The sequence below is a fragment of the Aciduliprofundum sp. MAR08-339 genome (assembly GCF_000327505.1).
In the GTDB taxonomy this organism is placed as follows: domain Archaea; phylum Thermoplasmatota; class Thermoplasmata; order Thermoplasmatales; family Aciduliprofundaceae; genus Aciduliprofundum.
On sequence record NC_019942.1, the window covers coordinates 1,242,261 to 1,299,931 of the forward strand.

A 57,671-nucleotide genomic window follows, 5' to 3' on the forward strand; every position below is an offset into this window, starting at 1 on the left:
CGCGATATTGAAAGCGTTAGAAAGAATGTGGAAGAGCTGCTTATGGATGAATTCGGCATAAGACCAGATGTGCGAGTGTTTGCCTTTGGCGGGGGTGCCGGCAGGATAGTGTCATACATTGCCGAGAAGAAGATAGAGGGTACAAGGATCATAGCGATAAATACCGATGAAAAGGGATTGGAAAGTGTGACCGCAGACAAAAAGATGCTTCTTGGAAAAGATGTGCTTGGGGAGCACAAGGATGCAAACGGGGAAGTGAAGGTGGGGGAGTACATAATAAATAGAAACCGCGCCTGGATCATAGAGGAGGCCAGTAATGCGGATGTCATAGTTCTTCTTGCCTCATTGGGTGGAGGTACTGGAACCGGTGGGATCGTGGAAACAGCAAGAATATTGAAAGAGAGGTTCAACAAGCCCATAGTTGCCATAACAGTACTTCCCTTCAGCATTGAGGGAAAGAGAAGAGAGATTGCAATGCATGCGGTGCAGGAACTCAAGAACCTTGTAACGAAACAAATAGTTCTGGATAGCGATCTGCTCCTCAACACTCCTAGATTAAAGGTTGAAGATGCATACAGAACACTGTACGATGAGATATCAAATTTTGTGGCAAAAATTGCGAATGTTACAAGAAGGGAGATTGAAAAGAAATTCAGGGAGATATACCTGAGCGATATGAATGCCGTGGTTGAAGAGGTATACAATAATATTCTTGTGGCAGCGTAATTTTTATATTTTTATATTTTTTTGTTTTTGATAGTTTCCAGAGCGAAGGGCGTAGGGCTTTTCTGTCGGAGAACTGAGACGTATGAAACATATCTGGGCGTATTTATCACCAACCTTCAATTCAATCTCCCTGGTTGCAAAGGAGCCCATGGTCAGTATGCCCTCAAACCCGGCATCCACAAGTCCAAAGGAAGCAAGAACCCCCCGCCTGGCCCATCTACTTTTCAGCCACAGCTGTGCAACATAACCCTCTCCAAGTTTTATGTACTCCTCTGAACCAACCAGAAAATGGGTTAGAGGAGGAATTCTAAATTTTCCATTTTTTATGTAAACATCCAACTCGGGAATTTTGATCTCACCCACCGTTAAATCGTATCCATTGGGAGTTAGATTTTCCTCCTTGAAATTCTCAATGCTTATCTCTCCCATCTCAATGGCTTTTAGAATATCTCCATCTGAAAGCATAGAGGCACATGCACAACGCTCTTAAAATATTTTCAAGAGAAAGGATTTAATATAAAAATCCCATAGGAATGGAAGATGGCCACACCCCTTATGAGACAGTACCACAAAATAAAGGCGAAGTACAGAGATGCCATACTGTTTTTCCGTGTTGGAGATTTTTACGAGACCTTTGAAGAGGACGCAAAAATCGTATCAAAGGAACTAAATATAGTGCTCACACGAAGAAGCAAGGAAGAGCCAGTGCCAATGGCCGGCATACCCCATCACGCCTTGGATGCATACCTTTCCAGACTTGTTAAAAAAGGGTACAGGGTGGCCATCTGCGAGCAGTTGGAAGACCCGAAGAAGGCCAAGGGTCTGGTGAAGAGGGATGTGATACGGATAGTCACCCCAGGAACCCTCATAGAGGATACTCTCCTCACATACGATAACAATTTCCTGCTCTCAGTGTATAGGAAGGAGGAGACCTATGGATTCGCAGCTCTGGATATATCCACAGGAGAGTTCTTTGCAGGTGAATTGGATTTTTACGGAATTAATGGTGAGATTCTCCGCCTGAGCCCCGCGGAGATCATATCCAATGTTGAACTTAAGGTGGATGTTCCCCAGAAAATCATGCCTGAGGAGTACTATTCTGATTACGAGTCCCTGCTCAAGGACCATTTCAAAGTTGCAGAGATTGAGGGATTTGGAATTGGAAAATACGGGCTGAAGGCTGCAGCAGCCGCATTGAAATATGCCAAGGAGAACACCATGTCAGAATTGAAGAATATAACCTCCCTCCAGGGCTATTTTCGCGATAGATTCCTAATTTTAGATTCCACCACCCTGAAAAACCTGGAAGTTTTCAAGAATTTCTTGGGGGAGGAGAGATACACGCTCTTTTTCACCATAAACGCGTGCGTAACCCCAATGGGTTCAAGGCTTCTTAAGAGATGGATGCAGAGACCCTTGAAGAATGTGGATGAGATAGAAAAAAGGCAGGATGCTGTGGAAGAACTGACCAAGAAGCAAATGATGCTCGAATCAATAAGGGATGTACTATCCCACATAAAGGATCTGGAGCGTATAAAGACCAGAATCTCGCTTGGAAGGGCGAGGCCCAAGGATTTGATAGCGTTAAAGGAGGGGCTCAAGTATGCCCAGGATCTGAAGATGAATTTTGAATCTAAAATTTTGAGAGAAGAAAGTGAAAAAATTGAAGGATTGGGAAAAATTGTGGATTTAATTGAAAGGAGCATTGCCGGAGATTATCCCATAGGAGATGGGGTGATAAAAAGGGGATACAGCAGGGAACTTGACAGCCTTAGAGATCTTACGCTCCACGCACAGGACCTCATAGGGAAAATGGAGGAGAGGGAGAGGAGGAGAACAGGCATAAAGAGTTTGAAAATTGGATACAACGACGTGATGGGTTATTACATTGAGGTGAGCAAGGCAAATCTTAGCAAGGTTCCGGATCACTACAAGAGGAAACAGACACTGAAGAATTCAGAAAGATTCATAACCGATGAATTGAAGGATTTGGAGTACAGAATTCTTAGTGCAAAGGAAAAAATAAATGATATTGAGCAGGCACTCTACGAAGAAATAATAGAAAAATTGAAAGGGGAAACCTCCAGAATTGCAAGAGTTGCAGAGGCCATCGCGCATATTGATACGATACAGAGCCTTGCAAAAGTCGCTCTAGAGTGGAATTACACAAGGCCCATTGTGGATGAGAGTATGGACATAGCAATCAAGAACGGCAGACATCCTGTTGTTGAAAGGTACACAGATTTTGTTCCAAACGATACAAATATCAGTGGTGAGGCGAGATTCATAATGCTCACTGGTCCAAATATGGCAGGAAAGAGCACCTATATGAGACAGGTGGCTCTTATCACCATACTCGCACAGATGGGCTCCTTCGTGCCTGCGGACTATGCAAAAATAGGTGTTGTGGACAGAATATATACCAGGGTGGGGGCAAGCGATGATATAACCAGGGGTAGGAGCACCTTCATGATGGAAATGGTAGAACTTGCAAATATTCTAAACACTGCAACGGAACGTTCTCTGATTCTCCTTGATGAGATAGGACGTGGAACGAGCACCTACGATGGTTTGGCCATAGCCTGGAGCATAACGGAGCATATCCACAACAAAATCAAGGCAAGAACAATATTTGCAACCCATTACCATCATCTTATTGAGCTTGAAAATGTACTTGAAAATGTGAGAAATTACCACATAGCGGTGAAGGAAACTCCAGACGGCCTTGTATTCGTGCGTAAGGTTATGCCTGGGGGTATGAGCAAGAGTTATGGAATTGAAGTGGCAAAACTTGCAGGAGTACCGGAAGATGTTGTAAAAAGAGCCAAGAACGTTCTGGAAATGATTGAAGAGGAAAAAGTGATTGAGGTACGCAGAGGAAGAAGAATCGTACAAACAATGCTGTTTGGCAATTCCAATTGCGATGAAATTCTGGAAGAGCTAAAGAATCTGGACATTATGAATATGACCCCTCTCGAGGCCCTGAATAAATTGAATGAACTGAAAAACAGGGCATCAAAACTAAAATGAGTTATCAGAAAATTTCATATACAAAATTCCTATTTGGCCCTTATCCCAGATTGCCCATGGAATAATGAGCGAAAGGGATATATATTGGTTGCTCATTAAGGGCTTTGCAAGGCAGCCAAATAAGGCGCCAGATGTGAAAAATGAGCATCTGGGTTCCATGGCTGCTTAAATGTGCTGATTCAATGGGGATTTGAGAAAAACTTCCCGTTTGGGAATGGATCTCTCAAATCCGACGCTCGATAGGTGTGCAGACTGCGGTCTGTCGTCGTATACTCTCCAAGCATAAGGGATCAACTCCGGTTGATCCTGCCGGAGGCCACTGCTATCGGGCTCCGACTAAGCCATGCGAGTTTAGGGGCTCCTTCGGGAGCACCGGCGGACTGCTCAGTAACACGTGGACAACCTACCCTCGGGTGGGGGATAACCTCGGGAAACTGAGGCTAATACCCCATAGGCCTCGGATACTGGAAGGTTCCGAGACCGAAAGCTCCGGCGCCCGAGGATGGGTCTGCGGCCTATCAGGTAGTTGGTGGTGTAAAGGACCACCAAGCCTACGACGGGTACGGGCCCTGAGAGGGGAAGCCCGGAGATGGACTCTGAGACACGAGTCCAGGCCCTACGGGGCGCAGCAGGCGCGAAACCTTCGCAATGCGCGAAAGCGCGACGAGGGGAGCCCGAGTGCCCTTCCTTTCGGGAGGGCTTTTCTGGAGCCTAAAAAGCTCCAGGAATAAGGGCTGGGCAAGACGGGTGCCAGCCGCCGCGGTAATACCCGCAGCTCGAGTGGTGGCCACTATTATTGAGCCTAAAGCGTCCGTAGCCGGACCCGTAAATCCCTGGGTAAATCCTGGCGCTCAACGTCAGGAATTCCGGGGAGACTGCGGGTCTTGGGACCGGGAGAGGCCGGAGGTACTCCCGGGGTAGGGGTAAAATCCTGTAATCCCGGGGGGACCACCTGTGGCGAAAGCGTCCGGCTTGAACGGCTCCGACGGTGAGGGACGAAGGCCAGGGGAGCAAACCGGATTAGATACCCGGGTAGTCCTGGCTGTAAACGCTGCCCGCTTGGTGTTGTCGGTCTTTCGGGGGCCGGCAGTGCCGGAGCGAAGGTGTTAAGCGGGCCGCTTGGGGAGTACGGCCGCAAGGCTGAAACTTAAAGGAATTGGCGGGAGAGCACTGCAACGGGAGGAGCGTGCGGTTTAATTGGATTCAACGCCGGAAAACTCACCGGGGGCGACCGGCACATGTGGGCCAGGCTGACGACCTTGCCCGAATAAGAGCCGGAGAGGTGGTGCATGGCCATCGTCAGCTCGTACCGTAGGGCGTTCACTTAAGTGTGATAACGAGCGAGACCCCCGTCCCCAGTTGCTACCTGTCCCTCCGGGGGCAGAGCACACTGGGGAGACCGCTGGCGCTAAGCCAGAGGAAGGTGGGGTCAACGGTAGGTCAGTACGCCCCGAATCCCCCGGGCTACACGCGCGCTACAAAGGGCGGGACAATGGGTTGCGACCCCGAAAGGGGGAGCTAATCCTGAAACCCGTCCGTAGTTCAGATCGAGGGCTGTAACTCGCCCTCGTGAAGCTGGATTCCGTAGTAATCGCGCCTCAACATGGCGCGGTGAATGCGCCCCTGCTCTTTGCACACACCGCCCGTCAAACCATCCGAGTTGGCTCTAGGTGAGGCTCTGTTCTCTGGGCAGGGTCGAACCTGGGGTCAGCGAGGAGGGTTAAGTCGTAACAAGGTATCCGTAGGGGAACCTGCGGATGGATCACCTCCTAAGTTCGACAGACCGCAGGCACATAACCTATCGAGCACCCCTATGCTCTTTTTGAGTAATTACCGCGAAAAATTAATAAACCCAACATTCGTGCATGTTTTATGGTACATAAGCTCAAAATTGCTCTAAAAATATACTCTACAATTTTGCTTCTGTGCAAGATAGGAATTATTGCCATAATCCTGCTTGCCATTTTATCATTTGCATCTGAAAACGTGACCCTTGAAGGCGTAGGGCAACCATTTTTGACATTCAATGGAGAGGAGGCCATCATACATGTACCCGTAACAATAAAAAACTACGGAATGTACTCTATAGACAATATATCCGTCAGGTACACATTGAGAAATAGCACCACAACACTATTAACTAGAGACGAGAGAATAGGAAATATAGAAACCTCAAGCATAGACACCTTCTCCATACCTGTAAAAATAAACCTGCTCAAATTATATAATGAGGAGTATCCATCGCTCTATCACTTTAAACATGCGGATATGTTCTATGCAAACATAACCATATCTCTCCAATACATGCTAAACTGGGTTCATGTATCTGTAAACTCGCTGTACAAGTTCAGGTGGGTACCTCCCATTGAAGAGGTTAAAGTGTATGCCCCGGAGAATATGAACGCCTCCTCGGGAATGATAAAATTTGAAATACCTTACAGCATTAAAACTGCGGGATACCTCTCAGGTCTTGCTTCGGTATACGGCCATGTTTTGGTAGGCCATTCTTCTTGCGGTTCATTCAATGGAAGTGCTCAGCTGGGAGAGTACTACCGTGGTACATTGAAAATGGAAGTACTCAGCAATTACACCAAAACATTACTCACAAAATCCCAGCATTTAACTTTACAGGGTAATATTTCCATATTCGGACTCAAAGTTCCTTTCACCGAAAAATATTATTGGGGCGCACCCCTGTCCAATCTCACCTACAAGATATTTCCAAACGAAACATTGTACTATTCATTTACAGATAAATCACCTTTCAAACTCTCCATGAAGGTTACCAAGATATTCTATTATGAAGGTAATGAGGTCTCAAAAAGTGTATCCTCATTTTCAGTCTTCCCCAATCAAGAGGTAAGGAGATATGAAAAAATTGAGATAACCCAACCGGTAGATGAGATGAGAATCATATTCTACGACACCAATACCCATCTCACATATCAAGAGGTGATTCATATATGAAAAACAAAAAATATCTTGTGGCCTCCGTTCTCAGGGCCATTTTGAGACTACTTATTCTCATAGTTATACCGATAATCCTGGTAAAATACATGAGAGAGTATTTTTCATACCTTGGTATCAGCATATCAAGCTACGGTTTAATCATATTGATCACAGGCATTCTGTATATCCTGTTTAAATTCTTGGAGGAGATATGGGAGGATCCAAGATACAAGATGGCCTTTGGCCTTGGTGCATTGTTTTCCATTCTACTGTGGGCATATTATCTTCTTAACAGAGGATATTTCTCACTCCACATAGATAAAATAAATATTACGGTAAGCTACCAGTATGTTCTCACAATATTTCTCGTGCTTGTGGCTTTGAGATTTCCGGAAATAATTATGAAGTACTATTTAGAACTACAAAGGTATGACCAGAGGAAAAAATCACAGAATCCTGCTGCTGAATCCTCCTAACATTAACGGGAATGGGCGCCATAGGACACATCTGCGCTCCATGTTCCCAGTAACTCCCTATCAACCAGAGATGCTCCCCTGGTTGTATTCCATTCTCCAAAAGATACGGTAAGTTACGGGAGGCATTTATATCGAATCCATTACGGGCCACAAGGCCCAGTTTATCGTCGGTGGCTATGCTTGTATTGAAATGCTCTTTGATCCACTCTGCAGCATGCATCTCATCAGGATATATAAAATATGACACACCAAAAGCCTCCTGGGTATGGTATGCAAGGGGTGTGGTTGTGGCAAGCACTATGAACACTATGACAAAAGAGAGTAGTTTTTTCCTTGTTTTGAATGTTGCTGTGGCAAGAGCAGTGTGCGTGCCAGGATCAAGAAAATCATAGGTGCGACTAACTGTATCATAGGTAGCCGGATCAAATCCCTGGAGCATAAAGAAGAGTATCATCTGTATTGGAGCCATAAGAGTGGAGATGTACCGTTTCCTTTCTCCATATCTAGCAGTGCTAAGAATATAGATTCCAGAAGATATAATTGGGATTATCAACACATAGCCAAAGGTATAGAGGAACGTGGTTGTGTTGAACAACATCGTACGGGAGAACACAGGAAAGAAGAAATATGCAAAATAAAGAAGCATTGGGATGATTGAAATCAAAATCACCCACCTATTATTCACCCTTCTGAAATTGCTTTTCAAAACCCTAAATCCTACCAGGGAAAGCAGAACAAATAAAGATACAAACAACCATAGGTGCCCTGAAGGTGATAGGTTATTAACCCTATTGAAATCTGTCAGAGAGTAATAAAGGGTAAGATACATCCAAAGAACGAGCAATACCGCTGGCCACAGATAATCAATTCTCTCCATAATCTCGTGTTTTCTGTACTTTTCGTATAGTGTGAAAATCTCGGAGTAGGAGAGCATCATATAGGTTAAAAGTGCCACATAATGGTGCGTGAGGGGAAGTATAGCAAGGAGGAAAATGGCAACTGCATTTCTCTTCCTGTAAGTATAAAGAGCAAAGGGCATCAGAGCGAACCCTACAGCCTCCTTCCACACAAGGGCTGTTTGGAGCACGTATGTTCCGCTAATTGCAAAAAACGCAGCGGTCATAATGGCTATTTCATCTTTTCCGGTTATTTTCTTGCTAAAAAGGTACCATCCAATCACGGAAATGGAGGTTATGAATGGAAAAATCAAGGGGATCAGATGCATGACGGGAACTCCCACAAGTTGGGATAGAGCACCGCTAAGTGCATTAAAAAGAATTGTCACGGGAGTGTGATGATTGTTGTAACTCACACCGCTCGGAAATCCCAGATTTCCATGGGTTGCAATAAACTGGGAAGCCCTTGAATCAAGTAGAGCGTCCACATTGTAAGGAACAGGGGTGATGAAAACAGGGTACATTCTAACAACAACCGCCAGAATATAAATCAGAATCAGTGCGATCCACTTGCCTTTCATTGGAATACCTCCTTTAAATCCACCTCCCTCTCACCCGTTTCCCCAGAAAATAGATGCACAACCTTGGAAGATAGAACGTTCTTAAACACAACTGCCATCGTCAAGATGGCAAATCCTAGTCCTATGATAAGATTCAGAGAGATCAGTTGTATATTCGTTGATATGATTAATCTGTGCCCAAATGCTCTTAGAACCTCAAAATACTGAAGAATGAATAGCATAATATAACCCACAACTATTCCGAATAGAATGGGCAAGAATATGTAATAAAAGCTATCCTTCAAAGCGAATTTCAGGATCTGTGAGTTTGTCGCGCCTATTGCCCGAAGCACCGCTATATTCCTCTCCTTTAGTGCCTTAAGAAGGGATGAGTACATTCCAAGAATAACAAGAACCATTCCAACTCCTATTAAAGAGTATATAAGAATTATGAAGTTACCCTCAGATATCTGAAATCCCTTGTATATCACTTCCTTTCCACCCGTAACATTTAGATTCTTGTCGTACCTTAAAAGTAGATCAATTGGAAGTTTTTCCACGTAGGGATTTGAAACTCTTATGGTAACAGTTTCATTACCCACCACAATCTTGTGTATCCCCTCTGAAAGATATGGAATCTTGAGAATTAAACCCTGTGTTTCATAGGGTATGAGAGTTAGATTTATGAGGTAATAAGGAGAATTATCCAGGTATACCATGGTGGAATATTTCCCACTATTTGGCCCATTGATTATTTCTATGTTTATGATACCACGCTGGTTGGTATTTATATTGGAATTTTCAACCTGTACCTTTACGTTGACATGAGTTATTCCTACAACATCCAGTGTAACATTCATACGTGCTATGTTTCCATTCAGATCCTCTGCATATATGGTGACATTGTGGATTCCAATGGATAACTGGGAGAAATGCACGACTATCGTTCCATTTTCCGATTCTCCCCTAACCATCCCATCACAGGTCCACCACATTTTTCTTAGTCCCACATTATCAAAGGCACGGAAAATTGCACTTTTATTGTTTGAAATGATATTATAGGTTTTTCCAAGGATTACTGGGGGGATCCTCTCTCCGGTGTTGTTTATGATGATCGTAACATAGGTTGAATTTACATTTCCAGAATAATCCGCTGCCACCAATTTTCCAACATACCTTCCAGGCGGTATGAAATGCACGGTGTCATTTAAGATCTCCATTGTTTTTATCTCAATTCTATTTCCTGAATTTCTGAAAATCTTTCCAAATATGGATAGCGTTGCATACTTTATACCCACGTCATCCCACAGAGTCACATTGGTGGTGTTTCCGCTCCAGATACGTATGTACGTGTCATTGATCTTCGGAGGAATATTATCCATTACAAACATTTTAAAAGGAGAGATTGCAACATTCCCATTCACATCTGCTGCATATATTTCCACCGTCACAAATCCGTAACCAAGTTTTTCAGCCCTTACACTTATATTATTAGAATCTGCGGATGCAACAGTGCGATTAAATACTATCACACTTATTCTTTTCACACCCACATTGTCATAGGCTGTGAAATTTATATAATCCGTGGCGTTGCATACTGAAACACTTGGAAGAATTATTACAGGAGGAATTTTCTCTCCGGTATTGTTTATTTCAATCCTAACCTCAGAGTTGTTCTTGTTATTGAATATGTCCTCTGCATATATTTTTGCGATGTATACTCCTGGTGAAACAAACTCAACGGAGTTGTTGAGAATCTCCATTGTTGGAATCTTCACTTCCCTTGTGCCATTGAACCACTTCCCAAATATGAAAACGGAGAGTTTTTTCATCAAAGTATTATCCTTGGCCCTGATAACAATATCCTCCCCACTCCATATTTTTGTTTTCACAACCTCTATTTTTGGTGGAACCATATCAGTGAAATTCTTGATTATGATCAGGGGAAAACTTCTCTTATTTCCGTAGATGTCCTGAGCATAAATATAGCCCTTGTAGAAACCATCTGGCACCTGGGATGAGTTTATCCATACGGTGAAATTTTCCACGCTGAGATTTTCATAAAGCTCAATTGGTGTACCGTTCACATAAACCTTAACATCCTCTATCAGAGTATTATCAAAAATCCTCATTTTGTAAGATTGCTTTCCCCCATTGAAATTTAAAATTCCACTTCCCAGAACTATTGGAGGGAGCTTTTCTCCAGTATTGTTTATTATCACCTCAAAATAAGTTTCATTCACATTTCCCGCCGCATCTCTTGCTGTAGCTATACCCTCATAGATTCCCTCTGGCATAAAATAAACTTCACCGTTTCTTATCTCCATAGTGGGAATATCCACTTCCCCCATATTCGGGGGAGATGAGTAGTATGTTCTGTTAAAAATCTGCACGGTCAAATTTGTAACTCCAAGATCATCATAGGCCTTAACCTCTACGGGTATACCGCTCCATATTCTAATACTTACTGGATCTTTTCCAAGTAGATTGCATCTCACAGTGGAAGTTCTCTGGGTACCTCCAACTATGATCTCAGGTTTCTGGGTATCAGAGGAATGAATAACCCTTGGGTTCACAACAATTTTCAAAGTTCTATTGACAACATTTTTGGCAAATATCTCCAGATTTAGTCTGCTCTCTTTCCCACTAATTTTTATTGGTATATTTACTGTGTAATTGAACAGATAAAAATCAAAGGTGTAGTTTCTGAGCGTATATATGACACGGTCATCTAACCTCACAGACAAATTTTGAAACGGAACCTCACTCCAGAGCGTGATGTTGTAAGTGGTATTGAAATAAACAGGGGTAAAGTCACTGAAGGGTACATTTGCGAAAATTTGAGAGTTATTGTAAATATGAACAATTAACGTTTCATTGCCCATAAACCACCCTCTTACCACATTGATGGAGAGAACGTGATTACCGGATATGGAGTAAAGAGGGATTGAAGAGTTCGTATTCCTGATTAGACCATTATCAAGAGAATAGAATATCCTCGTTCCATTCGATGCGTTTATCTCAATGCTTTCCCCTCTTTTAACAAAGACCACATTTCCCATGGGGGAAGGTGTTATATTGGCAAGTGCGCTAAGATTCTCCCTTTTAAATACCTCCACTACCAGATTTCTGCTTTCAAATCCGGGTTTGTAGAACGATAAATTGTACCTTCCAACGAAGGGAAACGTGATATTTGCAGAGTAGTTTATACGATAGATTTTCATATACTGCCCGTTAGAAACCTCGAGGGTGGCGTTGGTTATTTTCCTGTCATTCCTTGTTAGAAAAACGTAGTTTGTGGAAGTGTTCACATATGTCAGGGTTTTACCCCTTATAACAACGGGATTTTTCACAACCAAGATTTGAGAGAAAGAAGGGTAATAAAGAACATCGTTTTTGACCGCCACATCTATTTTTTGCTGCCCTGGAATATAGGCTGTAAGTGTAACATTGAAAGTTGCAGACCCTGAAACATATATATCTCTTTCGAAACTTTGATTCTCAAAATTCAGGTAAAAACTGCACATCCCCTCCTCAGATCCCATATTCTTTATTGTAACTGTGGCATTAAACTTGTTGTAGGAGTAAACTTGAGATACTGAGGTTACATTGACGGTGAATTTTGGATAATCCGGATTCAATAGTTCCTTCGTTTTTTCCAAATCATCGGTTTTAAAACGTATTATAGATACCTGATTATCCTTCAAGCCGGCGAGTTTCTGGGCTGTTGGGAGAGAGACCAGAATCTCATCATCAGCGCTGCTCCCAGTTTTGAATACTCCTGTTATATTTATTATTGCAAATGAAGATTGAAAAGAACCGTAGACACTCAATTTTTCCCCAATGCTAAGGTGCAGAAACTTAAAAATTTTCGCCCCCGCAAGGGCACCATCCACGTTTTTTGGCATGCTACCCATTACTATCTTTCCATCCTCTATGCTCAGAAAATTTTTGAATTCCACACCCCTCAAGGTCACAGGCTGATTTTTTATGGTGGTGAAAAGAAAGATCTCAGGGCTCACGGCCGTTATGTAGGATGTGTTTTCCAGACCGTACGCAAGTGCCAAATTCAGATTGCTTCTCAGAGGATTCCTGTCGTGGGAGGATGTGAGTACATACACGTTTTTGTTACCCATTATTTCCTGGGGCATAAGGTACATTGAATTTAAAGATACAAAGATGGACGTGAAAAGCATCATAAGAATTATAACTGGCACGATAATTGATTTTTTTATTATCACAGAGCCCCCCTCCTCATTCCCTCCAGTATTCCCGTTCCAACTGCCCTTCTTATGGGATGAATGGATGCAAGAGTGGCTCCAACCACGGTGAGCAGGAGGTTTATTAGAAACATTGTGGATGGAATGGATATACTGAGAGAACTGAGCAATCCGGAAAACTGGAGAATTGTTGGAAGCATGTAGGATAGGACTATCCCAAAGGAGAGGCCTACAATCATTCCGGCTGCACCTATATACAGAGATCTCAGAAAATATATTGCAGATATGTTATGAGATGTGGATCCCAAAGCCCGTATTATGGCTATTTTCCTTATGTTTTCACTTATCTCCATTTCAAGCAGTGCGTTTATGAAAAAATATATGGCCACAACAGAAATCAAGGATAAAAGAACCAAATCTACGTAGGTTTCCTCCGCGCTTTTGTAATAAAAATCTCCAAGTTTTATCATTGACTGTGTTATTAAGCCATCCACCTCCAGATACTTATCCGTGATAATAAAATTGGGCTCCTTTTGAAACTCTCTGGCAACCGTATAGTTTATAACTCCCCAGTAATCCGGAAAAAATTCAAACCTCATAGTTCTCAGAACCTTTAATTTCAGTGTCTCATCTTTAATTGTGACACCCACATCACCTCTTTTGTGAAAGTACTCTCCCAAGATTATTGACCCAGGATTGCATCCATACGCCCACCCAAGCACATTATGTGGATCGTATATCCCCACAACATAGGTGCTCAAATTTCCGATTCTGGCCGGAATGAGGTACACATAGGCGCCAATAGCCCCCTTATGGTTCACACGACTATTGAGGAGATTTTTGGATGAAGAAATTATGTAATATTGTGAATGAAATCTCTCAACAAGTTCCCTGTTGCTCACTTCAAAACTGTAGGCAATGGTATAGGTTGATGTAATGAACATTATCACAATGGCTATTGCAAGAATGGTTATTTTTGAGCGTTTTCTTATCGAAATAACATACCTCAACGGAGCAATCATTCCAGTCCAGTAAAAACTATATATGCTTATTAAATTTACTGTGCGTGGTGTATCTGAACGTATCAAACGTATCAAAAACATATGGGAGTTATATGGTTCTCAGAAGGGTGAATTTAAACGTTGATAGGGGATATATTGTGATGATAAAAGGACAGTCAGGTGTTGGAAAAACCACTCTGCTCAATATAATTTCAGGTCTGGAAATTCCCGATGAAGGAAGTGTAAAGATAGAAAACATTGAAATAACAAAATTAAGTGAGAATGAGCGGGCAAAATTCAGGCTTCAAAGGATAGGAATAATCTTTCAGTCCACAAATTTGATAGATGATCTAACGGTAATGGAGAACGTAGCACTTCCTCTAAAACTGGCCGGTAAGAGATGGAAAGAGCGAGTGGAAGATTTGTTGGAATATTTCGGCATAAAGGAAAAAATGCATTCCTTTCCCTCATCTTTGAGTGGGGGAGAGATGCAGCGTGTGGCCATTGCAAGGGCTCTTGCCAATGATCCTGAACTGTTGATAGCTGATGAACCCACATCAAATCTGGACGATGAAAACACGGAAAACATTGTGGAACTTATGAAAAAAATAAATAAGGAATTGGGGGTCACAATAATACTGGCTACCCACGATCCCAGATTGGAGAAACTGAATGCAAGGAAATACATTATGAAAGAGGGAAGTCTGTATGAAGGATAAGAACCTCGTGGCCCTGCTTACCGTTTTATTTTTCCTCACATATTTCTTGCCGTGGTGGATCACCAAACTCATATCTCTCGGATTCATCCTTTTCTTTGCCCCGGGATTTTTCACCATAAGGATTTACAAGGACCTGGACACCGAGGAACTTGTTCTAATATCACCCCCTTTGAGTTTGGGGATAAGTGGTTTGATTGCCGTGGTTCTTGCCGCCTTGTCCATCCTTACTCCATACACCATGCTCATCACCGTTGGGGCATACCTGTGCATTGCATACGCACTCTCATCAGGAGGGGAAATAAAGAGAATAAAATGGGAAAAACCTTCAAAATTTGTTTCTGCCGTAATAATACTTTCAATTCTTCTTATCACAGTATGGGGATACTCAGAGTTCACCGCATCACCCAGGCATGAAGTGGACATTTCCATAGAATCCTGGCCCCATAATGTAACTGTTGGGAAAAACGTGAGTTTTGAACTAATGGTGAAAAACTGGAACTACGGTGATTCGGATTTAAAGATCATTTTCAAATTAAATAACATCAATATAGGTACCGTTCACTTCCATCTTTCAAACGGACAGGAGAAAGAAATAAAATTTGAAACAAATTCCACCGTTACGGGAAAAAATCTAGCTTCGTTTGACGTGTACGTTAATGGTCATCTTTACACGAATGTTCATGTTTACTTTATGGTAAAACCCAAAAAATAGTTACTATTTTATAGGTCAATTGGTATCCCCCCCCTATGGTCCCGATGAGCACAGGAGGTGGTGCCGATGAGCCGCCACCTCGTAGACATAAAGATGATTCGGGAAAGCTTCATTGCTCTTTTGATGGCACTTATAGCAGATAGTTTTGCAGGAATGCTTTTAAACAGATCCATAGGGGTATTCAACGCCATTCCAGGATTGCTGATGATTCTCCCAGCACTCTTGGATATGCGAGGGAACGTTTACGGTGCACAGATTTCAAGGTTAAGTTCCAAACTTCATCTTGGAGAAATCTCAGGAATGAAGGATAAAAAGGTGAAAATAAACATAATTTCTGCAATAGCACTGGCTTTCACGGTAAGCTATATTATGATCATCCTAACATCTGGAGTTTTCTATTTCACAAAGGGTATAATAATTCCTGTAATGATAATCCTCACAATAATACTCACAAACCACTTCTTTACATCATCCATTCTGACACCTGTATCTGCATACATAGCCGTGAAATCATACGAGAAAAAATGGAATCCGGATAACATCGGAGTACCAATAATTTCCGCAGTGGGGGACTTTCTCGTGGTATTTTTCATGATATTCAGCGCTCTCATAGTAACCTGGTTACCCGATATCCTCAGATACGCACTTCTGGGAGTGTGGGTTGCCTACACCCTTTACGTGTTTTTTAAAACATTAAAAAGCCATGAGGGAAGAAGAATATACAGGGAGAGTTTCATTGTGCTTATCCTTGTGGGTCTCTTTGAACTAGTTACTGGCACCCTGTGGGAGGATAACAAACTTCCCCTATTGCTTTTGATCCTGCCCCCCTTTCAAGAAACCCTTGGCAATATAGGCAGCGTTCTCTCCGCAAGGCTGTCATCCTTCATATATCTCGGATACATAGAACCCGGGATAATACCCAAGGGAAGAAGGTTTCTGGAAGATGTGGTTTCCACCTACGTTCTGGCCATAATCATGGCATCCATAGTTGCAGCACTCGGATTCTTCTATACAATGAACTTTATGGTTGTGGTCATGATATTCGTCGCCGGCATGCTCGCAGCCACACTGTTGATTCTCATATCCTACTACCTGACATACCTAAGCATAAAACTAAAAATGGATCCCGACAATGCAGTTATACCCATAATAACAACACTAGCAGATATTGTGGGCTCGGGAACAATGATATTCCTCTACTACATATTTTTCTAATCTTATTTAGAAATATAAAAATAAAAAGTGAACGATGCTAGTTTATATTCTCTTGAATTTTCCCAGATAGGGTTCGTAGATCTCCCCCTTTTCCTGAAGGGAGAGCAGAACCTCGTCAAGTTTCTCCTCGGATATCCCAGATTTCTCCAACAGGGCCTCGTAGGAGGCACCCTTTCCATCCTGATCCAGTTGCTCAATTAGGTTCAATATCTCCTCCTCCAGTTCGCCAACCTCTTCTTGTTCCTCCTCTTCCTCAACTGTTGGCAGTTCATAGCCCATGGCTCTGTACTCTGGGAGGAGATGTTTGAGGGCATCCTTTAGCATATCCATATACCGCTCAACATTGATCTTCTGGTAGTACCGAATTGCAAGAACCACCCCCTCTGAGATCTTCCTGGAGAATCCGAGAGACGTCAGCTTGTCCACGGAGGGTTCATCCATGCGAAGAGCTTCACCCATGGCATCAATTCTGATTTTCAATCTTCTTGCAGTGTCAAATACCCAGTAATCGCGCAGAATCTCATTTACTATTTTTACCCTTTCCGGCACAACGGAAACGTACATAAGGTCTTCCCTTGGATTGTACACATTAACCTTTCCAACAACTGCAATGAATTGCGGCACTTTGACTGTTTCAAGAATCTGTCTTGCCTCAGGATTGAACTTTCCGGCAAGCATGTAGAATGCTCCCGTCTGATCTGCTATGCGGGCCTTTATCACCTCTTCAGTAATAACCCGAACCTCTGTGAGCACTCCCACCACGAACAGTCGGCTTATTTTCGCTCCAATAGGGGTTATCACGTAACTGGGCATCTTGGGTTCAGTGGCCTTTATATAGTGTTTTGAAGAGTTGTACTCTGCAGCAAATACTCTCCAAGCAGGCTCACGCATTTTTACCACCCCAACTCCTCAAGCATGTTCTCCGCATCCTTTGCTATGTCTTCTATGTTTATAAACTCAAAATCGTGCACGAGCATTGTTAGTCCATATTTTTCCTTTGATATAACATTGCCTCTTAGACGCATTGGCACCGCTATGAGTTTCTCCTCAATCATCTCCCTTATAACTGCGGGATTTCCAAGATTTTCCTGAACCAAGGAAATGGCCTTGTCCATGCCTATTCCAAGTATTCTTTCCGTTTGCTCTCTGTTGAAGAGACAGATTGCACCACCAGTTCCGTCATCAAGAACGGCTTTTATCCTCAAATCAGGTTTGGGCGTAACCTTCCCGTGCACGGGACATATGGTAGAATTCAAAACTCTTCCACATTCCGGACAGCGGTATATGAGTCCACTTCCACGCTTCACATCTATGATAACGCCCTCAACAAGCACGTTAAATCCACCCTTGCCTTCTAGGCTCTCAAGGGTCACTGGAATCTCTTTTATCTCTATATTCAGATTTACCCTTTCAATTGTAGAACGAGGATCAAATACGAGTTGGGGCATACCTCTGAAAGTACGTACGTAGGCACCACTTATTTTAAGTACATCACCCTTATTTACCTTTATGTCCCAAGCACTGAATGGTATTTCACCCGTATCGTCACCAATTATACCCTCGTAAACCTTTCTGGGCACACCATCAACCATGACCTCTCTCTCGGTAACATCCAAAATTTTACCGACAACCTGAACAAATCCCATCCTCGGATGCAGTTCCACTATCTTTGCAGGAGTTATTGAGGTCTTTACATCAACCGAGTTTGGTGGAAGGAGAGTGATGATCGTATTGTTTCCAAATACGAGTTGCGTTTTACCCTGCCACTCTCTCGTATACGCGTTTTTAACCTGTATGCAATCACCCTTTCTCAACTCAACATCGAGACGCCATGCCGTAAAAGGTATTGTACCCGTTTCATCACCCACAATACCATAGTACATCTTTCTCGCCATACCGTCAAGCTGATACTCTCTTGAATTGATTGTTATGACCTTCAATTTAATATCCACCCTTGCATCGTTTGGACCTAGATCTGAGATCTTTTTCTCGTTGTTTATGAGTTTTGTGGGATCTCCCCCCAGCTTTGAAACTATACTCCTCTTCGCTTCGGTCATTGGCACCTTGAAATTTGTGATCCAGTTTCGCAGTTCTCTGGCAATTACATCCTTATCCACTTTTCCCCCAAGCACCCTGTAAATATCATCCACGTGCTTTTCAAAATCTTCCATATTAACCACCTTCACATATAGCCCTTGATATCCTTATCCATACTTTTCATTATCTCATCCACTATCTCCTCAGCATCCTTTTTCTTTAGACCCACACGATTTATGAGGAATTTCACCACGTCCTCCCTCTTTGCGCCCTCACTCAGGCGCTCCTTAACTAGACCAACTAGCCTGGCAAACAATTGGTTCTGAAACTCCTCTTCAAGGTCAAGGGCACGAACCATCATGTACATTCCCGTAACCATGGCCGCTATTGAATCTTCAAAAACACCCTTGTTAAAGTACTTCTTTCCAAGGTCTATCTGAAGTACAACCTCCTCGTTTATGCCCTCAAGGGCAAATTTCAGGTAATCCGCACTGCCATTTAGCAGGAGCAAAGCCCTGGCAATTTTCAATCTCTCCTTAGTATCTTCAACAGCAGTCTCTATACCCGTGTAAACCCGCAACCTTATGAAATTATCATCCTCAGAAACATAGAGAATGAATGGTATCTTCGGATGCTGGGCCATCAGGGTGTTGTTTTCCCTCTCAACATTCCAAGGCAGGTCAACAAGGTCCTGGGCATCATCGTTTCCCTCCCTAAGCCATTTTTCAATCTCGTCCAGAAGCATGATTGATTAGATTGAAAGAAAGTATAATAAACTTTCCAACAAGAAAAATATTTAAGGAGCAAACATTATATGCCTTCATATGCAAACTGGCTTTGATATCATGGAGTACGATTCTGCACTTCGAAATCTATGGGCAAGGAGAATCGCTGCGGGTTTTGTGGATTTCGTCATAACCCTTGCAATTGCCTATGCGCTCGGTTACTTTTTCAAATGGAACATGGGCACAGTAATTTTCATATGGCAGGGCATAATATGGTTCATTTACTCTGTGATTTTTGATGCCATCAACGGAAAAACCCCTGGAAAGTACATATTCAAACTCAAGGCTGTATCATTCATAGGCTCGTTGGACATATGGAAGGCCATAGGGAGAAATGCAACGAAATTGAACTGGATAATATACATTGCGGATATCATTGCTGGATTGAGCACCGAGGGAGAGCCAAGGCAGAGATATTCGGAGCGAATTTTGGATTGCCTCGTAATCTCCGATTTCAGGTTCAGAGAGGAGAGAAAAACAAAGACATTCAGAGTAGAGGAGGAAAAAGAGGAGTTTGAACTTCCAGAATAATTTATCTTCACATCATTTCCCTGAGGATTCTCTCCTTCATCTTTATGAGTTCAACTCTTCTCCTTTCAATATCGCGCAACTCCCTCTCAATCTCCTCCAGCATCTTGCCGAAATCTTCAACTTGTATGCTCTCAGAATCTTCCTCTATGGGATATTCACGTATTTCAAAAATTCCCGGAGCCACATCTATGACTATGGAAAAACCCCTGTGAACCTCATAGAGCTTTCTTGGAGGACCCATTTCGCTTTTTTCTGTACCTGCCCTTCTTATTATGTTTGATCTCTCCAGAATCTCAAGATGTTTGACTATGGCCTGCTGGGACACTCTCAACTCCTTGGCCAGCTGAAGGGCATACTGGCGCCCTTCAGCCAGCCTCTTGAGTATCTCCCTCCTTGTCTGATTCTCGATCGCATTCAGAAGTTCGTCTATGCTGCTCATTTTCACCTTACTTTTATCTTCTTGCCCTTCTTCTTTCTCGGTTCAGCCCTCTCAAACACCACATCAAGTATTCCGTTCTTGTACGTTGCCTTGGCGGAATCTGGCTTGACCTTGGCTGGAAGTTCTACTTCCTTGTAGTACTTGCGCTCTGGAGTATCAACCTTTATTGTGAGCACGTTATCCTCATCGTTAAGATCCAGTTCAATGTCATCCTTGTTCACTCCTGGTATCTCGGCTGTTATGCTCACAGTCTTATCATCCTCCATAACATCCACAATGGGCTCCCGGTAATCCTCCATGCTCTCCTCCTTTATGCCAAATCTGCGGGGCACGTTGCCAAACTCCTGTATCTGCGGCTTGCCATCAGGACCTATGCGCATGCTAAAACCATAAACGTAAGGACCCTTGATCTCACCCCTTCCAAAATCGCGCATTATGCGGTTCATCCACTCCTCCATTCTTCTTATCTCTCTCTCAATGTCAAATCCAAAGAAATCATCATTGAAGAAATCCCTATCCCATTCGTCGTCCCTATCCCTTCTTCTCTTCCACACCATTTTTATCACCTCCAGTTATCAACTTTTAGTTCACAACCATGCTTATTAGGAACTGCTATATAAATTTTTCTGAGAAAGTTTATATGGGCGATTTGCATATTAAATAATGGGAAGCGCATCCCATCCCTTCTGGCATACTTCTTTTATTTTTTTGTTTTGAAAAATTGTATGAAGGTGCAAATTATAAATATGCCTTTTCCATAACCACATAATGACTCCCTCCGAGGGCTTCCTGCTGATACTGGTAGCCATACTGATAATCATCGTACTTCCCAGATTCAAAGTTCACATAGCCATTGCAATAATGATAGGTGCACTGTTTCTCCTATTCGCCCTCGGTGCACAGTGGGATAAGGTGCTACTTGCACTTCTGAACTGGCATAATTTCTGGAGAATAATTGTCATAGTGTTTCTTTCACTGCTCATCGTTGCACTTATGGAAAAAGTGGGGTACCTGAATATGATGGTAAACGCAGTTAAATCCCTGGCTTCCTCACTGGGATCCTCCATGGTCTCAATATCCTCCTTTATAGGACTACTTCCAATGCCCGGAGGTGCCTATGTCTCCGCGCGCCTCGTTGATTCACTTGCCAAGGAGATGTCCTTGAATCCCCTGGAAGCCACTTCCCTAAACTACTGGTTTCGGCACCTATGGGAATACTGGTGGCCCCTATATACGGGAGTAATTGTTGCCTCTGCAATATTCAATGTGACTATTCCCGATTTTGTTATCCACATGTTCTTCCTCACCATACTCGCAGTCACCGGTGGATACCTGTTCATATATTACCCCATAATGAAAAAGAAGAACATAAAGAAGAAGAGAGTTGAAAAGGATCGCGGAAGGGAATTCGGAAAATTGCTGTACTCTGCCTGGCCCATACTGGTGGTAATGCTCTTGACACTGGTTGGAATTCCTGTGCCCACAAAAGGAGGATTGGAGATCCAGAGGGTAGATCTTTTTTACTCACTTCTTGTGGTTGATCTAACGCTCATAGGAATTCTGATTTACAGGGGAAGAAAAAAAGATGCCATATACGGGTTGAAATTCGCCTTGAAGCCGACATTCCTTGGTGTTACCTTTGCAGCACTTTTCATGAAAATAGCAGTGCTGCAGACCAATTCAATGTACTACACCTATGAGTTCTTCAACCTTTACCACATACCGGCATTTGTTGTGATAATCGTACTCCCATACCTAGCAGGACTTATGACCGGTGTAACCGTGGCTTACGTGGCTGCAACATTTCCTCTGCTTTTGCCCTTTATAGGTACCCCTCCAAGTTTTGCAGCCATAGCACTTGCCTATGCATCCGGGTACGCCGGACATCTGACCTCTCCCGTGCACCTTTGTCTGGTTCTATCCGCCCAGCACTTCAAGGCTGATGTGTACAAGGTAATAAAAAGAGTAAGCCCTGCAGTGATATTTGTGGTCGCCATAACCCTTCTAATCTATTTCTTGGCCTAATCCATACCTTTTTACCCAGTTGAGAAAAATTAAAGGAAGAAGGTCCGAAGGAGAGCATTCTCAGGGTAAAAGAACCAACACATGGCATTTATGGGGGATTTTGAAAGACATCCCTCTTTGGGGGTAAAGCACCTTTTCCAAAGGGGCTTAGTGCTCCGGCCGGGATTTGAACCCGGGTCGAGGGGTTGAGAGCCCCTAATGCTTGGCCGGGCTACACCACCGGAGCATGCGATTGCCCGTTAAGGCGTATAGGCACTGGGCATATAAAATTTTCTTTGCAAATTGTTAAAAGGATGATATGCATGCCCCGAGTATGGATGTGTTCCTTGATCTGACTGGCACGATAACAAGTGTGGAAAGTGAAAATTACGCGTTTTACAAGATGTGTGAAGCGATTAAGAAAAGATTTGAAATTGATATGAGTGTAGAGCAGTTGATGCACCATATCTTGGAATTCAGAAAACCATACATGGACAACAGGGAAAAAATTTACTATCCGATAAGAAATCTCATAGTAAGAGCAGTTGAAAATGTAGTTTCAAAAAGACTGTGCTCCAACGATGTGTTCTGGATAATTGACGCCTATGCAAATTACCATGCAAAATACGTAAAACCTGATAGGGGTTCAGAAGAGGCACTCAAAATAATAAGGAGGAAAGCAGAGCACCTTGGTTTGATAACCGATGCCGACAGGCCCTACACAGAGAAAGTGCTCAGAGCGATGAATATATACGAAATGTTTGATAGCATAACAACGGCGGAGGATGCAGGAGTGGGCAAGCCAAATCCCAAAATATTTGAAATGGCTTTGAAAAATTCAAGGAGTAAGCCGGTAATATATGTGGGTGATAGCGAGAAGAGAGATATTCTTGGAGCAAGAAGAGTTGGTATGATCACCATAAAGGTGGGAAAACCGAGCGAAATGGCGGATTACAACACCAGAAATCTACTTGAGGCCGCAAGGATAATTGACTCACTCACTCAGTGATGTTCTCCACTATTTTCTTCCCCCTATCCGTTATTTTGACCAGGATTATTTTCTTTATCAAACCCATGTCCTGCAACTTATCCGTTATCCTCTTGAAGTCGTCAGGTGTGAGGTGGTGCTTCTGTAGAATTTCATTTACCGAGGCTCCCTGACTCACCAGCAGGAGCACGAGTCTTTCAATCTCTGTCAGCTTTGAAAGTACCTGCGAGTACACAAACTCCTCAACAAGAAGGTTAAGCAATTGCCAGAAGAAATCACGCTTTAATGGTGGCGTGACGAGGTATATCTCTGTGGTCTTATCCTCTCTTTTCTCCTTTATGTATATAACGCCCACATTTGAAAATCCAGTGGACATGGACCTCCTCTCTATATTTGCTATCTCCTGCACATGCATTGTGTAATTTACAGGTGTGAAGACAATATCCGAGCCAGTTACGCGCATGAATCCCTTGCCCCAGTTCTCTCCTATTTTATAACTGATAAGAATGTTTGAAGTGAGAAGTATTAGAAGAGCCTTTTTGAATCTTCTTATGCAACTACCGTAACCAGAGAACAGAGTATAGAGTTTTTCTTTTGTTATTATGTCCACATATTCTATGAGAAGAGTAGAGCGCCCTTCCTTAATTGCGGGTAAAGTTATCCTCTTATCCACACTCAAAATCGCTATTATGGGTATCTTGTACTCCCTATCTCCGATAATTATAATCTCCCTCTGGGTAAGATAAATTTTACCCTTTTTCCACTCCTTATCTGTATAGACTATGAACCCACGACCGTAGGGATGTATGAACTCCACCTCACAATCTACCATGGCACTACCTCTTTATGGTGAGGTATACTTCGTATTCCTCGCCCACACGAACATCTTTGACATCCACGTCGTCCCTCTCCCGCAGTATATTTAGAAATCTCCTCATCTCATCTATGTTCTTGAATGAGAATTTCAGCATACCCCCCGAATAATCAAGGGTATCAACCACTTCCAACGCACGTTCGGCAGTGAGGGTTTGTTGTACCGGCTGTTCCATTGCCTTTTTGTACAGGATCTCGTTAATTTTGCTCTCCAGTTCTCCAAGCCTGAAGGGCTTGACTAGGTAATCATCTGCACCTGCTTTCATTGCTTCTATTACGGTATTTAGGTCCTTGACCCCGCTGATGATTATTATGGGCACATCCTTTGAATGCTCTCTTATGGAGCGAAGCATATCAAGACCGTTCACATCCGGAAGCATCAAATCCAAAAGAATAACATCAATGCGTCTTGCCTTTTCTATCATACCCATAGCATCCCTGCCATTATTTGCCACCATCACATTGAACCCACGCTGGGAGAGATATGTTTTTATTATATTGCTAAGTTCCCTGTTGTCGTCCACAAGCAGAACGTGAAGGCTATCTTCCATAATAGAAAAATAAGTTTGATTATATTTATTTGTTTTCCACCTATTATCATTTTTGAAAACAAGACACCATAGAACTTTATATAGGGGATACCATTGAGTTTCGTGTACTATATGCACATATTTGATCCCTGGAACTTCCCGCTCTGCACATGTCCCAAGAAGTACACTGTAGATCCCTACACGGGCTGTGAGCACAGATGCATATATTGCTACATAACATCGTACATTCGCAATCCATGGAAGGTACGACCGAAAAGGGATTTTCTCCGCCTTTTTGAGAGGGATTTGAAGAATGCAAAACTGAAATTGCCGATCTCAATGAGCAATTCCTCCGACCCCTATCCAAAGGTTGAGAGAGAGCTGAGAATAACCAGGGGGGCATTGAATCTAACGCGAAGATACGATTTTTCTCTTCTAATGCTCACAAAATCGGATATTGTGGTTAGGGACATTGATGTTCTTGAGAACATAAGAAGCGTAGTGGCCATAACGATAACCACACTTGACGAAAACCTTGCAAATAAACTGGAACCCATGGCCCCAAGCCCTGAGAGAAGATTGAGAGCACTTGAAAAATTGAGGGGGGCAGGCATCAAAACCATTGTGCGTCTCGATCCGGTAATACCTGGAATAAACGATAATGAAGAAGAGATAAGAGAAATGGTGAGGGTATTTGCAGATATAGGGGTTAGGCAGATCATAAGTTCAACCTACAAGGTCAAACCCGATAATTTCAGGCGCGTTGCTGGAGTTTTTAAGGACCAAGCAGAGAGACTACATAGAATATACTATGAAAATGGCGAAATGGTCCGAGGAATAAGGTACGCTCCGAGAGATCTGAGATTAAAGATTCTAAAAAGAATACGCGATGCTTCCCTAAAATATGGCCTTGATTTTTCTGTGTGTCGTGAGGGTTTACCCCTAAACACTGCATCCACATGCGATGGAAGTCATATGCTCTAAAACGATGGGGTTAAATTGCATGAGAGCATATATCCACCCATGACCTATATTGAGTTGGATTACGAGCCGAAAGATACAGACCTGCTGGTTTGGTTCTACGCTGAGCCACCCGCGGGGAGGGATATGAAGTACGTGGCCGATAGAATAGCAGAGGAATCTTCAATAGGCACTTGGACTGATTTAAAGACCCTTCTTCCGGAGATCTGGGAGAAACTTCGTGCAAGGGTTTACGAGATTGATGAAGAGAGAAGATATGTGAAAATTGCGTATTCCCTTCATCTCTTTGAAGTGAAGAACATGCCTGCAATTCTGGCAAGCGTGGCGGGAAATGTGTTCGGAATGAAGAGCGTTGAGAATCTTCGTGTTTTGGACACGAGATTTCCTCTTGAATTGCTATCGGAGTATCCCGGGCCCAAGTACGGGGTGCAGGGCGTGCGCGAGATGACAGGAGTGCGAGATAGACCGTTCCTTGGAACGATAATTAAGCCAAAAATCGGATTGCCTGCGAAGATGCACGCGGAGGTCGCATACGAGGCGTGGGTTGGTGGTCTGGATATAGTGAAGGACGATGAGAACCTTGCATCTCAGGATTTCAACCGCTTTGAAGAGCGACTCTCTCTGACATTGGAGAAAAAGGACCTTGCCGAGGAGGAGACGGGGGAGAAGAAGATTTACCTCGTGAACATAACCGCTCCGTACAGGGAGATGATTCGCCGTGCTGAGCTGGTGCAAGATGCGGGCAACGAGTTCGTGATGATTGACGTCTTCATCTCAGGATTTTCGGCGGTGCAGAGCTATCGCGAGGAAGGATTCAAGATGGCCATACATGCGCATAGAGCAATGCATGCAGCCATAACTCGCAATCCGAGGCACGGAATAACAATGCTCGCCTTGGCGAAGATTTACAGGGTTCTGGGTGTGGACAACCTGCACATCGGCACCGCGGTGGGAAAGATGGAAGGCTCCGCTGCCGAGGTCTCTGCGATTCGCGAGGAGATTCAGATGGGCAATGTGCCTGCGAATGATACGAGGTTCCAGCAGAGCTGGGGAGACATAAAGCCGGTGCTGGCAGTTGCATCAGGAGGCTTGCATCCCGGGCATGTGCCGGCGGTTGTGGATATACTCGGAAAAGATATCGTGATTCAGGCGGGTGGCGGAGTGCATGGACATCCGGAAGGCACGAGAAAGGGCGCAACAGCCATGCGCCAAGCGCTGGAGGCTAAGATGCAGGGAATTTCCCTTCAGGAATATGCAAAGGACCACGAAGAGCTGAGAAAAGCGCTGGAGAAATTTGTTAAATAAAACCCTCACTTCTCAATTTTTCGTAGAATCCCTCTGCAAGATTGCCAGCTATTGCACCAGCAATGGATTCTTTCAAACCAACCATGAATTCATATCCTTGCACCATACTTAGTCCTTTTACCGAGATGGTTAGATCCCCATGAGGCAAGGGAAACTATATCGGCCCTGGTTATTATTCCCTCAACTCCATTCTTCCCATGGACCAGAATCGCTTGATACTGAGTCAGTATGGATATAAGGGAGTTCAAACTCATATCTCCTGGAACAAGTGGAGGTGGGTCAGACATGAAATCACTCACCATAGCCATGGATGCATTGTGGCCATGCTCCCTGTAAGCCCTCATCACATCACTTTCGGTGATAAGACCAACCACATCATTTCCCCTGAACACGGGAATCTGACTTATACCGTGCTTTTCCATCAATTCACCTGCGTATCCTATTTTGTCCCTTTCCCCAACTGATATTATGTCTCTGACCATTATATCCCTGGCCATGGGTGAGGATTCTTCAAACTCACCCCTGTCCAGGGCTTCAAATATTCTCTTGGCCATTTCATAGGTGGGCATGAGATTACCCCTCTCAATCTTCGCAATGTAACTCTGAGACACACCGCTCATATCAGCGAGTTTTTTCTGGGTCCATCCCAACTTTCTCCTTCTCTCCCTGATGGAACTCAGCGGTGGGAACATATGAGCATATGTCTTTTCAAGTATTTATTCTTATCGGAATTTTTTTGTCAAAAAATATGATGTATTGTAATGCAATTTATCAATCATGAAGCGGGAACATGTTGAAAAATGTAGAAGAGAGTATCGGAAAATGCTCAAGGCCCTGGGCTATCCCACGAGCCCAAGGGGAATTGTTTTTGGCTCAAAGGAACATAAAACAATGAGGGAACTTGAAAATCTGATGGAATTATACCTGCAGAGCAGAAATGGAGAGCATCTTGGATTTGCCGCCGGAACGCATTATTCAAACCTAACAAAAACATACTGGGACGCGCACATCGCCCTGATACTCCTGTGCGAGGATCCAAAATATGCAAAGAAACTAATGATACAGAGAGCGGAGAATGAGAAAAAATGGATACTAAAAAAATGCAGGGATGTGCAGAAATCAATAAAATTGCTCAATAGATGGGTAAAAAATGGGGGACTGATAACAAGGGAGAGTCTGAAGCATGTGGATGGTGATACCCTTATACTTGGAGATGTTGATGACAGGGATACTCTTGAACAAATAAAGAATGTATATGACCTCAATTTCAGCGATGATGTGGAAAAAAGAATTGAAATCCTGTTCAAAAATGCTCCAGAAAGTATTAGAAGGGAGGTGCTAGAGGAGTTCAGGGCAATAAGAAAGAATGTGGAAAGGGAGATAAAGAATGCTGAGGAGGAGTGGAATAAACTTGAAAAAATTGTCCAATCATAGACGCTTCGCCATGTACGGGCCGAGACGCTCGTACCCGAGTTTGCGGTAATAGTTGCGAACACCCACACCGCTTATGACCACCATTCTGCCAACTTCCCATTCCTCCTTAGCGATTCTCTCCGCCTCCTCCATCATTCTCCTTCCCAATCCCCGATGCTGCCATGCCTTCTTTTCCCTAACCCCCACAGGGACCTCGCGGCCGAATACCTTCACCTCGCGGATTATCGCCGCATCTCGCATCTCTGAACGATGCGCTTGCTCACTTGGAAGCCGTAAACGAAGATATGAGGCGATGGAATTCCGCTCTTCATCTTCAAATGAGAGGAAAATCTCCTTGCCCTGAGAAGCTATATAGTCCCTTCTCACGAGTTTGAAATTCTCCCCTCCCTTCCTTCCGACCTCGCGGCATCGTATCTCTGGGCATCTTATACCCCTTTTTTCCATCTCTCTCATAACCAGTGCTCTTAAATCTCCGCGTTTCACGCCTGCCTCAATGAACTTGGCAGGTATATCTCGCTGTATTCTCTGTATCCTTATCCAGGGGGGTGTGATCTCTATAACGCGAATCAAAAGCTCAACGATCTCATCAAGAGTGTATGGCTCATACTCACCTCTCCTCCACATATCATACAGCTCTGTGCCCTTAACCACGAGCGTAGGGTATATTTTGAGCATATCGGGCCTGAAATCTGGATCCTCAAAAATCCTGCTAAACGCCTGGAAATCCCTCTCAATATTGCTTCCTGGCAGTCCGGGCATCATGTGGTAGTTGATCTTGAAACCTGCATCCTTGGCCAAGCGCGTTGAGATTATGCTCTCTTTTACCGTATGACCCCTTTTCACCAATGCGAGGATATCATCGTGGGTGGTCTGTATCCCAAGCTCAACCCTCGTAGCCCCGAGATGCAGGGAAAAATCAATATCCTTCTCCATGAACCAGTCAGGACGCGTTTCCACAGTTAGCCCTATACATCTGTTCTTCGCGTTCTCATTTAGCAGATGTGCCTCCTCAAGGTTTCGCGCCTCAACTCCGTTCAAGGCATCAAATGCTCTTTTCACAAACCACTCCTGATACCTCTCAGGACGGGCTGTGAATGTACCACCCATGATTATGAGGTCAATCTTGTCCGTGGGATGCCCAATTGCGTTGAGTTGCTCAATCCTAGCCCTTGTCTGCTCATAGGGGTCAAAATTATATTGCGATGCTCTCAACGCTGCTGGCTCATGCCCGGTGTAGCTCTGCGCCGTGCCCTTCTCAGGGCCTCCAGGGCAATAAATGCACTTGCCATGCGGGCATGGAAAGGGAGAGGTCATTATGGCAACGATGGCCACGCCACTAAGCGTTCTTGAGGGCTTTTTAACTAGAATATGATGATATTCCCTAACGATATCTTCCGGAAGGTTTCTCATCAACTCCGAGTTGCGGGGATTGGGCATGCGGTATTTCTTTGCAATTCTGCTCTTCCATCTCTCAAGATCTTCTTTGCTTTTTATCTTCCCTTCCCGAAACGCTTTTTCCATTTCCACGTAGAAATCCACGCTTCGCCTATATTTTGGATGTTTAAAAGTTTTTTCTTTTAAACGAAACTTTGAAATTCTACAAGGAGATTGGCAAGATATGCAGGTCAAGTATCGTTTCTGGTTTGAAAGTGATCGTGGTTATGTTTTCGGGCCGGGAGCGTATCAACTTCTCAAAGAGGTTGAGCGCACAGGGAGCCTGAGACAGGCCGCCAAGAATCTGAGTATGTCCTACAGACACGCATGGGGTATGATAAAGGAAATCGAAGAAAATCTTGGAATGGATATCATAGTTTCAAGGCGTGGAGGAAAGGAGGGGGGCGAGAGCTCTATAACTGAGGAGGGTAAAAAACTGCTGAGAAAATATGAGAGGTACGATGAGATCTTCGCATACATCGTAGAGCATCCATACAAAAAACCATCACTCACCGTGGACGGAATACTTGTTGAAGATGAAAAAATATTGTTAATAAAACGGGGAAGAGGGCCGTTTAAAGGCATGTACGCGCTTCCCGGCGGATTTGTGGAGTACGGAGAGAAAACGGAAGATGCAATTGTACGAGAGTTCAAGGAGGAAACCGGTCTGGATGTGCGTATTTCCAGTCTCGTTGGAGTGTATTCAGATCCAAATAGAGATCCAAGGGACCATACGGTGACTATTGTGTACGAACTTCAAAAAATAGGGGGTAGTTTACATGGAGGAGATGATGCCGCCCAGGCAGCTCTATTTCCACTCAACAGTCTGCCACCTCTGGCCTTCGACCACGAAAAAATAATTCAGGATTATAAAAATAAAATCAGTAAATGACTATATTTTTCAGAGGGAAGTGCCTCCCTATTATCTCCTTGGCCAGTTGTAGGTTTCGGCCCCCTTTGCCAATAGCCCTTGCCTTATCCCGTGGGTCCACAAAAACAGATATGTTGAACTGATTATCCACATTTTCAACCTTTATGTTTCTCACATTAAAGCGATGGAACACGCTGCGTGTAAATGCAAGAATGTCTGGAGAGTACTCAACGACCATTACGTTCTTCTTGATTAAATTCCTCACCGTCTGAATCTTTGTTCCACCGTTCTCAAGGGCTTTTCTGAGATTACGGGGATACACTACGAAAACAACGAGATCGTCCTTCTCAATGCAATCTTTGACTTGGGCATTGGTGGCCGCTTCGAATATCGAAATGTATCGAAGTGTCTGTGCATCCAGCTTTATGTTTACCATCATTTCACCATTTTCAGGAGTTTGCCCTCTCCCTCATCCACTATGGTTAGCACGGAGACGTTAAATGGCTTACCACAGAAGGCTCCAAGCTCAAATCCATCTCCATCAAACATTATCTTTGGTATGTTCCACTCCTCAACTTCCTTTTTCTCCGGACAGTTATCTGCAACTATGAGCAGTTTTGCCTCTCCATTTTTAACGGCCTTTCTTGCTTGCTTTATCCCAAAATAAACCTTGCCCGTTGCCAGCACCTTTTTGAGTTCTTTTCTTATATCTTCCCTATTCATCTACATCACCTCTTTTTAGGTTTATACACCAGAGTCACAGCACCTGTACCTAGAGTAACAGGCTGACCCACTATAATATTTTCCGCCACACCTCTCAGTTGATCTTCCTCTCCGAGTATTCCAGCGGTCAAGAGATGCTTTGATGTTATCTCGAAGGCAGCCCTTGCCAGAACACTCTCCTTCTCACCTGCAATTCCGTGCCTGCCTATAGCCTCAACTGTTCCATTGTAGGTCATCGTATCAGCAACAAGCATTATATGGCGGATATCCACATTCAAACCTTGCTGGTGAAGGGTGTTCAGCGCCTCTTCGATTATCGCATTTCTGGCCGCCTCCACTCCAAGCACATCCGCAATCTCAATTATGTTATTGGTCCTTGTTCTGGCAGCATCAACCTCTTCAATATCAAGCACATCACCAAGATTTGAACCCTGTGTGTAAATAACCCATTCACTATTGTCCTGGCTCTTTCTAACTATCGCCCTTGATATGCCCTTTATACCGCGCAGAGTCAACCCCTTTATATTCTCGCTGAGCAAGTACAGCTTCTTGTAGGATGGTTCAGGCAATTTGATCTTTATGCGCTCTCCTTCAATTTCCACGGTCAATTTCTGAATCTTTAGTTTGCCCAAACTCTCCACAATATCCTCCTTTTTCACACCCCTTCCCTCCATCTTCTTCTTATCCGGCACGATTACGACCGACATATCCACAAGGCTCGTGATCACATCGGCCACATCTATTATCTCGGTGCTCTCAATCTTCTTTGCCACTTCCTTGACTCTATCCTCGTCCTCCCTTATACCCTCCTTGAGATGTATCTCCATAACGGGAGTGGATGGCATGCTCCTCGCATCCACGATTTCTATCAACCTGGGCAAACCGAGAGTAACGTTCATCTCGGCCACACCTGCATAGTGGAAGGTCCTTAGGGTCATCTGTGTACCCGGCTCTCCAATGCTCTGGGCAGCCACTATTCCAACAGCCTCATAGGGATCCACAGAGCGTTTCCTGTAAACCTCAACGGTTCTTTTGATAACCTCGTTAAATTCGTTCTTGCTTAGTCCATGCTCATTCTTGGCCTGTAGGAGTTTCTGTATTATGGAAACAGGAAGCTTGAGACCATACTCATTCTCAATTCTCTCCTGAAGAGCCCTTTCATCAGCACTGAGTTCTTCAAATTTCTTTATTTTTATCTCGCCCCTCTCTTCAAGTTCCCCATATGAGAACTTTGTGACCCTTTTCAAATAAGTACCATCTTCCTTCTTGAACTCAGAAAGCGGAATGGCGGATATGTCCTGAACTTCCTCAATTTTGAGAAGGGTCTTGAGTTTTTTTGTTGTTTTCTTGACTATTCCCTTCAAACTCTGGTAGGGCTTTATTTCTGTGATCTTTACCCTGTAGTTTACCTCCGAGCCCTTCAGAGTGATATACCCGTAGATGGGTAATTCAACTTCCCTCTTTATTTCAAAATCCACCGCATAGTACACGGGAACGTTGAGGCGAATCTTGTCAATATTTTCAGTTTTGTCTTTCCAGATTATGCTCATACCCATTTACTTCCGCCTCCTCAAAAGGTATTTATCCCCAAGAACATCTGTGAGGATTTCGTCAATGTCTATATTCTCTCCCCCGGAACTACGGGTCGGGTCCACACCATCCTCTCCATAGAAGAATTGAACCACGTTTCCGCCGGTGTCTATCACCTTTCTGTCTTCGGTCACCTTGAGATCCTCAAGAGCATTTATTAAGCGGCGCTGCATATATCCAGAGCGGGATGTACGCACAGCAGTATCAACCAGACCCTCTCGACCACCCATTGAGTGGAAGAAATACTCCGTGGGGTTCAATCCCTTCTTGTAGGAGGATTCCACAAATCCACGGGCCTTGGCACCGAGATCCCCTCGCTTGAAGTGCGGAAGCGTGCGATCCTGATAACCGCGATGTAATCTCTGACCTCTGACGGACTGCTGCCCTATGCTTCCGGCCATCTGAGATAGGTTCAGCATGGATGCACGAGCACCGCTCCTGGCCATTATGACCGATGAGTTTTCCAATCCAAGGTGCTTGCTCGCAATCTTACCCGCCTCATCTCTCGCATGGGCAAGAACACGCATAATTTCCATTTCAAGTGTCTCTTCCACGCTTCTGCCAGGCGCTGGCTGCAATAGCCCCTGTCTGTAAAGTTCAATCAACTCATCCGTTTTCTTCATGCTCTCCTGTATGATTTCGTGAATCTGAATTATGGCTTCTTCGGGAATATCCTCGTCATCTATGCCCGAAGTGAAACCACGATAGGAGATCACACCCACCGCCAGACGAGTCATATCGTCTATGAACTTTCTGGCAGTATCGCTTCCACGCTTGGCAATTCTATCAAGCAACTTACCCTTCATTGAGCCAATGGCGTTCTCATCAATTGTACCTGCAACCAATTTTCCGTTTCTTATGACCACGTAGGCATCTATGGGGCATTTCTCGTAAACACATTTGTTTTTACACACAGATGGATCGCAGATCTTGCTCTTGAACTCCATGTTCAGATCCTTTGGAAGGATCAGGGAAAACAGGTCCTTACCATAGTAGAACTCGTTGCCATTCTCATCCCTATGTGGCTCTGGAAGGGAGTCGTAGTCAAGGTAAGAAAGAATATGTATTGCCTCATCCTTTGTGAATTTCGGGTTCTTATGTGTGAGCAGAAACATTGCAGTTATGTGGTCATGGAGCCCACCAATTATTGGGCCTCCAAATCTTGGAGACAGGATATGCTCCTGAACGAGCATTAAAATCTTAGCCTCGGCCCTCGCCTCCTCACTCTGCAAAACGTGTAGATTCATCTCATCTCCATCAAAGTCCGCATTGTAGGGCGGACAAACGGCGAGGTTGAACCGGAATGTTCTCTGTGGAAGCACCTTCACAAGGTGGCCCATCATACTCATCCTGTGCAGTGAGGGTTGTCTGTTGAATAGCACAATATCACCATCTATCAGGTGCCTCTCAACAATCCATCCAAGGTCTATCTTCTTGGCAACCTCCTCAGCGTTGCGCTCCGTAATCTTTATCCTTCTTCCATCCGGACGAATAACGTAGTTTGCACCGGGAACGTACTTCTCACCCTCCGGGTTCGGCCCGCGCCTGATTATCTCACGCATCTTCTCTATGTTGTACTCGGTGACTGTTATGGGTACTGTGAGTTCCCTTGCAGCCGCAACGGGCACACCAACCTCGTTTATTGACAGAAACGGCTCAGGCGATATGACAGTACGGGATGAGAAATTCACGCGTTTTCCAGACAGATTGGAGCGGAACCTTCCCTCCTTACCCTTAAGACGCTGCACCAGAGTTTTCAGAGGTCTCCCGCTGCGGTGCCTTGCCGGAGGTATCCCGGAGGTTTGATTGTCAAAATATGTGGTTACATGGTACTGCAGCAGTTCCCAGAGATCCTCAATGATCAGTTGAGGTGCACCACTATCCCTATTTTCTCTCAATCTCTGATTTATGCGTATTATATCCACAAGTTTGTGGGTGAGATCATCTTCACTTCTCTCTCCCGTTTCAAGAGTGATTGTGGGGCGCACATTCACGGGAGGTACAGGTAAAACCGTCAGAACCATCCATTCAGGCCTCGCCGTTTCAGGGTTCATACCCAGAAGTGGCAAATCCTCATCCGGAATGCGCTCAAGCCTCTCCCGTATCTCCTTTGGTGTGAGCTTTCTTCCCTCTTCCCTAAACGTTGTGGGCTTATCAAGCGTGATTTTCTTCTGCTCGGCACCGCAATGGGGACAGATGGGGCGGGAGGATGCGTCATCAATTATTTTCTTCGTGATGAATAGAAGTTCAAGGGGAGATGCACCCATATTCTTTGCTTCCTCAATCTTCTGCTTGTATATTTCTATCTCGTCATCCTTCAATTTTATTCTGCCGCACTCGCGGCAGGTGGCATCAAGGTAATTCTTTATGTTTTTTACAAACCCCACGTGGATCACAGGCATGGCAAGTTCAATGTGTCCAAAATGTCCCGGGCATTCGTCAACCTTACCACCGCAGGTCTTGCAGCGCAGTCCCGGTTCTATTACACCCATATGCAGATCCATAAGACCCTTATCTATGGGAAAACCATCATCATCGTAGGTATCAGCAGTTATGACCTTTACAGCGCTCATTCTCCTTATCTCCTCAGGGGAGAGCAGAGAGAATTTTATGGAGTTTATCCTTTTCGTGAGACCGAAAACGTGCCTGGTCATTTCATATCACCCACCTTCAAACGCATGATTACACCAAGAGACGCAAGCTCGTCATGCATCAATTTGAACGCATAACTCGTCTCGATAGGATAGATATTTGTTGTATTTCCGCAAACGGGACAGCGAAGTATGCCGCGCTTTCTGTCAAACATCGCTATGTGGCCGCATTCCGGATTACCGCAAACATATAGCACCGTGCCATCAGAATTATCAAGCAGACGATCCTTTATGACCATCGCAGCACCATGGCCTATGAGCGTATCCCTCTCCATCTCTCCAAATCTCAAACCTCCCAGCCTACTGCGTCCCTCGGTGGGCTGCCTGGTGAGAATCTGAACAGGACCGCGGGATCTTGCGTGGAACTTTCCAGCAACCATGTGATGCAGCTTCTGGTAGTAAATCACGCCTATGAATATTTCCGCCTCAATTTTTCTCCCAGTTATACCATCGTACATTATCTCCTTACCGTTGTACTTGAACCCGTTTCTGACAAGGGCCTCCCTTAGAGCCTTCTCAGGCTCTCCCTTGAAAACAGTGCCATCCACAAACCTACCTTCAAGAGAGCCCACTTTGCCTCCGATCATCTCAAGTATGTGCCCCACGGTCATTCTTGAGGGTATCGCATGGGGGTTTATTATGAGATCAGGAATTATACCACCCTCGGTGAATGGCATATCCTCCTGGGGCACTATGGCCCCCACAACGCCCTTCTGTCCGTGCCTTGAAGCGAATTTATCTCCAAGTTCAGGAATACGCTGGTCTCGAACCTTGACCTTTACCAGCCTTGAATTATTCTCACTCACGGTAAGAAGAACAGAATCAACCCAACCCACCTCCTCCGGACGCATTGTAACACTGCTCTCTCTGCGCTTCTGGGGACCGAGCAATTCTGCCTCCTCTTCAAGGAACCTGGGTGGCGAGGTCTTGCCTATGAGCACGTCACCGCCCCTCACGTACATTTCTGGAGATATGAGCCCATCCTCATCAAGGAGTTTGTAACGCTCCTCGGTCATGGCCCCACGCACATCAGGACTAGGAATTTCAAAGCGATCCTCCTGACCGCCGGGATAGCGACGCTCCTCGCTCTTGTAGGTCCTGAAGAATGTACTGCGTCCAAATCCGCGTTCCACAGCGGCCTTGTTCATGACTATTGCATCCTGCATATTGTAGCCATGGTAGGATATTATGGCAACCACAGCATTTTGCCCAGCAGGTCTGCGCATAAAGTTCACGAAGTCCATGGTCTTTGTCTTTACGATTGGTGCCTGTGGGTAGTGCAGGAGATGGCCCCTGGTATCAGGTCTCCGACGGTAATTGGCAGCAGGTAAGCCCAATGATTGTTTGAGCATTGCTGCACCCATGGTGATACGGGGTGATGAGTTGTGATGTGGATAGGGCACACATCCAGCAACCGCTCCCAGTATGAGTAGTGGATCTATCTCCAAGTGTGTGTGCTCTTCGGTAAGTTTCTTCTCCACCTCAAACTCTGCCCCACAGTGCTTGCACTGCAAGGTTACGTGTTCTCCCTCACCTGGATTGGCCCAGATCACATCTCCCCTCCCAAGAACACGGTTGCAGTGTGGACAACGCTCTGGAACATCGTAGGCGTACACGGCGATGTACGCATTCTCCTCCTCCTCCGCATCTATCCACTCTATAACTCCCTCGCGAACAAGGTCATCAACATCTATCTTTCCCCTCTCAAGGAGCTCCCTGTGGCGAGATGTGTACTTTATATTTCCATTCTCAACAACCAGGAGAGGTCTCCTTATCCTGCCCTTATCGCAGTTAACCATTACTTCCTGCGTCCTATCATCATACCTGACATTGATCTGATGCGAAATCAGACCCTTTCTCCTACGAGCACGAATATCGTCTGTCAGGGATTTTCCATCCCCATGGTAGCCCACTAGATTCCCGTTAAGGTACACCCTTGCAAGATTTCCGGTCTCGTACTGCCTGTCTTCAACGCCGAGATCCCTGAGAATCTTAAGGGCCTTCTCCTCAGGATAACCCTCCGATACATCAATTATAAGTGCAGCGTTCTTCACCAGGCCGCAGTTCTGTCCCTCAGGGGTTTCGTTGGGGCACAATCTACCCCACTGGGTTGGATGCAGATCTCTTGCCTCAAAGTGGGGCTGTGAGCGGGTTAATGGAGATATCACACGCCTCAAGTGGCTGAGCGTGCTCATGTGAGAGGTTCTATCAAGCAACTGCGAAACACCTGTTCTTCCCCCAACCCAGTTTCCTGTGCTCATGGCATGCATTATCTTCTGTGTGAGCACATCCTGCCTTATTGAAACACGAATTCTTATGCCCTTCTTCCTGTTATAGGTTCTCTCGAGTTGATATTTCAGATCCTTCATAAGTGCCTCGAAGGCCATGCGGAAGAGATCCTCAAGCAGATCTCCGGACAGTTTGATGCGCTTGTTTGCGAGATGGTCCTTATCATCTTCCTTTCGCAATCCAAGATGAAGTTCAAGAATACGCTTGGCCATTCTTCCAAGATAGTAGGCCTTCTTTATCCTATCCTCCTTATCCGTGCCAAGATGCGGAAGTAGTGAAGAATCAAGGATCTGAGATATTTTCTTCTCCCTGTACTCCTTGGCCTGACCTGCAGCGAATCTCTTCTCCAGATACTCTATGGCATCCTTCTGGGTGCGAATTCCATTGGGAGGATAGAGTTTATCATTTTCAACCTCCTCAATGTTTGCTAGCGCAATAACGCTCATCTTCTCATCACTGACTATTGCCTTGTAAATATCCTCGTCCCTTTCAAGACCAAGGGCCTTCATCAGAATAACAAGAGGGATCGTCCCGGCCACGGCAGGAACGGATACAACAAGGATGCCATCATTCTTCTTCTCCATTATTGTGAGAGCTCTGTAGCCACGACGCTGGGAGAATACTTTGGCAGTCTCAACCACTGTGTTATACCTCTCGTTCTTCTCCACAAGAACACGATTCGGGGCAAGGTCCTCAAGGGACACAAGAACGCGTTCACTTCCTCCTATTATGAAATACCCACCTGGATCATCAGGGTCCTCACCAACATACTCCAATTTCTTTCTGTAGGGCCAGTTCAATATGCTCTTATCCTTTGAAATTGAGTCAAGGTAATCGTCAATGTTGTCCTCATGGAGCGTGCATATCTTTGATTTCACCATAACTGGAAAATCTCCAATTTTCACCATCTCTGGCTCCTTCTCCAAACACCCTGAATCGTCGCATTCTACAACCATTATCTGCAGGTACAGAGGTGCCAAGTAGCTCATATCCCTCAATCTTGCCTCCATGGGAGTAATCTGCACTGTGGCACCTGTGGCCTCCTTTATCTCAGGCTTTCCTATCTTTATCGTGGGAGTTATGCCATCGTTGTACTCATTTTTTCTACCAAATATTATCTTTATTGTCTTTCCTCCCGTCTTTGTACGATCAAGGGTTACAACTCCAGGGGGATCCTCATCTGTAACCTTTGTTGTATCCACAATTTCCTGCATCACACTGTTCGGATTATCGGGAGTGGGAATGAGATCGTTGTACGAGGCAATATGGTGATTCACCACACTTTTCCTAAATAACACATCTACAATTGTATCCATAAAACCACCTTAATCTCTCACCACAACTCGGTAAACGACCACACGGCCCGCGGTTGGACTCTTTCTCACAATTTTTATGAGACTTCCAACTGGAATATGGCCGTACTTACGCTCCAAAACGCGAAGAACTGCATCGCTCTTCTTTATCTTTGGCAGATTCTCCTTCTTCACACCTAATTCATTCAAAATTTTCTCCTCCTCTTCCTCTGACACCAAGTAATGCTCCGGGACAAGTTCGTGCTCGAGCACGTTAAATCTCACCATTTTTTCATCACCTCATGAGGACACGGGCCTGCGGGGAATCGAACCCCGGACCACCTGGTTAAAAGCCAGGTGCTCTACCAAGCTGAGCTACAGGCCCATTGGGTCAGCCCTACATATGGCGGACATATTTAAAGTTTACTCCGATTCTGGGCGCATCCCACTACTCCCAATGGCATGATTTTAATTAAATTTTTCTCATAAATTGTTGTCACCACTCGACCGAACAAATTTAAAATATTTTTTGGTTGAGGGTTATGCCCCTTATCTTGATATTTCCACGAACGCCGTCCCAGATTACGTCAAAATCTTCAACCTGAAGGCTCATTTTGAAGAAGGGCGCATCGAGAACAAAGGTTTCGTACTCCCCACCCTCACCGCTCACATTTATTCTGTACCTGCGTTCCATTTCTTGCAGTAAGCGAAGCATACTATCATCCAGTATTCTACCGAGAAATCTCTCATCCAGACCGTAGGCGGCGACAGCCACGATCATTATCTTGAAATCTGCCAAGAGCATATCCCTTAAAAGCAAATTCTGGTCCTTGCCCCAGAGAGGTGCATAGGAGAGCATTCCAAGTTCAGTGCAAACCTCCTCTATCTTAGTTTTCTGAAAATTTGAGGCAATGGCACCGCTTATAACAGCATCCACATCGTAATGGGATAAAACATCCATTAGATCTTCAACACTGTCTCCTATGGAGTGTATGTCCTGCGGTATGCCCATTGCCTCTGCCTGGTACCTTGTTCTATCAATTGCAGGCACGTGGTACATGTAGGAATCCTCCCTCTTGGGATATATGGTAACAAGTTTCTCAATTTCAAATCCCTGCTGCATAGCAAGGTATATTGCATACGTGGAATCCTTACCTCCTGAGAAAAGTGCAATCGCCTTCATTTTAAAAGCCCCATTATTTTTGGAAGGAATATTAGCACTCCAATTGAAACTGCAAATGCAGCAGCCACCAGTACGGCGCCCGCAGACACATCCTTCACGACCCTTATCCTTTCATCGTACCGACCATTTGAAAGAATGTCCATGGACTTCTCTATGGCCGTGTTTATGAGTTCAAGCCCAAAAACCAAGGCTGAGATGCCGATTATAAGTGCAAATTCATCGGCAGAGATTTGAAAATAAAGCCCAAAAACTAAAACGATGAGAAATATCCCAAATTGAATCCTTAAACTTCTCTCACTGGTGAACGCAAATCCAATGCCGTCAAGGGCGTGATGCAGTGCCCTCAAGAACCTTCCCATGAACTGTTATTTGAATGCATTACTTAAATCTTGCCAAATCTGGATACGTATAGGCAAACACCCAGAATGATGGCCCCTCCAAATATTGTACGGGCTGTTGGAACCTCGCCCAGGACGATGAATGCAAGGATTATTCCGTAGAGCGATTCAAGTGTGGCTATTATACTCGCAGTGTTTGCCCTTACCGCCCCAAGGGAATGAATGAACAGCGTGTGAGCCAGTCCTGTAAAAATCACACCGAGCACAGCGAGATAAAGGAAATCAAGGGTGGATAATTTAAAGGGAGAAATGAAAATGAATGGAAGAAGGAAAATGGATGCAAAGGAATCCTGATAAAATGCAAGTTTCAAACTGGAATGCTCTTTCACATACTTCCTGTTCACTGTTGTGAGGAGGGAGAAAGCAAATCCAGATAAAAGGCCCCAGAGAGCTCCCTGAGTATACTGGTTGGATAGATTGAACGATGGGATGATCAGGGCAACCCCTGAAAATGCAATAAATGAAAGAATTACCTTCTCTGCACGGATTCTCTCCCTGAACACCATAGGCTCAATTATTGCTGTGAAGATTGGAAATGTGGAATAGGTCAAGAGACCTATAGCCACTGTGGAAATCTGAATTGAGTAAAAGAATGCACTCCAGTGCAGTGCGAGAAGTATACCAAGAACCGGTAGAAAAATTTTAGCATCGCCCTCAATTCTCAAACTCTCTCCCCTGTACAGAAGAAGTAGGAGGAGAAACACGGAGGCAAAGAGAACTCTACCAAGGACAATGAGCATTGCCGGCAAAGAGATCATCTTTCCGAATAAACCTGCAAACCCGAACAGGAAAACGGCAATGTGCAGCTCTACAAGTTCCCATCTCAATAATTGAGTATTTGCAAACCCATATTTCACCTTTCCCATCGAAAAGGATTTATAAGCAAATCTAATTCATCTTTGAAAGCCACCGTAGCTTAGCCCGGCAGAGCGGCTGATTCGTATAAGCCCTTTGGAAAAGGGCTTTACCCCAAACCGTATGGGCTTCGAAATATCAGCAGGTCGGGGGTTCGAATCCCCCCGGTGGCTCTCAGTCAAAGATTCTTCAACTCATCCTTTAGAATAGCTCCAGTTTTTATGCTCAAATCCTTGGCCTTGGATGATACCCATTTTATGGGAGCATTGAGCATGTCATCAAAATTTTTTACCCCAGAAACCATGACGGCCACATCTCCCAGTTTTTCTGCCGTTTGGGGATTTAGATATCCGCACATGGCAAAGCCCTTTTCTCCCTTGAGCAAAAGGAGCGGAGCATTCTGCAGATCCACCTTAACTCCAAGGAATTCCTTACCTGCAACGCTTATCCTTGAGATCTCAACATCGACCATATCCGGGATAGTGTGGTAAATGAAGATAAAACTTTCCCTGAGCAATAAAAATTGGGGAAATATTCATTTATCTTTCATGCCGCCTATATCACGAAACACCCACCCGCTTCTCTCCTCTGTGTATATCAGCTTTCCCTCCTTGACCAACTCTCTTTCCCTATTTCTCACTATGTAGAGCCCGAAACTTCTTTCTCTCTCAATAATTTTTTCGTAAAGATCCGGGCTCACATATACCGGCACGGGTTTTCCAACCGGATAAAGCCATCTATCTGCAAAATCATCCACAAATTTCTTAGCATCCTCCTGAGTAAGGTGGAGAGAGCAGCCATCTGGACGCATCCAGAAACACGGTTCCCATTCCTCCCAGCTCAGGTATATAACACGCTTGTATCCCTCGGGTATGACCTCCCTGTATCCGGGAAGTTTTTTCACATCAATTTCATCCTCCATCATACTCACCAGAAACCCATTATCCTGCCCATATTAATAGAATTCTCCGAAGTTTTTTCAGAGAAGCATCAAAATTTAGAGAAATAGAAGATAGAACTTTCCACGCTTCTCCACCAGTATCTCGCATTCTGGAGCATCAAGATCTACCCTTATTTTCTTTAAATCCACAATTCTTGCCCCAATTTCCTGCTCCACAACCTTTCTATTTGAGCGAATTGCAAAACTGCCACAATTGTTCAATCTCACAGCAATTTCATGGATCAGGGTATCAAAATCCTCAAAGATCCTTACAGGATAATGTGCCTTTATTCCCTTAACTCCCTTGAGCAAAATATTCGGGGGGGCTGAGGTAAAGAGAATTATGCGTCCATCAATAATTTCAATAACGCATTCCTCATTCATCTCCTCACATCTTCTGAGCAGCGTGCTCTTGAGGTAATTGAAATACGAATTTGCGTTCTTCGGAATCTGGGCCTTTATGGCGTAACAATTCATAGAGGATATAATTGCAACGCTCCTAATTTATTTTTCCTGCGCAAAGTATTTTAATCTGCCCGATTATACACAAATATGGATGAAACCATGAAGATCGTTGAAGCCATCCTTTTTTCTTCCGACAGGCCTCTTAGAGTCGGTGAGATAGCAAAGGTTACCAGTTTGAGCAGCGTGGAAATTAGCAAGGCTATGAAAAAGTTGAGGAAAGAATACGAAGATAGAGATGGAGCCATTGAGATAGCCAGAATCGGAAATAAGTACGTTATGCAGTTGAGAAGCGAGTATGTGGAGTACGGCTACGCCATGGGAAAAAAAGAGATGCGCGATGACGTTCTCAAAACGCTGGCGATCATCGCCTACTACCAGCCCATAACACAGAGCAAACTCCGAGAGATAATTGGCACAAAGGTGTATGCCCACATTGATGAGCTGAAGAAGAGGGGATTCGTGTATGGAAAGAGAACTGGCAGGACCATTGTTCTTCGCACCACAAAACGCTTCAACGAGTACTTTGGAATCGATGCTTCCAAGCCTCAGGACATAAAGAAATTCTTCGAGGAGAAGATGGGGGGGCGAGAGTAATGAGTAAGGTCCTTCTAATTGGCTCTGGAGGGAGGGAGCATGCCATAGCCAGAGCGCTCACAAGGGGAGGAGCAAAGATATACGCGGTGATGAAACACAAAAATCCGGGAATTGCGAGGATTGCAAAGGATTATGTGATAGGAGATCACAACAGCCTATCCTTTGTTGAGAACCTTGACTGGGTAAAGTTCAGGAAGGTTGATTTTGCCTTCATAGGACCGGAGGAGCCGTTAATAAGGGGCATGGCGGATATGCTGGAATCCCATGGCATACCCGTCGTTGGTCCAAGGAAGGATGCTGCGATAATAGAGGGTTCCAAGGAATTCATGCGAGAGCTTATGAAAAAGCACAGAATTGACGGCATTGTAGATTACTTTGTATTCACCGATCCAAAGAGGGTTGAAGAATTCTTGAAAGATTATCACAAGGAATTCGTCGTGAAGCCGGTTGGCGTGACGGGCGGAAAGGGAGTCTGGGTGATGGGCGATCATTTCCAAACGAAGGAAGAGGGCATTGAATACGCAAAAAGAGTGCTTGAAGAGGGCATAGGTGGGGAAAAGAAGGTGATAATAGAGGAAAAACTTGTGGGTGAAGAATTCACCCTGCAGGTATTCACTGATGGACGCAACATAAGAGGCATGCCCCTCGTGCAGGATTTCAAGCGAGCCTATGAGGGAGATAGGGGACCAAACACAGGCGGCATGGGCTCTTACAGTATGGAAGATCATCTGCTCCCATTCATGGACGATAAGGACTACGCTCGAGCCATGAAGATTCTTGAGGACATCATAGCGGCGATGCGGAGAGAGGGACGTGAATATAAAGGCATACTCTACGGTCAATTTATGCTGACGGCTGAGGGGCCAAAAGTCATAGAGATAAACTGCCGCTTCGGGGACCCTGAGGCAATGAACGTTCTATCCATTCTTGAGAGTAATCTGGTGGATATATCCTGGAACATCATAGAGGGGAAATTGAATGAAAAAATAGAGTTTAAAAACAAGGCCACAGTTGTGAAGTATGTGGTGCCAGAAGGATACGGTACCTCAAATGTGATCAAGGGTTCCGAGATCAAAGTAAATGAGGATAGGATAGAAAAGGAGGGAGCATTGCTCTATTATGCCTCCGTGGATGAGAAATCTGGAAGAATTTACACAACAACCTCTCGCTCTCTGGCAGTCGTAGGTATTGGAAAGGATCTGCATGAGGCTGAGCACATAGCCGAGGGAGCACTCAAGCACATAACAGGCAGGATTTACGCAAGGCACGACATTGCAAAGAGGGAAATGATAGAGAGAAAAATAGAGAAAATGAGAGAACTTCGCGGGTATTGATTCTCATTGTGCTGCAGATTTTATCCTCCTGTCAATCTGAATCAGAGAAAGGAGCACAAGAGCCATCCCTGCTATAACGTACCCCAGCCACCATTTTAGTGGAGATTTGTAGAGCATAAGCATAAACCCGAATCCCATAATAACAACGCCTATCCAGTAAACAGCCTTCCAAGGGCGAACACCTTTAACCATCCTGCTATTCATCTGCACCTTCATTCACGCTCCGAACTTCTCAGCCCTGTTTGTTAGGTTAAGTATTATTTTCATAAGGTCAGAGCCCTTTATGCGCAGAGAGCCTCTTGCACAATCAACCTCGTTGAATGCTGTGCCTTCAGCCCTTGAATCTGGAGCGTATAGCATTATGGGCACAGGATCTCCGCTGTGATCTCCCACACTGCAAGGTGTGCTGTGATCCGCCGTTACCGCAACCACAATGTCCTCTGGAAGTATATTGAGCAGATATTCCATGGCCCCATCAATGCGCTCTATCACCTCAACCTTCTTTCTCGGCTCCATATCGTGCCCCGCTATGTCCGGTGCCTTTATGTTAACGAGCACAAAATCGTAATTTCTTTTCTCCAAAGCCTCAATGGCATATCTTATCTTTCCCTCCATATCTGTGTCGTATGATCCCGTGAATTTTGGAGAATCTATGGGGTCCATTCCGGCAATCTTACATATGCCACGGATCAATGGCGTGCCAACGACGCAGGCACCCCGCATCCCCCATTTTTCGTGGAAATTTTCAAGGTGTGGAGCCATACCTGCCCCCCGAGGCAAAAGGATATTTGCAGGTTTCAACCCCATTCTCTCCCTCTCCTTATTAACTGGATGCTCCTTCAAAATTTCATGGGCACGCATAACGAATTCATTTAGTAACCTGGCAGTTTTTTCTGCCTCTGGAACAAGTGCATTTGCCCTATGGATTTTTCTCCCAACCTCATGGGGATCCACATCTCCAATATTAGGATTCAATCTAGGACCGCGCATAATAAGAGCGGCACGATGCTCCACTCCCTCCTTGACAAAGAATTCAACATCCTCAATTTTCATACCGTTCAGGGCCTCTGCAAGTTCATGCGTTCCCTCCTTTATCCTTCCAGCACGCCTATCCCTCACAACAAGTTCATCATCCACCGTTGCGAAGTTGCAGCGAAATGCAACATCTCCTGGCTCCACATCCATATCCAGACCTGCGGCCTCAAATGGACCGCGACCGGTGTAAACCTCGTATGGATCGTAGCCCAGGAGGTTCAGATGCGATGTGTCGCTTCCAGCCCTTATACCGGGGGCAATGGGATCCATAAGCCCAACAACACTCATCCTCGCAATCTTGTCAAGATGAGGTGTTTCTGCAAATTGCAAGGGAGTTTTGTATCCCAGTTCCTTTATGGCTCGATCTCCGAGACCATCGAGAATTATGAGAAGGGCTTTTCTCCTTTCCATATAACTTGAATTGCGGCAAGGTAATTAAATCTATCCCAGCACCGCTCTCTTCTTGCTCTCCATCGTTGCATCCTTGTCCAGGCGGTGATCGATTTTGATATCTATGACAATCCGAAGAGCACCCTCATTGATCATGGCTTCCTCTCCCCTTTTGACTGCCTCAAAAATCTCGTCCAGGGTACTCGCCTCAACAACAGTGCTCATGGGTGTTAACTGTATATTCAGGCCAGTATTCTTTATTGCCTCAAAGGCAGCCCTCACATACCTCGACACACTGGTACCAACACCCAGAGGAGTTATGGTCAATTCTGCGATGATCATAGTTCCAAAATTGAAACATTAAATTTAAGTTTACTCATAAGGATTAAATCCATAATCGTCCATATCCCGGCGGTGATGAATATGATAGAGGCTTATATTCTATTGACCCTCGAGGTGGACAAGATAGGGAAGGTGCTAAAGGAGATAAAGAAAAAAATACCTGAGGTAAAGGAGGCAAACGGCGTGACGGGTCCCTACGATGCGATACTCCGCGTTGAGGCAAAGAACCTGAAAAAATTGACTAGAGATATCGTATCAAAGATCTACAAGATAGAGGGCGTGATAGATACAACAACTGCAATTGTTATAGAATCTGATGAAGAGGATTAAATATGAGCCCGTCAGACCCAAACACCACGAGAATCCTGCTGAAACGTCGCCGTAGAAAGAGAAAGAGGAATTTGATGCAGATACTTAGAAAAAAGAGGAAAATAGTGACCCTGAGAACCTCAACCATAAGGGTAAGAAAGGAGCGCATAACTCCCGGAGAGGGGTTGGCAATCCTGATAGGAACTCAAATCGGTGCGGGCGTACTTGGACTGCCCTATGCGGCTGCTCAGGTCGGACTCGTCATGGCCAGTGTGGTGCTCCTGGCAGTCATGTTTTTGCTTCTGTTCACAGGGCTCATAATTCTGAAATTCAGTGTAGATATGAACGGAGCACAGATGAGCACCATTGCAAATAGGATTCTGGGGCGTGCCGGTGGATGGGTGATGTACATAAGCATTTTCATAATGAGTTTTGGGGCCCTACTGGCTTATGTGGCAGGTATGGGCAATGTGATATCCAGTCTATTCAACATCAACGATACCATCGGAGGTTTGATATTCTGGCTCTTTGCATCCTTCGTGATATACAAGGGTTTGGAGGCAAGCGGAAAAACTGAATTGATAATGAGTTACATAATGCTCATACTTTTTATTGGCGTGGTCATCATACTCATACCCCATGCAAATCTGAAAAATGGCATATACACAAATCTAGGTGGTCTTTTCACTATCACCGGAGTGGCCATATTCTCTCTTGGATGCCATACAGTTATTCCAGATGTGTACAGGGGACTTGGAAGCTATGAAAAAAGCAGAAAAGTCGTGATACTGGCGTTTTTAATACCAACCCTGATTTACGGCGTGTTTATGGCCGTGTTCCTCCTGGTTTTCGGAAAGAGCACTCCTCAGATAGCAACCCAGGGTCTCTCACAGATATACGGGTACGCTGGAGGATTACTGGGAAACATTATACCGCTTCTGGCCATAACAACAAGTTATATCGGGATAGGTCTGGCAAATCAGAGCAATACAAAGGAATTTCTGAAGATTAAAACACCTCTGGCATGGGCAATAACCACCATACCCCCGCTTCTGATTTATCTGGCAGGCATAAGAAATTTCGCAGACGTGCTTGCATTTGCGGGAGATACTGGAGATATGATGTCTTTCATAATACTGCCCCTGCTTATACTACTGGCAGCGTACATCAAAAAAAGAAGGATATAAAACACGGGGAAATTTTAAATCATTCATTTAATTAATAAAAAAATTTATAAATTTCTATTTGTTTAACTTTATTGGTGGCTTTATATGAGTGGTGAGAAAAAGATCGGAGGGATAGTGGTCACATTGGCCCTTTTGATGATTTTCAGCGGACTTATGACAGGTTTTTCAATGCAACAAAACAAAGGGACACAATTTACAGGATATGGCGAGAAGGTCACCATTAAGGGATTCACATACACTTCTCATGCGCCCATAAGGATAAACGGCGATTATGATTTCACCGCGGCAAATGGCGTGATTGGAGGAAGCGGGACGAAGGAGGATCCTTACATCATTTCCGGCTGGGACATTGACGCACACGGCGCGGGAGATGCAATTTACATCGGGAACACGACCAAGTACTTCGTGGTGAGAGATTGCCAACTGCACAATGCTTCGTCTAGCTCCTGGCCTTACTTTGAAGGCGATGGAATCACGCTTTACAATGTGAAGAATGGAACAATTGAGAACAACACCATTTACAATAATGGGGGTGGCATCTACCTGGAGGATTCTAGCAACAACACGATCACCAGCAACACCATTTACAACAATTCACAGGATGGCATCTACATGTGGTATTCCGGCAGCAACAGGTTGTATGGAAACAAACTGACAAATAATGGAATATTTCTGGATGGAGATAAGAGTACATTCACCACGCAGGATATACCGACCAACAACACGGTGAACGGCAAGCCAGTGTACTACTACAAAAATGCGAACATGCACAACGCAACCGTGCCGTTGAATGCCGGGCAGGTGATTTTGGGCAATGTCTCATGGCTCAGAGTTGAAAATCTTAAGATAAGCAAAGCAAGCGTGGGCATAGAAGTTGGCTATTCCTCAAACATAACCATCGCCAGCAACACCATTTACAACAATTCACAGGATGGCATCGACCTAGAATCATCCAGCAACAATGTGCTCACCAACAATATCATCTACAAGAATGGGAATGGCATCTACCTGGGTCCTTCCAGCAGCATCACGATCACAAACAACACCATCTACAACAATTCACGGGATGGTATCTACCTGTGTTATTCCAGCAGCAACACGGTCACCAGTAACACCATTTACAACAATTCCGGGGCTGGCATCTACCTGCCGGATTCCAGCAGCAACACGCTCGCCAACAACACAATTTACAACAATCCCGCGGATGGCATCTACCTATGGTATTCCAGCAGCAACACGCTCGCCAACAACACAATTTACAACAATAGTGATAGCATCTTCCTGTGTTGTTCCAGCAGCAACACGATCACCAGCAACACAATTTACAACAATCCCGCGGATGGCATCTACCTAGAAGATTCCAGCAAAAATGTGCTCACCAACAATATCATCTACAAGAATTGGAATGGCATCTACCTGGATTCTTCCAACAGCATCACGATCACCTGGAGCAACACGATCACCAGCAACACAATTTACAACAACTCTGAGGATGGCATCCGCCTGTGGGATTCCATCAGCAACACGCTCGCCAGCAACACAATTTACAACAATGATGATGGCATCTACCTGTATTCTTCCATCAGCAACACGCTCGCCAGCAACACAATTTACAACAATGATGATGGCATCTACCTGGTGGATTCCAGCAACAATGTGCTCACCAACAATATCATCTACAAGAATGGGAATGGCATCTACCTGGATTCTTCCAGCAGCATCACGATCACAAACAACGGCATAAGGAGCAACTACGGTTATGGAGTTTACATTGATTCTGGGTCAAACAACAGGATATACAGCAACACCTTCGCATACAACAACGGCTCAAATTCCACATACAACTACTCGCACATTCAGGCCTGTGATGATGGAAGTAGCAATTACTGGGACACATCAAAATATGGCAACTACTGGCTCGACTGGGCGGAGAATAACGATACTAATGATGAGAATCACGACGGCATAGTGGACTGGCCCTACAGAATAGATGGCTCTGCGGGAGCGAAGGATTACTATCCGCTCAAGAACCGCACCGTTATAATGGTTCCTCTGCCTCCGCAGAACCTTCAAGCAAAAGCGGGAGATGGATATGTGAATCTCACCTGGAGCGCGCCTGCGGATAATGGTGGAAGTGCAATAACGGAATACAGAATATATCGCAACGGAACATTGATTGCCACTGTTCCTGCGTCTCGGCTGTGGTACAACGACACCAATGTGACGCCGGGGCAGACATACATCTACTATGTCACCGCCGTGAACTCCGTGGGCGAGAGTGATAAAAGCAACGAGGTGCAGGCAACGCCAAGCGGCGCGGTGCCAGAGTTCTCCGCGATGTACGCGGTGACGGTGGTTCTCCTCGTGGCACTCGTGATTTTGAGGAGAAGACGATCTTGATTTTTTCTAAATTTTTTATTTCTTTATTCGTGTTTAAATAGTGGCTAAGTTAAGAGTGAAACTTTTATTAAATATGGCATCATATACTTATCCATGATGGATGTCGTTGGCTCAATAATAAAGGAATATCTGGAGAGGGATGAAAATCTCATGGTGCGAGAGCTGAAGATAAATGAAGTTGAGGGGAAAGCCATAACGATAGTGGGTGTGAGAAGGGCTGGAAAGACTTCATTTCTTTTGCACCACTTCAGAAAGTTAAGAGATGAAGGGAAAAATGTAATATTTTTTCCATTTGATGATGACAGGATTTATCCTCCTTCCCTTGAAACCATTGGCACGGTGATTAAAGTTGCGAAGGAAATATATCCAGAGGGAAAATTGCATTTCTTCTTTGATGAGATTCAGGAGGTGGAGGGCTGGGAAAGGGCTGTAAAAAGAATCGTTGAGAGAGAAAAGCACAGAGTTTTTCTGACAGGTTCATCTTCACGATTGCTCAGCAGGGAAATAGCCACACAATTGAGAGGGAGAACAGTATCGTACGAGATATTTCCCTTTTCCTTTCAGGAAATACTTCGCTTAAATGGTCTGAATATGTCAAAGTATTACACAGAGGATGAAGAGGCGAAGATAAAATCTCTCCTCAGGAATTATCTGAAATGGGGAGGTTTTCCTGAACTCTGGACAAAAAATTATTTTGAAGATAAAATTTTGAGAGAATATGTGGATGTTATGCTGTACCGCGATTTGATAGAAAGATACGGGATAAGAAACCTCAGGGCAATAAAACTTTTTCTTAAAGCAACAATATCCTCCTTTTCCAAGAGGATTTCAATAAGAAAACTTTCCAGTTATATAGAAAGCGAAGGCATAAAGGTAAGCAGGAATACTCTGCACAATTATCTGGAATATTCCAGAGATTCGTACATTATCTTCCCTGTTAGAAAATACTCCAGATCCCTCCGGGAGGTTGAGCAAAGCAAACCTAAAATTTATCCTATTGATAGCGGAATAGTTAGAGTATTTGCTCACAGAACATCTGAAGATTTTGGAAGGCTCATGGAATGGGCAGTTTTTATGGAATTACGGAGGAAATACATTGAAAACAAAAACATATTTTATTATGTGACTTCCAGCGGGAAAGAGATTGATTTTCTTTTGAATTTTGAGAATAAAAAAAGGATCATAGAAGTGACTTACGAGTACGATGAGATGCATATAAAGAAGATATTTAGGGCTATGGAAGAGCTGAAAATAAAGGAAGGATTGTTGCTTACCTGGGACACAAGCGATATCGTGGAAAGAGGTGAGAAAAAAATAAAAATAATACCACTGTGGAGATGGCTCTTGGAAAATAGATGATGCAGAAAAAACTATTTTTATGGTGTAAGAGGTCATTTCCATAGATGGATAAATTTTATCTCTCTCCTCTCCACTTCATCTTTTTCCTTTTTTAATATCCATTAAATTTAAATCTTTCCTTCTGATATATGCCCGTGTACATTTCCCATCCTCTTCTCAGGGATAACACCGTGGAAAAGAGAGAGTATCAGGTTAAAATAGCCGAAAGTGCCCTTAAAGGAAACACCCTTGTGGTTCTCCCCACAGGTCTGGGAAAAACGATCATTGCCATTCTTGTGTTGGTTGAGGTCCTAAACAAAAAGGGAGGAAAGATCCTTTTTCTGGCTCCAACAAAACCACTGGTGGAGCAGCATGCTCGAACTGTAAAAAACCTCACTAAGATAGAGAATCTTGCAGTTTTAACCGGAGATGTTGGAAAAAAGAAGAGAAGAGGCATGATAAAGGACGCGGATATTATAATCGCAACGCCACAGGTGATACAGAACGATGTAATATCAGGGGATATAAATCTTAGGGATTTCTCCCTGATAATATTTGATGAGGCACATCGTGCTGTGGGAAACTACGCCTACGTTTACATTGCAAAGAAATACAGAGAGTCAAGGACGGACCATCTCATTCTCGGTATAACCGCCTCCCCCGGCGGAGATGAAGAAAAGATAATGGAGATTATAGAGAATCTGGGAGTTGAAAACGTTGAAATACGCACGGAGGAGGACCCGGATGTTAAGAGATACGTCAAGGGATTTCAGATAAGGTGGGTGGAACTACCAATGCCCTCCGAAATAAAGGAACTTTACACAAAATTGAAGGAACTGTACAATTCAATAATAACAGAACTGAGAAAATTCGGACTGTTTGTTACAGTGAGAAAACCCACCAGAAGCGATGTTCTCAGAGCACAAAAAATAGCCCAGCAGGAGATAAGAGAGGGAAAGACCGAATTCTATCAGGCAGCCATGCTAATAACAATGGCCATAAAAATAGATTATGCCCTCGAATATCTGGAAACTCAGGGTTTTGAGTCATGCTACAATTACCTGATGAGAATAATTGAGGAGGGAAACTCGAAGGGTGGCAGCAAAGCAGCAAGAACTCTTGTTAGGGACGAGCGGTTTATAGAAATAATAAGGGTGGCCCGCAGGATATCTGAAAGAATGGATAAAATGGATAACCCGAAACTAAACGCTCTGAAAACCATAGTGAGAAAGGAGATTGCGGCAAATCCGGAGATCAGGATAATTGTATTCACCCACTTCAGAGAGACCGCACAGATCGTGGCCGATTCTCTGAATGAGGTGCCCAACGTAAGAGCGATTCGATTTGTGGGACAGGCATCAAAGGGAGAGGATAGGGGGCTTAAACAGAGGGAACAGGTTGAGATTGTGGAGAGATTCAAAAGAGGTGAATACAACGTTCTCGTGGCCACAAGCGTGGCCGAGGAGGGACTGGACATCCCTGCCACGGATCTTGTAATATTCTACGAGCCAGTACCCTCTGAAATAAGGAGCATTCAGCGTCGTGGAAGGACGGGAAGGACGAGGTTGGGAAAGGTTATAATACTCACAATTAAAGGTACGAGGGATGTGGCCTATCTCTGGTCATCCAGAAACAAGGAAAAGAAAATGAAAAACGAACTTTTATGGCTCAGAGCACTGCTAAGTGAAAAAATGAAAGATGTCAGGAAGAGAGAAATATTCGAGGAAAGAAAGGAGAAAAAGGGCCAGCTGAGGTTGTTTGATTTTGAGGAGGACAAACCGGAGCTTTATGTGGATACCCGTGAGTTCAGAAGCGATGTGGTGAAACATCTTTCAGAAAAATACAGGATAGTGCCTAGGCAACTGGAAATAGGAGATTACCTAATCTCTGATAGAATGATTGTTGAGAGAAAGAGGGTAGATGATTTTCTTGAGTCGCTTAAAGATGGGCGCCTATTCTCCCAGATTTTGGAAATGAGGAGAAACTACCCGATCCCAATTTTAATAATTGAGGGAGAGAGTTTATTCATTCGGGGGTTCCATGAGAACGCCATATACGGGGCTCTTGCATCCATAATAGCCGATTATCAGGTGCCCATAGTATTCACAAAGGATGCAAGAGAGACAGCAAAATTCATAGATTCTCTGGTAAAAAGAGAATACTCGGAAAAGAGAGAAGTAGCGGTGAGAAAGGAAAAGAGACCGATGAGTGATGAGGAGAGGCAGAGGTACATTGTAGAATCACTACCCAATGTATCCGCAAAATTATCGCAGAGACTCCTGGAGCATTTTGGAAGCGTCAGAAATGTGATAAACGCAGAGGTTGGAGATCTGATAAAGGTCAAGGGCATAGGAAGAAAAACGGCTGAGGAGATCTACGAGATCGTAAATAAAAAATACGAGAAAACTTAAAATATGCCAGATCTTTCCTCATTTCAGGCCGGGGTAGCCAAGTGGACTACGGCGCCAGCCTTGAGAGCTGGTCCCCTTTCTTGGGGGCGGGAGTTCGAATCTCCCCCCCGGCGCCTGTTTTTTGTATTCTCCTTAGTTATGGTGGGATATAAGAGATAAATTCCCCCTTTAACTTAGTAAATGAGATCCAATAATTTTTAAGATTTTTCTGTAGATATGCGAATTCAAACACTTTTAATTTTTTCTTACTAAAATTAAACCCGGATTAAATTTTAGTAAGATTAGTATACAAGGGATGTAAGGATATAAAGATGTACATCTAGGGGAGATGGAGCAGATATTTGCAAGAATACTTCGGAGAAACTTTTATTTATCACATGTTGAGTAGAGAATAACCATGGAGCATTTTAATGGCATGCACGCAGAAATCCTTACCCGTGGGGGCATGAGGGATGGCATTGTGAAGGAGATTAATGATGAATGGATATTGCTGGATGAATGTGAGCCGCATCTTTATCCCCTGAACGATGTGGCGATCATTCTAGCACCCTTCAACGATATACCTGATGAAAGTTTCGAGGAGAAAAAACGCAAAACGCTTAATCGTGCTCTTCTTATAAATTTCGCATTCATGCTCGCTTCGGCAATAATCTTTGCGGTGGTGGTGGCTCTAAGATGGGCGCAATAGATGAATTTCTGGGAAAAACCGTGATAATCGTTGTCAATAATGGGGAAGAAGATTTTAGAATAGAGGGGACACTATTGAGAGAAGAGAGGGATTTTCTTGTTTTGAAAGATATCCATATGGAGGATGATTCCTATATATTCCACTATAAAATTGGAGTCATCAATAAGAACTATGTGCAATCTGTAAAAATAAGCAGTAAACCACTAAAATCGCATGTATTTGAAGAGTATCGTAGTGAGGTTATGAGCTGGTTTTACTGGATGCTCTCATCAGAGTTCGGTATCATTATTGGAATTGCTGGAGTGCTCGTTGGAAAACTCTTGATGGGTATGTTTGCATATTGCTAATTGTTGCACTCTTTTTTTAAAATGCAAAATGGAACTCATCACTTGGTTATATAATCCGGGTAATTCAATTCTCCACCTATCATGTATTTACACACTCCAGGAAGTATCTCATAACGTTCAAGTTCTTTTAAAATTTCAAGCAGTTTTTTTCTACCTTCATACATCTGTTTTTTTAAAGATTTTAACTTTCCCATATGTTTTTCAACAATGTCATTTATGGTGGAATTATTAAAGATAGGATTTAAAATCTTTAAAATTTCATTCTTATTATCTCCTATTTTTGAGTAACCTATAACATATACGGGTCTCTCTACAAAATACTCTATTTGATATCTTCTCTCACCTTTACTGTATACTGGTGTAACTTGAATAAATCCAGATATTTCTCCTCTTTCACTTATCAGATGATCTTTAATAGCCCTACTTAGACCATCTATGTAAAACTCTATTTCTTCATTACTTACAAGCCTCTTAACTCCCATGACTATTTCTTTTAAGAGTGATTTGTGCAATTTTCTATATTCTGTAAAATTTTTCTCTATTCTCTCTTCAATGCTTATAGGATTGTAAGCATTTCTCCATTTTACAGGAATATGATTTTTCAAGTCAACGTAAAGAGGTTTTGATTTTATTTCCCGTTTGAACTCATTCATATATTCTTCATACCACTTAAAATCGTCCTCAAGCAGTTTGATCCAAGGCGATATTATTTCCTCCTTCAATCTCTTAGTATGATTGAATCGAATAAAATTTCCCACATTGTTATCCTTAATTTTTACGTTGAGATAATCCTCTACCCATTTGGCAAGTTTTTCATTCTTCACCTTTACTATGGTAGTAGGTGATAGTGAATAGTATCCCTGTGGGTTTTGAACCAATACAGGTAACAGTTTTTTAACTCTTGTATCTTTTCTCTCTTTTTCTTCCTCTTTTGAACCTTCAATTTTGTCTATACTTCTTATCTTCTTGCAACCCGTGATCTCCCTAATACGATTTGCTATCGTATCTGGGGAGGGTTTGTCATCTGTGCCAGTTCCATAAAATTCCCAAAATATTTTGCGAGCTAAAGAGATAAGATATCGCCTACTAATTAGCTCATAATGTTGTACGATTTTGTATATTATTATGTGCTCTTCCTTTTCCAATATGACCTTATTTGACTGCATATGACCACTTTACAAAAGACATATATGGATGATAGTATATAGTAATTTGGGTGAGAAAAAATGTCTAGTAGAATCACTTCCTTAAGAATTGACGAAAGGGACTACGAGCTTATTGAGCAGGCAGCTACAGCCTTGGGGATAAAGGCCAGTGATTTCATAAGGATGGCTATTAGAAAAGAGCTTGCAAATTATGGGCTTATATCTGGAATGGAGGCAAAGATACTGGGGGGTAATTTAAAGAGGCAAATTTAGAGAGCTATGAAGAATTTTACGCCATGATCAAAAAAGAAGGAACACTGCTAATTATCAGGATAATTTGAATAAGGTACTATCTCAAGAGTATGCAGATTATGGAAACATGGGCTTTAAGATGATCCAGGTTCCATAAAAGAATAGGTTCCGAAATATTACTGTAAGTCTTGTAAAAAAATCACGCAACTTCTTGGGCAAATTATCTTATAATATAGTGTTTAAAAAGGGGGTTAATTACTTAACTGTTCGAGTTTACTCAATCGGAAAACAATGGAACTCAGTGGAAATCACGTTTATTACTTGTTTTCATATACATGGAACTCTTTGGAACTCATTGGAACAACATGGAACCCTTATGGTAAGGTTATAACAATGCGTCCTGTAATATAATATAACACAAATTATCACAGAAACATAGTTTTGTACTACTTTTCCGAACAAAGATTTATAAGCCAGTGTGGGTATGAATTAATGGTGGTCAAAATGCAAAAGACAAAATCAAGTATGGAGACCTTGTACGGAAATCTGGAAGAGATAGTGAGACAGGGATACATATTTAGAGAGAGTGTAAAATACAAGGGAAATACAGCGTACTTCTACTTTATATCTCTGGATGGAGAGGATAGAAGAAACGAGAAACTGGAATTTGAGAACAGGGAAGATGTTGAAGAAATTGTGGACAGGCTAGCCGAGCTGATGAAAAAAATGTACGGTGTGGCATTCTACACTCCAAGCGAAAAAAAGGAGGATAAAAAAGAAAAAGCTGAATCTTTCAA

At 43.9% G+C, this 57,671-nt stretch carries 54 protein-coding genes, 4 tRNA genes and 1 rRNA gene (2 of these 59 cut by a window edge); 28 read left to right on the plus strand and 31 right to left on the minus strand.

Annotated elements, in window-relative coordinates:
- On the plus strand, window positions 1–726 hold the 3' portion of the coding sequence (locus ACIM339_RS06665) for a cell division GTPase (protein ID WP_015283849.1). It extends 3 nt beyond the left edge of the window; the window shows 726 of its 729 coding nt (coding positions 4–729); its start codon lies beyond the left edge, outside the window; its stop codon occupies window positions 724–726.
- Window positions 727–729: 3 nt separating this feature from the next.
- Here ACIM339_RS06665 and dcd read toward each other — a convergent pair whose 3' ends face one another.
- On the minus strand, window positions 730–1,191 hold the full coding sequence (gene dcd, locus ACIM339_RS06670) for a dCTP deaminase (protein WP_015283850.1): 462 nt from the start codon (window positions 1,189–1,191) through the stop codon (window positions 730–732).
- Between the two features lie 75 nt (window positions 1,192–1,266).
- Here dcd and mutS point away from each other — a divergent pair, with 75 nt between their 5' ends.
- The 4 genes from mutS (at window position 1,267) to ACIM339_RS06690 (ending at window position 7,181) form a co-directional block, all read left to right on the plus strand.
- Window positions 1,267–3,756, plus strand: a complete 2,490-nt coding sequence (gene mutS, locus ACIM339_RS06675) for a DNA mismatch repair protein MutS (protein ID WP_015283851.1) — start codon at window positions 1,267–1,269, stop codon at window positions 3,754–3,756.
- Between the two features lie 293 nt (window positions 3,757–4,049).
- A 16S ribosomal RNA gene (locus ACIM339_RS06680) occupies window positions 4,050–5,527 on the plus strand.
- 101 nt (window positions 5,528–5,628) lie between these two features.
- On the plus strand, window positions 5,629–6,723 hold the full coding sequence (locus ACIM339_RS06685; RefSeq protein ID WP_015283852.1) for a hypothetical protein: 1,095 nt from the start codon (window positions 5,629–5,631) through the stop codon (window positions 6,721–6,723).
- Window positions 6,720–7,181, plus strand: a complete 462-nt coding sequence (locus ACIM339_RS06690; RefSeq protein ID WP_015283853.1) for a hypothetical protein — start codon at window positions 6,720–6,722, stop codon at window positions 7,179–7,181. Before ACIM339_RS06685 ends, ACIM339_RS06690 begins: the two co-directional genes overlap by 4 nt.
- Here ACIM339_RS06690 and ACIM339_RS06695 read toward each other — a convergent pair.
- From ACIM339_RS06695 to ACIM339_RS06705, 3 genes are read right to left on the minus strand one after another with little or no spacing between them, the layout of a single operon-like run.
- Window positions 7,105–8,658, minus strand: a complete 1,554-nt coding sequence (locus ACIM339_RS06695; protein ID WP_015283854.1) for a hypothetical protein — start codon at window positions 8,656–8,658, stop codon at window positions 7,105–7,107. The genes ACIM339_RS06690 and ACIM339_RS06695 overlap by 77 nt on opposite strands.
- Window positions 8,655–12,878 (minus strand): FtsX-like permease family protein, encoded by a 4,224-nt coding sequence (locus tag ACIM339_RS06700; protein WP_015283855.1) that lies wholly within the window; start codon window positions 12,876–12,878, stop codon window positions 8,655–8,657. Before ACIM339_RS06700 ends, ACIM339_RS06695 begins: the two co-directional genes overlap by 4 nt.
- Window positions 12,875–13,879: an FtsX-like permease family protein gene (locus ACIM339_RS06705; RefSeq protein WP_015283856.1), complete on the minus strand. Its 1,005-nt coding sequence runs from the start codon at window positions 13,877–13,879 to the stop codon at window positions 12,875–12,877. The genes ACIM339_RS06700 and ACIM339_RS06705 overlap by 4 nt, the downstream gene beginning before the upstream one ends.
- A 44-nt stretch (window positions 13,880–13,923) precedes the next feature.
- Between ACIM339_RS06705 and ACIM339_RS06710 the strand changes: the two genes are divergently transcribed.
- The 3 genes from ACIM339_RS06710 (at window position 13,924) to ACIM339_RS06720 (ending at window position 16,504) form a co-directional block, all read left to right on the plus strand.
- Window positions 13,924–14,577: an ABC transporter ATP-binding protein gene (locus ACIM339_RS06710; protein ID WP_337954319.1), complete on the plus strand. Its 654-nt coding sequence runs from the start codon at window positions 13,924–13,926 to the stop codon at window positions 14,575–14,577.
- On the plus strand, window positions 14,567–15,289 hold the full coding sequence (locus ACIM339_RS06715; protein WP_015283858.1) for a hypothetical protein: 723 nt from the start codon (window positions 14,567–14,569) through the stop codon (window positions 15,287–15,289). The genes ACIM339_RS06710 and ACIM339_RS06715 overlap by 11 nt, the downstream gene beginning before the upstream one ends.
- 66 nt (window positions 15,290–15,355) lie before the next feature.
- Window positions 15,356–16,504 carry a magnesium transporter gene (locus tag ACIM339_RS06720; protein WP_015283859.1) on the plus strand — a complete coding sequence of 383 codons (1,149 nt, stop codon included), beginning with the start codon at window positions 15,356–15,358 and terminating at the stop codon, window positions 16,502–16,504.
- A gap of 42 nt (window positions 16,505–16,546) precedes the next feature.
- Here ACIM339_RS06720 and ACIM339_RS06725 read toward each other — a convergent pair whose 3' ends face one another.
- The 3 genes from ACIM339_RS06725 to ACIM339_RS06735 are packed head-to-tail and all read right to left on the minus strand — an operon-like array spanning window position 16,547 to window position 19,286.
- Entirely contained in the window at window positions 16,547–17,395 is an 849-nt protein-coding gene (locus ACIM339_RS06725; RefSeq protein ID WP_015283860.1) for an RPA family protein, read from the minus strand.
- Between the two features lie 2 nt (window positions 17,396–17,397).
- Window positions 17,398–18,675 (minus strand): Single-stranded DNA binding protein, encoded by a 1,278-nt coding sequence (locus ACIM339_RS06730; protein ID WP_015283861.1) that lies wholly within the window; start codon window positions 18,673–18,675, stop codon window positions 17,398–17,400.
- An 11-nt stretch (window positions 18,676–18,686) separates the two neighbouring features.
- Entirely contained in the window at window positions 18,687–19,286 is a 600-nt protein-coding gene (locus ACIM339_RS06735) for a hypothetical protein (RefSeq protein ID WP_015283862.1), read from the minus strand.
- 100 nt (window positions 19,287–19,386) lie between these two features.
- Between ACIM339_RS06735 and ACIM339_RS06740 the strand changes: the two genes are divergently transcribed.
- The gene (locus tag ACIM339_RS06740) at window positions 19,387–19,857 is read left to right on the plus strand and encodes an RDD family protein (protein WP_201764072.1); all 471 of its coding nucleotides are present in this window, start codon (window positions 19,387–19,389) and stop codon (window positions 19,855–19,857) included.
- Between the two features lie 7 nt (window positions 19,858–19,864).
- Here the strand turns inward: ACIM339_RS06740 and ACIM339_RS06745 are convergent, their stop codons facing one another.
- Both ACIM339_RS06745 and hsp20 read right to left on the minus strand, forming a co-directional pair.
- A complete protein-coding gene (locus tag ACIM339_RS06745; RefSeq protein WP_015283864.1) occupies window positions 19,865–20,296 on the minus strand; it encodes an ArsR family transcriptional regulator in 432 nt (143 codons plus the stop codon).
- A 2-nt stretch (window positions 20,297–20,298) separates the two neighbouring features.
- Window positions 20,299–20,853 (minus strand): archaeal heat shock protein Hsp20, encoded by a 555-nt coding sequence (hsp20, locus tag ACIM339_RS06750; protein ID WP_015283865.1) that lies wholly within the window; start codon window positions 20,851–20,853, stop codon window positions 20,299–20,301.
- Between the two features lie 211 nt (window positions 20,854–21,064).
- Here hsp20 and ACIM339_RS06755 point away from each other — a divergent pair, with 211 nt between their 5' ends.
- On the plus strand, window positions 21,065–22,321 hold the full coding sequence (locus tag ACIM339_RS06755; RefSeq protein WP_015283866.1) for a DUF401 family protein: 1,257 nt from the start codon (window positions 21,065–21,067) through the stop codon (window positions 22,319–22,321).
- A gap of 151 nt (window positions 22,322–22,472) precedes the next feature.
- Here the strand turns inward: ACIM339_RS06755 and ACIM339_RS06760 are convergent.
- A tRNA-Glu gene (locus ACIM339_RS06760) sits at window positions 22,473–22,547 on the minus strand.
- An 87-nt stretch (window positions 22,548–22,634) separates the two neighbouring features.
- On the opposite strand from ACIM339_RS06760, the gene ACIM339_RS06765 reads away from it, so the two are divergent.
- A complete protein-coding gene (locus ACIM339_RS06765; protein WP_337954320.1) occupies window positions 22,635–23,309 on the plus strand; it encodes an HAD-IA family hydrolase in 675 nt (224 codons plus the stop codon).
- Here ACIM339_RS06765 and ACIM339_RS06770 read toward each other — a convergent pair.
- Both ACIM339_RS06770 and ACIM339_RS06775 read right to left on the minus strand, forming a co-directional pair.
- A complete protein-coding gene (locus tag ACIM339_RS06770) occupies window positions 23,299–24,120 on the minus strand; it encodes a hypothetical protein (RefSeq protein ID WP_015283868.1) in 822 nt (273 codons plus the stop codon). The two genes, ACIM339_RS06765 and ACIM339_RS06770, sit on opposite strands and share 11 nt — an antisense overlap.
- Before the next feature lie 4 nt (window positions 24,121–24,124).
- Window positions 24,125–24,712: a response regulator transcription factor gene (locus ACIM339_RS06775; protein WP_015283869.1), complete on the minus strand. Its 588-nt coding sequence runs from the start codon at window positions 24,710–24,712 to the stop codon at window positions 24,125–24,127.
- Window positions 24,713–24,814: 102 nt separating this feature from the next.
- On the opposite strand from ACIM339_RS06775, the gene ACIM339_RS06780 reads away from it, so the two are divergent.
- The gene (locus ACIM339_RS06780; RefSeq protein ID WP_337954357.1) at window positions 24,815–25,675 is read left to right on the plus strand and encodes a radical SAM protein; all 861 of its coding nucleotides are present in this window, start codon (window positions 24,815–24,817) and stop codon (window positions 25,673–25,675) included.
- A 39-nt stretch (window positions 25,676–25,714) separates the two neighbouring features.
- Window positions 25,715–26,977, plus strand: coding sequence for a type III ribulose-bisphosphate carboxylase (rbcL, locus tag ACIM339_RS06785; protein ID WP_015283871.1), 1,263 nt, complete (start codon window positions 25,715–25,717; stop codon window positions 26,975–26,977).
- Between the two features lie 89 nt (window positions 26,978–27,066).
- Here the strand turns inward: rbcL and ACIM339_RS06790 are convergent, their stop codons facing one another.
- The gene (locus tag ACIM339_RS06790; RefSeq protein ID WP_015283873.1) at window positions 27,067–27,669 is read right to left on the minus strand and encodes a CBS domain-containing protein; all 603 of its coding nucleotides are present in this window, start codon (window positions 27,667–27,669) and stop codon (window positions 27,067–27,069) included.
- Between the two features lie 85 nt (window positions 27,670–27,754).
- Between ACIM339_RS06790 and ACIM339_RS06795 the strand changes: the two genes are divergently transcribed.
- Complete coding sequence (locus tag ACIM339_RS06795; protein ID WP_162007695.1) at window positions 27,755–28,411, plus strand: hypothetical protein; 657 nt, start codon at window positions 27,755–27,757, stop codon at window positions 28,409–28,411.
- Here ACIM339_RS06795 and ACIM339_RS06800 read toward each other — a convergent pair.
- On the minus strand, window positions 28,406–29,932 hold the full coding sequence (locus ACIM339_RS06800) for a tRNA uridine(34) 5-carboxymethylaminomethyl modification radical SAM/GNAT enzyme Elp3 (protein ID WP_394295539.1): 1,527 nt from the start codon (window positions 29,930–29,932) through the stop codon (window positions 28,406–28,408). The two genes, ACIM339_RS06795 and ACIM339_RS06800, sit on opposite strands and share 6 nt — an antisense overlap.
- 97 nt (window positions 29,933–30,029) lie before the next feature.
- On the opposite strand from ACIM339_RS06800, the gene ACIM339_RS06805 reads away from it, so the two are divergent.
- Window positions 30,030–30,737 (plus strand): NUDIX domain-containing protein, encoded by a 708-nt coding sequence (locus ACIM339_RS06805; protein ID WP_015283876.1) that lies wholly within the window; start codon window positions 30,030–30,032, stop codon window positions 30,735–30,737.
- Here ACIM339_RS06805 and ACIM339_RS06810 read toward each other — a convergent pair.
- From ACIM339_RS06810 to ACIM339_RS06855, 10 genes are all read right to left on the minus strand, one after another.
- Entirely contained in the window at window positions 30,727–31,152 is a 426-nt protein-coding gene (locus tag ACIM339_RS06810) for a NusA-like transcription termination signal-binding factor (protein WP_048103866.1), read from the minus strand. The genes ACIM339_RS06805 and ACIM339_RS06810 overlap by 11 nt on opposite strands.
- Window positions 31,152–31,439: a 50S ribosomal protein L30e gene (locus ACIM339_RS06815; protein ID WP_015283878.1), complete on the minus strand. Its 288-nt coding sequence runs from the start codon at window positions 31,437–31,439 to the stop codon at window positions 31,152–31,154. The genes ACIM339_RS06810 and ACIM339_RS06815 overlap by 1 nt, the downstream gene beginning before the upstream one ends.
- A 5-nt stretch (window positions 31,440–31,444) precedes the next feature.
- A complete protein-coding gene (rpoA2, locus tag ACIM339_RS06820; protein ID WP_048104130.1) occupies window positions 31,445–32,989 on the minus strand; it encodes a DNA-directed RNA polymerase subunit A'' in 1,545 nt (514 codons plus the stop codon).
- Window positions 32,990–32,995: 6 nt separating this feature from the next.
- Window positions 32,996–35,683, minus strand: a complete 2,688-nt coding sequence (locus ACIM339_RS06825) for a DNA-directed RNA polymerase subunit A' (RefSeq protein ID WP_015283880.1) — start codon at window positions 35,681–35,683, stop codon at window positions 32,996–32,998.
- Window positions 35,680–39,285 carry a DNA-directed RNA polymerase subunit B gene (locus ACIM339_RS06830; protein WP_015283881.1) on the minus strand — a complete coding sequence of 1,202 codons (3,606 nt, stop codon included), beginning with the start codon at window positions 39,283–39,285 and terminating at the stop codon, window positions 35,680–35,682. Before ACIM339_RS06830 ends, ACIM339_RS06825 begins: the two co-directional genes overlap by 4 nt.
- Window positions 39,286–39,294: 9 nt before the next feature.
- A complete protein-coding gene (locus ACIM339_RS06835) occupies window positions 39,295–39,549 on the minus strand; it encodes a DNA-directed RNA polymerase subunit H (RefSeq protein WP_015283882.1) in 255 nt (84 codons plus the stop codon).
- A gap of 23 nt (window positions 39,550–39,572) precedes the next feature.
- Window positions 39,573–39,646: transfer RNA gene (locus ACIM339_RS06840), tRNA-Lys, on the minus strand.
- A gap of 132 nt (window positions 39,647–39,778) precedes the next feature.
- Window positions 39,779–40,444: a diphthine--ammonia ligase gene (locus ACIM339_RS06845; RefSeq protein ID WP_015283883.1), complete on the minus strand. Its 666-nt coding sequence runs from the start codon at window positions 40,442–40,444 to the stop codon at window positions 39,779–39,781.
- Window positions 40,441–40,803: a diacylglycerol kinase gene (locus ACIM339_RS06850; protein ID WP_015283884.1), complete on the minus strand. Its 363-nt coding sequence runs from the start codon at window positions 40,801–40,803 to the stop codon at window positions 40,441–40,443. Before ACIM339_RS06850 ends, ACIM339_RS06845 begins: the two co-directional genes overlap by 4 nt.
- Before the next feature lie 23 nt (window positions 40,804–40,826).
- Complete coding sequence (locus tag ACIM339_RS06855; RefSeq protein ID WP_015283885.1) at window positions 40,827–41,708, minus strand: DMT family transporter; 882 nt, start codon at window positions 41,706–41,708, stop codon at window positions 40,827–40,829.
- 39 nt (window positions 41,709–41,747) lie between these two features.
- Here ACIM339_RS06855 and ACIM339_RS06860 point away from each other — a divergent pair.
- Window positions 41,748–41,870, plus strand: a tRNA-Thr gene (locus tag ACIM339_RS06860).
- 5 nt (window positions 41,871–41,875) lie between these two features.
- Here the strand turns inward: ACIM339_RS06860 and ACIM339_RS06865 are convergent.
- From ACIM339_RS06865 to ACIM339_RS06875, 3 genes are all read right to left on the minus strand, one after another.
- Entirely contained in the window at window positions 41,876–42,169 is a 294-nt protein-coding gene (locus ACIM339_RS06865) for a YunC family protein (protein WP_015283886.1), read from the minus strand.
- Window positions 42,170–42,232: 63 nt separating this feature from the next.
- A complete protein-coding gene (locus tag ACIM339_RS06870; RefSeq protein ID WP_048103868.1) occupies window positions 42,233–42,619 on the minus strand; it encodes a hypothetical protein in 387 nt (128 codons plus the stop codon).
- A gap of 75 nt (window positions 42,620–42,694) precedes the next feature.
- Window positions 42,695–43,114: a THUMP domain-containing protein gene (locus ACIM339_RS06875; protein ID WP_015283888.1), complete on the minus strand. Its 420-nt coding sequence runs from the start codon at window positions 43,112–43,114 to the stop codon at window positions 42,695–42,697.
- Between the two features lie 75 nt (window positions 43,115–43,189).
- Here ACIM339_RS06875 and scpB point away from each other — a divergent pair, with 75 nt between their 5' ends.
- Window positions 43,190–43,696, plus strand: a complete 507-nt coding sequence (gene scpB, locus ACIM339_RS06880; RefSeq protein ID WP_048103869.1) for an SMC-Scp complex subunit ScpB — start codon at window positions 43,190–43,192, stop codon at window positions 43,694–43,696.
- Window positions 43,696–45,030 carry a phosphoribosylamine--glycine ligase gene (purD, locus tag ACIM339_RS06885; RefSeq protein WP_015283890.1) on the plus strand — a complete coding sequence of 445 codons (1,335 nt, stop codon included), beginning with the start codon at window positions 43,696–43,698 and terminating at the stop codon, window positions 45,028–45,030. The genes scpB and purD overlap by 1 nt, the downstream gene beginning before the upstream one ends.
- 3 nt (window positions 45,031–45,033) lie before the next feature.
- On the opposite strand, the gene ACIM339_RS06890 is transcribed toward purD, so the two are convergent.
- From ACIM339_RS06890 to ACIM339_RS06900, 3 genes are read right to left on the minus strand one after another with little or no spacing between them, the layout of a single operon-like run.
- On the minus strand, window positions 45,034–45,246 hold the full coding sequence (locus tag ACIM339_RS06890) for a hypothetical protein (protein ID WP_015283891.1): 213 nt from the start codon (window positions 45,244–45,246) through the stop codon (window positions 45,034–45,036).
- The gene (locus ACIM339_RS06895) at window positions 45,247–46,476 is read right to left on the minus strand and encodes a 2,3-bisphosphoglycerate-independent phosphoglycerate mutase (RefSeq protein WP_015283892.1); all 1,230 of its coding nucleotides are present in this window, start codon (window positions 46,474–46,476) and stop codon (window positions 45,247–45,249) included.
- Window positions 46,477–46,506: 30 nt separating this feature from the next.
- Window positions 46,507–46,797: an MTH1187 family thiamine-binding protein gene (locus ACIM339_RS06900; RefSeq protein ID WP_015283893.1), complete on the minus strand. Its 291-nt coding sequence runs from the start codon at window positions 46,795–46,797 to the stop codon at window positions 46,507–46,509.
- 81 nt (window positions 46,798–46,878) lie between these two features.
- Here ACIM339_RS06900 and ACIM339_RS06905 point away from each other — a divergent pair, with 81 nt between their 5' ends.
- The 8 genes from ACIM339_RS06905 (at window position 46,879) to ACIM339_RS06940 (ending at window position 55,477) form a co-directional block, all read left to right on the plus strand.
- Window positions 46,879–47,127 carry an Lrp/AsnC ligand binding domain-containing protein gene (locus ACIM339_RS06905; protein WP_015283894.1) on the plus strand — a complete coding sequence of 83 codons (249 nt, stop codon included), beginning with the start codon at window positions 46,879–46,881 and terminating at the stop codon, window positions 47,125–47,127.
- A 2-nt stretch (window positions 47,128–47,129) separates the two neighbouring features.
- On the plus strand, window positions 47,130–48,293 hold the full coding sequence (locus tag ACIM339_RS06910; RefSeq protein ID WP_015283895.1) for an aromatic amino acid transport family protein: 1,164 nt from the start codon (window positions 47,130–47,132) through the stop codon (window positions 48,291–48,293).
- An 84-nt stretch (window positions 48,294–48,377) separates the two neighbouring features.
- A complete protein-coding gene (locus ACIM339_RS06915) occupies window positions 48,378–50,693 on the plus strand; it encodes a right-handed parallel beta-helix repeat-containing protein (RefSeq protein WP_015283896.1) in 2,316 nt (771 codons plus the stop codon).
- A gap of 93 nt (window positions 50,694–50,786) precedes the next feature.
- Window positions 50,787–52,052 (plus strand): ATP-binding protein, encoded by a 1,266-nt coding sequence (locus ACIM339_RS06920; RefSeq protein WP_015283897.1) that lies wholly within the window; start codon window positions 50,787–50,789, stop codon window positions 52,050–52,052.
- 128 nt (window positions 52,053–52,180) lie between these two features.
- Window positions 52,181–54,442, plus strand: coding sequence for a DEAD/DEAH box helicase (locus ACIM339_RS06925; RefSeq protein ID WP_015283898.1), 2,262 nt, complete (start codon window positions 52,181–52,183; stop codon window positions 54,440–54,442).
- Window positions 54,443–54,469: 27 nt separating this feature from the next.
- Window positions 54,470–54,555 (plus strand) — tRNA-Ser (locus ACIM339_RS06930).
- Between the two features lie 347 nt (window positions 54,556–54,902).
- Entirely contained in the window at window positions 54,903–55,130 is a 228-nt protein-coding gene (locus ACIM339_RS06935; RefSeq protein WP_162007696.1) for a hypothetical protein, read from the plus strand.
- A complete protein-coding gene (locus tag ACIM339_RS06940) occupies window positions 55,118–55,477 on the plus strand; it encodes a hypothetical protein (protein ID WP_015283900.1) in 360 nt (119 codons plus the stop codon). The genes ACIM339_RS06935 and ACIM339_RS06940 overlap by 13 nt, the downstream gene beginning before the upstream one ends.
- Window positions 55,478–55,515: 38 nt before the next feature.
- Here ACIM339_RS06940 and ACIM339_RS06945 read toward each other — a convergent pair whose 3' ends face one another.
- Window positions 55,516–56,643, minus strand: a complete 1,128-nt coding sequence (locus ACIM339_RS06945; RefSeq protein ID WP_015283901.1) for a hypothetical protein — start codon at window positions 56,641–56,643, stop codon at window positions 55,516–55,518.
- 60 nt (window positions 56,644–56,703) lie between these two features.
- Between ACIM339_RS06945 and ACIM339_RS06950 the strand changes: the two genes are divergently transcribed.
- On the plus strand, window positions 56,704–56,895 hold the full coding sequence (locus tag ACIM339_RS06950) for a CopG family transcriptional regulator (protein ID WP_015283902.1): 192 nt from the start codon (window positions 56,704–56,706) through the stop codon (window positions 56,893–56,895).
- A gap of 483 nt (window positions 56,896–57,378) precedes the next feature.
- Window positions 57,379–57,671, plus strand: partial view of a hypothetical protein gene (locus ACIM339_RS06955; protein WP_015283903.1) — the 5' end (the start) only. 517 nt of this gene lie beyond the right edge of the window; only the first 293 of its 810 coding nucleotides appear in the window; the start codon lies at window positions 57,379–57,381; its stop codon lies off the right edge, out of view.

Bases quoted from the DNA above. Each gene is read 5' to 3' on its own strand.
- dcd (WP_015283850.1), bottom strand. From the start codon at position 1,191: ATGCTTTCAGATGGAGATATTCTAAAAGCCATTGAGATGGGAGAGATA.
- mutS (WP_015283851.1), top strand. From the start codon at position 1,267: ATGGCCACACCCCTTATGAGACAGTACCACAAAATAAAGGCGAAGTAC.
- ACIM339_RS06685 (WP_015283852.1), top strand. From the start codon at position 5,629: ATGGTACATAAGCTCAAAATTGCTCTAAAAATATACTCTACAATTTTG.
- ACIM339_RS06690 (WP_015283853.1), top strand. From the start codon at position 6,720: ATGAAAAACAAAAAATATCTTGTGGCCTCCGTTCTCAGGGCCATTTTG.
- ACIM339_RS06695 (WP_015283854.1), bottom strand. From the start codon at position 8,658: ATGAAAGGCAAGTGGATCGCACTGATTCTGATTTATATTCTGGCGGTT.
- ACIM339_RS06705 (WP_015283856.1), bottom strand. From the start codon at position 13,879: ATGATTGCTCCGTTGAGGTATGTTATTTCGATAAGAAAACGCTCAAAA.
- ACIM339_RS06715 (WP_015283858.1), top strand. From the start codon at position 14,567: ATGAAGGATAAGAACCTCGTGGCCCTGCTTACCGTTTTATTTTTCCTC.
- ACIM339_RS06720 (WP_015283859.1), top strand. From the start codon at position 15,356: ATGAGCCGCCACCTCGTAGACATAAAGATGATTCGGGAAAGCTTCATT.
- ACIM339_RS06725 (WP_015283860.1), bottom strand. From the start codon at position 17,395: ATGCGTGAGCCTGCTTGGAGAGTATTTGCTGCAGAGTACAACTCTTCA.
- ACIM339_RS06730 (WP_015283861.1), bottom strand. From the start codon at position 18,675: ATGGAAGATTTTGAAAAGCACGTGGATGATATTTACAGGGTGCTTGGG.
- ACIM339_RS06735 (WP_015283862.1), bottom strand. From the start codon at position 19,286: ATGCTTCTGGACGAGATTGAAAAATGGCTTAGGGAGGGAAACGATGAT.
- ACIM339_RS06740 (WP_201764072.1), top strand. From the start codon at position 19,387: ATGGAGTACGATTCTGCACTTCGAAATCTATGGGCAAGGAGAATCGCT.
- ACIM339_RS06745 (WP_015283864.1), bottom strand. From the start codon at position 20,296: ATGAGCAGCATAGACGAACTTCTGAATGCGATCGAGAATCAGACAAGG.
- hsp20 (WP_015283865.1), bottom strand. From the start codon at position 20,853: ATGGTGTGGAAGAGAAGAAGGGATAGGGACGACGAATGGGATAGGGAT.
- ACIM339_RS06755 (WP_015283866.1), top strand. From the start codon at position 21,065: ATGACTCCCTCCGAGGGCTTCCTGCTGATACTGGTAGCCATACTGATA.
- ACIM339_RS06765 (WP_337954320.1), top strand. From the start codon at position 22,635: ATGGATGTGTTCCTTGATCTGACTGGCACGATAACAAGTGTGGAAAGT.
- ACIM339_RS06770 (WP_015283868.1), bottom strand. From the start codon at position 24,120: ATGGTAGATTGTGAGGTGGAGTTCATACATCCCTACGGTCGTGGGTTC.
- ACIM339_RS06775 (WP_015283869.1), bottom strand. From the start codon at position 24,712: ATGGAAGATAGCCTTCACGTTCTGCTTGTGGACGACAACAGGGAACTT.
- rbcL (WP_015283871.1), top strand. From the start codon at position 25,715: ATGACCTATATTGAGTTGGATTACGAGCCGAAAGATACAGACCTGCTG.
- ACIM339_RS06790 (WP_015283873.1), bottom strand. From the start codon at position 27,669: ATGTTCCCACCGCTGAGTTCCATCAGGGAGAGAAGGAGAAAGTTGGGA.
- ACIM339_RS06795 (WP_162007695.1), top strand. From the start codon at position 27,755: ATGAAGCGGGAACATGTTGAAAAATGTAGAAGAGAGTATCGGAAAATG.
- ACIM339_RS06800 (WP_394295539.1), bottom strand. From the start codon at position 29,932: ATGGAAAAAGCGTTTCGGGAAGGGAAGATAAAAAGCAAAGAAGATCTT.
- ACIM339_RS06805 (WP_015283876.1), top strand. From the start codon at position 30,030: ATGCAGGTCAAGTATCGTTTCTGGTTTGAAAGTGATCGTGGTTATGTT.
- ACIM339_RS06810 (WP_048103866.1), bottom strand. From the start codon at position 31,152: ATGGTAAACATAAAGCTGGATGCACAGACACTTCGATACATTTCGATA.
- ACIM339_RS06815 (WP_015283878.1), bottom strand. From the start codon at position 31,439: ATGAATAGGGAAGATATAAGAAAAGAACTCAAAAAGGTGCTGGCAACG.
- rpoA2 (WP_048104130.1), bottom strand. From the start codon at position 32,989: ATGAGCATAATCTGGAAAGACAAAACTGAAAATATTGACAAGATTCGC.
- ACIM339_RS06825 (WP_015283880.1), bottom strand. From the start codon at position 35,683: ATGACCAGGCACGTTTTCGGTCTCACGAAAAGGATAAACTCCATAAAA.
- ACIM339_RS06830 (WP_015283881.1), bottom strand. From the start codon at position 39,285: ATGGATACAATTGTAGATGTGTTATTTAGGAAAAGTGTGGTGAATCAC.
- ACIM339_RS06835 (WP_015283882.1), bottom strand. From the start codon at position 39,549: ATGGTGAGATTTAACGTGCTCGAGCACGAACTTGTCCCGGAGCATTAC.
- ACIM339_RS06845 (WP_015283883.1), bottom strand. From the start codon at position 40,444: ATGAAGGCGATTGCACTTTTCTCAGGAGGTAAGGATTCCACGTATGCA.
- ACIM339_RS06850 (WP_015283884.1), bottom strand. From the start codon at position 40,803: ATGGGAAGGTTCTTGAGGGCACTGCATCACGCCCTTGACGGCATTGGA.
- ACIM339_RS06855 (WP_015283885.1), bottom strand. From the start codon at position 41,708: ATGGGAAAGGTGAAATATGGGTTTGCAAATACTCAATTATTGAGATGG.
- ACIM339_RS06865 (WP_015283886.1), bottom strand. From the start codon at position 42,169: ATGGTCGATGTTGAGATCTCAAGGATAAGCGTTGCAGGTAAGGAATTC.
- ACIM339_RS06870 (WP_048103868.1), bottom strand. From the start codon at position 42,619: ATGGAGGATGAAATTGATGTGAAAAAACTTCCCGGATACAGGGAGGTC.
- ACIM339_RS06875 (WP_015283888.1), bottom strand. From the start codon at position 43,114: ATGAATTGTTACGCCATAAAGGCCCAGATTCCGAAGAACGCAAATTCG.
- scpB (WP_048103869.1), top strand. From the start codon at position 43,190: ATGGATGAAACCATGAAGATCGTTGAAGCCATCCTTTTTTCTTCCGAC.
- purD (WP_015283890.1), top strand. From the start codon at position 43,696: ATGAGTAAGGTCCTTCTAATTGGCTCTGGAGGGAGGGAGCATGCCATA.
- ACIM339_RS06890 (WP_015283891.1), bottom strand. From the start codon at position 45,246: ATGAAGGTGCAGATGAATAGCAGGATGGTTAAAGGTGTTCGCCCTTGG.
- ACIM339_RS06895 (WP_015283892.1), bottom strand. From the start codon at position 46,476: ATGGAAAGGAGAAAAGCCCTTCTCATAATTCTCGATGGTCTCGGAGAT.
- ACIM339_RS06900 (WP_015283893.1), bottom strand. From the start codon at position 46,797: ATGATCATCGCAGAATTGACCATAACTCCTCTGGGTGTTGGTACCAGT.
- ACIM339_RS06905 (WP_015283894.1), top strand. From the start codon at position 46,879: ATGATAGAGGCTTATATTCTATTGACCCTCGAGGTGGACAAGATAGGG.
- ACIM339_RS06910 (WP_015283895.1), top strand. From the start codon at position 47,130: ATGAGCCCGTCAGACCCAAACACCACGAGAATCCTGCTGAAACGTCGC.
- ACIM339_RS06915 (WP_015283896.1), top strand. From the start codon at position 48,378: ATGAGTGGTGAGAAAAAGATCGGAGGGATAGTGGTCACATTGGCCCTT.
- ACIM339_RS06920 (WP_015283897.1), top strand. From the start codon at position 50,787: ATGATGGATGTCGTTGGCTCAATAATAAAGGAATATCTGGAGAGGGAT.
- ACIM339_RS06925 (WP_015283898.1), top strand. From the start codon at position 52,181: ATGCCCGTGTACATTTCCCATCCTCTTCTCAGGGATAACACCGTGGAA.
- ACIM339_RS06940 (WP_015283900.1), top strand. From the start codon at position 55,118: ATGGGCGCAATAGATGAATTTCTGGGAAAAACCGTGATAATCGTTGTC.
- ACIM339_RS06945 (WP_015283901.1), bottom strand. From the start codon at position 56,643: ATGCAGTCAAATAAGGTCATATTGGAAAAGGAAGAGCACATAATAATA.
- ACIM339_RS06950 (WP_015283902.1), top strand. From the start codon at position 56,704: ATGTCTAGTAGAATCACTTCCTTAAGAATTGACGAAAGGGACTACGAG.